Origin of the sequence: Prevotella pectinovora, from assembly GCF_041323955.1 — a bacterium.
In the GTDB taxonomy this organism is placed as follows: domain Bacteria; phylum Bacteroidota; class Bacteroidia; order Bacteroidales; family Bacteroidaceae; genus Prevotella; species Prevotella pectinovora.
Window position 1 is genome coordinate 403,701 of the sequence record NZ_JBGLIV010000001.1, and the last position, 57,671, is coordinate 461,371.

Annotated in this window: 32 protein-coding genes (2 of these 32 cut by a window edge); 6 read left to right on the plus strand and 26 right to left on the minus strand. The window is 50.4% G+C overall.

The window, feature by feature from the left end; genetic code table 11:
• The 6 genes from ACDC99_RS01615 to ACDC99_RS01640 form a co-directional block, all read right to left on the minus strand.
• Positions 1-1,464: the 5' portion of an alpha-L-rhamnosidase gene (locus tag ACDC99_RS01615; RefSeq protein ID WP_370755544.1), read on the minus strand. The gene continues 1,269 nt to the left of window position 1, outside the view; 1,464 of the gene's 2,733 nt are visible here — the first part of the coding sequence; its start codon is at positions 1,462-1,464; the stop codon falls past the left edge of the window.
• Between the two features lie 14 nt (positions 1,465-1,478).
• A complete protein-coding gene (locus ACDC99_RS01620) occupies positions 1,479-3,695 on the minus strand; it encodes a DUF5703 domain-containing protein (protein WP_370755546.1) in 2,217 nt (738 codons plus the stop codon).
• Between the two features lie 95 nt (positions 3,696-3,790).
• Positions 3,791-4,720: a bile acid:sodium symporter family protein gene (locus ACDC99_RS01625; RefSeq protein ID WP_044079414.1), complete on the minus strand. Its 930-nt coding sequence runs from the start codon at positions 4,718-4,720 to the stop codon at positions 3,791-3,793.
• A gap of 437 nt (positions 4,721-5,157) precedes the next feature.
• Positions 5,158-8,385, minus strand: coding sequence for a S41 family peptidase (locus ACDC99_RS01630; RefSeq protein WP_370755548.1), 3,228 nt, complete (start codon positions 8,383-8,385; stop codon positions 5,158-5,160).
• Positions 8,386-8,486: 101 nt separating this feature from the next.
• A complete protein-coding gene (locus ACDC99_RS01635) occupies positions 8,487-10,334 on the minus strand; it encodes a DUF349 domain-containing protein (RefSeq protein WP_370755551.1) in 1,848 nt (615 codons plus the stop codon).
• 236 nt (positions 10,335-10,570) lie between these two features.
• Complete coding sequence (locus tag ACDC99_RS01640; protein ID WP_022317594.1) at positions 10,571-11,497, minus strand: magnesium transporter CorA family protein; 927 nt, start codon at positions 11,495-11,497, stop codon at positions 10,571-10,573.
• A gap of 228 nt (positions 11,498-11,725) precedes the next feature.
• Between ACDC99_RS01640 and ACDC99_RS01645 the strand changes: the two genes are divergently transcribed.
• A complete protein-coding gene (locus ACDC99_RS01645; protein WP_044072661.1) occupies positions 11,726-13,828 on the plus strand; it encodes a TonB-dependent receptor plug domain-containing protein in 2,103 nt (700 codons plus the stop codon).
• 10 nt (positions 13,829-13,838) lie between these two features.
• Here the strand turns inward: ACDC99_RS01645 and ACDC99_RS01650 are convergent, their stop codons facing one another.
• The 4 genes from ACDC99_RS01650 to ACDC99_RS01665 form a co-directional block, all read right to left on the minus strand.
• Positions 13,839-14,459 (minus strand): YiiX/YebB-like N1pC/P60 family cysteine hydrolase, encoded by a 621-nt coding sequence (locus tag ACDC99_RS01650; protein WP_370755553.1) that lies wholly within the window; start codon positions 14,457-14,459, stop codon positions 13,839-13,841.
• 145 nt (positions 14,460-14,604) lie between these two features.
• The gene (locus ACDC99_RS01655; RefSeq protein ID WP_370755555.1) at positions 14,605-14,985 is read right to left on the minus strand and encodes a DUF5056 domain-containing protein; all 381 of its coding nucleotides are present in this window, start codon (positions 14,983-14,985) and stop codon (positions 14,605-14,607) included.
• Positions 14,972-15,517, minus strand: a complete 546-nt coding sequence (locus tag ACDC99_RS01660; RefSeq protein ID WP_022317598.1) for an RNA polymerase sigma factor — start codon at positions 15,515-15,517, stop codon at positions 14,972-14,974. Before ACDC99_RS01660 ends, ACDC99_RS01655 begins: the two co-directional genes overlap by 14 nt.
• A 35-nt stretch (positions 15,518-15,552) precedes the next feature.
• On the minus strand, positions 15,553-16,338 hold the full coding sequence (locus ACDC99_RS01665) for a DUF6249 domain-containing protein (RefSeq protein ID WP_370755558.1): 786 nt from the start codon (positions 16,336-16,338) through the stop codon (positions 15,553-15,555).
• A 416-nt stretch (positions 16,339-16,754) separates the two neighbouring features.
• Between ACDC99_RS01665 and ACDC99_RS01670 the strand changes: the two genes are divergently transcribed.
• The 5 genes from ACDC99_RS01670 to ACDC99_RS01690 all read left to right on the plus strand — a co-directional run bounded on the left by ACDC99_RS01670 (position 16,755) and on the right by ACDC99_RS01690 (position 25,068).
• On the plus strand, positions 16,755-17,834 hold the full coding sequence (locus ACDC99_RS01670) for an FMN-binding protein (RefSeq protein ID WP_370755560.1): 1,080 nt from the start codon (positions 16,755-16,757) through the stop codon (positions 17,832-17,834).
• A 24-nt stretch (positions 17,835-17,858) separates the two neighbouring features.
• Positions 17,859-18,506 (plus strand): nitroreductase family protein, encoded by a 648-nt coding sequence (locus ACDC99_RS01675; RefSeq protein ID WP_370755562.1) that lies wholly within the window; start codon positions 17,859-17,861, stop codon positions 18,504-18,506.
• Positions 18,507-19,643: 1,137 nt separating this feature from the next.
• The gene (locus ACDC99_RS01680; RefSeq protein ID WP_370755564.1) at positions 19,644-21,494 is read left to right on the plus strand and encodes a M6 family metalloprotease domain-containing protein; all 1,851 of its coding nucleotides are present in this window, start codon (positions 19,644-19,646) and stop codon (positions 21,492-21,494) included.
• Between the two features lie 44 nt (positions 21,495-21,538).
• Entirely contained in the window at positions 21,539-22,603 is a 1,065-nt protein-coding gene (locus ACDC99_RS01685; RefSeq protein WP_042519355.1) for a hypothetical protein, read from the plus strand.
• A gap of 110 nt (positions 22,604-22,713) precedes the next feature.
• Complete coding sequence (locus ACDC99_RS01690; RefSeq protein ID WP_370755566.1) at positions 22,714-25,068, plus strand: carboxypeptidase regulatory-like domain-containing protein; 2,355 nt, start codon at positions 22,714-22,716, stop codon at positions 25,066-25,068.
• Between the two features lie 224 nt (positions 25,069-25,292).
• Here the strand turns inward: ACDC99_RS01690 and ACDC99_RS01695 are convergent, their stop codons facing one another.
• The 16 genes from ACDC99_RS01695 to ACDC99_RS01770 form a co-directional block, all read right to left on the minus strand.
• Positions 25,293-26,705 (minus strand): sialate O-acetylesterase, encoded by a 1,413-nt coding sequence (locus ACDC99_RS01695; RefSeq protein WP_370755568.1) that lies wholly within the window; start codon positions 26,703-26,705, stop codon positions 25,293-25,295.
• 43 nt (positions 26,706-26,748) lie between these two features.
• Positions 26,749-29,916: a glycosyl hydrolase gene (locus ACDC99_RS01700; RefSeq protein WP_370755570.1), complete on the minus strand. Its 3,168-nt coding sequence runs from the start codon at positions 29,914-29,916 to the stop codon at positions 26,749-26,751.
• 100 nt (positions 29,917-30,016) lie between these two features.
• The gene (locus tag ACDC99_RS01705; RefSeq protein ID WP_288309910.1) at positions 30,017-32,833 is read right to left on the minus strand and encodes a glycoside hydrolase family 2 protein; all 2,817 of its coding nucleotides are present in this window, start codon (positions 32,831-32,833) and stop codon (positions 30,017-30,019) included.
• Positions 32,834-33,061: 228 nt separating this feature from the next.
• Complete coding sequence (locus ACDC99_RS01710) at positions 33,062-34,297, minus strand: aminoacetone oxidase family FAD-binding enzyme (RefSeq protein ID WP_370755572.1); 1,236 nt, start codon at positions 34,295-34,297, stop codon at positions 33,062-33,064.
• A 150-nt stretch (positions 34,298-34,447) separates the two neighbouring features.
• Positions 34,448-35,746, minus strand: coding sequence for an acetyl-CoA hydrolase/transferase family protein (locus ACDC99_RS01715; RefSeq protein WP_022317610.1), 1,299 nt, complete (start codon positions 35,744-35,746; stop codon positions 34,448-34,450).
• Between the two features lie 198 nt (positions 35,747-35,944).
• On the minus strand, positions 35,945-37,261 hold the full coding sequence (locus ACDC99_RS01720) for an aminotransferase class I/II-fold pyridoxal phosphate-dependent enzyme (RefSeq protein ID WP_042519358.1): 1,317 nt from the start codon (positions 37,259-37,261) through the stop codon (positions 35,945-35,947).
• Between the two features lie 15 nt (positions 37,262-37,276).
• The gene (locus tag ACDC99_RS01725; RefSeq protein WP_278839766.1) at positions 37,277-37,864 is read right to left on the minus strand and encodes an indolepyruvate oxidoreductase subunit beta; all 588 of its coding nucleotides are present in this window, start codon (positions 37,862-37,864) and stop codon (positions 37,277-37,279) included.
• A 21-nt stretch (positions 37,865-37,885) separates the two neighbouring features.
• Positions 37,886-39,478 (minus strand): thiamine pyrophosphate-dependent enzyme, encoded by a 1,593-nt coding sequence (locus ACDC99_RS01730; protein WP_022317613.1) that lies wholly within the window; start codon positions 39,476-39,478, stop codon positions 37,886-37,888.
• A 229-nt stretch (positions 39,479-39,707) separates the two neighbouring features.
• Positions 39,708-40,733 (minus strand): IS110 family RNA-guided transposase, encoded by a 1,026-nt coding sequence (locus tag ACDC99_RS01735; RefSeq protein ID WP_042517114.1) that lies wholly within the window; start codon positions 40,731-40,733, stop codon positions 39,708-39,710.
• A 403-nt stretch (positions 40,734-41,136) separates the two neighbouring features.
• Positions 41,137-44,229, minus strand: a complete 3,093-nt coding sequence (locus tag ACDC99_RS01740) for a glycoside hydrolase family 2 TIM barrel-domain containing protein (RefSeq protein WP_288763058.1) — start codon at positions 44,227-44,229, stop codon at positions 41,137-41,139.
• Positions 44,230-44,306: 77 nt separating this feature from the next.
• Positions 44,307-45,452, minus strand: a complete 1,146-nt coding sequence (locus ACDC99_RS01745; RefSeq protein WP_370755576.1) for an AAA family ATPase — start codon at positions 45,450-45,452, stop codon at positions 44,307-44,309.
• Positions 45,453-45,826: 374 nt separating this feature from the next.
• Positions 45,827-47,572, minus strand: a complete 1,746-nt coding sequence (locus ACDC99_RS01750; protein ID WP_370755578.1) for a polysaccharide lyase — start codon at positions 47,570-47,572, stop codon at positions 45,827-45,829.
• Positions 47,573-47,712: 140 nt separating this feature from the next.
• Complete coding sequence (locus ACDC99_RS01755; RefSeq protein ID WP_287073518.1) at positions 47,713-48,684, minus strand: hypothetical protein; 972 nt, start codon at positions 48,682-48,684, stop codon at positions 47,713-47,715.
• Between the two features lie 158 nt (positions 48,685-48,842).
• Complete coding sequence (locus tag ACDC99_RS01760; protein WP_370755580.1) at positions 48,843-53,282, minus strand: two-component regulator propeller domain-containing protein; 4,440 nt, start codon at positions 53,280-53,282, stop codon at positions 48,843-48,845.
• Positions 53,283-53,878: 596 nt separating this feature from the next.
• On the minus strand, positions 53,879-54,385 hold the full coding sequence (locus tag ACDC99_RS01765; RefSeq protein WP_044072683.1) for an RNA polymerase sigma factor: 507 nt from the start codon (positions 54,383-54,385) through the stop codon (positions 53,879-53,881).
• Positions 54,386-54,634: 249 nt separating this feature from the next.
• A protein-coding gene (locus tag ACDC99_RS01770) for a DUF6298 domain-containing protein (protein WP_370755583.1) crosses the window boundary here: on the minus strand, positions 54,635-57,671 show its 3' portion. It continues 50 nt past the right edge of the window; only the last 3,037 of its 3,087 coding nucleotides appear in the window; the start codon falls outside the window, past its right edge — the gene reads right to left on this strand; it ends in the stop codon at positions 54,635-54,637.

Here is a 57,671-nt window from a genome sequence, read left to right on the forward strand (position 1 = left end):
CTTGAGGTCGGCAATCACGGGCAGGTTGTCAGGATTTGGTTCGCCCTCGAGCACGGCATCCTCCACCTGTATGTATCTGAAACCATAATAAGAGAAGTGCGGATGCCATGTCTCTGTGGTGTCGCTGCCGATGGTATATTCGTAGTAATGCTGGCGGCCCGTCTGTCGCTGGTCGCACACACCCTGCCTGTTCAGATTCTCCGACACGAGCATTGTCACTTTCTGTCCAGGTCTTCCCTTCACTCTGATTTCAGGAAATCCCGCAAGGTTCTGTCCCATGTCAGCAATGAAGGTGTGAGGAGAGACGCTGCGCTTGGTCTTTGCCGATGCCGGTGCTACGGAGTCTAGAGGCAGATAATGCCACTCCTTGATGGCGAAGCGCTCCATAATCTTCACAGGCGGTGCCGTCTGGGGACTGAGTTTTCCGTCCGTTCCCTCCGTCAGCACGGCATCTTTCCATTCCGTGTCGTCGAAGTGGGGGAGGTCGAACCCACTCTGTGTCAGTCTGGCGTCGAACGATTCTCCGCCGTAGATACTGTTGAAGGTAATGGGGCTGAGGGCATATTTCCACGACCCGTCGCTGACAATCGTCTGACTTGTGCCGTCGCTGTAGTTTATCTCCAGTCGCAGTATCATCTGCGGTGCACCGAAGCTGGTCATCAGCTTGCTGTATCTGTTGCCACGCTGCACGTTGAAGAATCCGTTGCCGAGCAGAAGGCTTATGGCATTGTGACCTCCGGTGAGCAGAGAAGTCACGTCGTAGGTATTGTAGTATACGGTCTTGGAGTATTCGCTCCATAGCGGTGCAAATTCACTGTCGCCCACCTTCTTGCCGTTGATGCGCATCTCGTAGTGGCCCATGCCGCTGACGTATGCCACGGCATCCGTCACCGTCCTGCCGTCGTTGGAGAATCCCTTCCTCATGATTATGCTCCTTGACGAAAGAGAGTCTACGGCGTTCCATTTCTCCTTGAAATAGTCTTTCTTGAATTCCGCGTTAGAGAATCTGCCCTCCGGCAGACGGGCGTCGGCTTTGGTTATGGCGCCAATCCATCTTGGAGTGATGCCGCCGGCAGACAGGTCGGCAGAAGCTGGTACGATGCGTATCTTCTGTCTTGCACTCCATTCCGAAGGCTTCCCGTCTTTGTCCCATACCCTCACCTGCCATTCGTATCCGTGTCTGTTTGCCGGCAAATCAGGTGTGGTGATGTTCTGGCTTTCGGCAGATTTCCTTTTGCCGGAGTCATATACAGTCTTGCCCGTAACGCTCTCGGTGATGATTATCCGATAGGCTTTCTGACGGTCGTTGACGGCATCTGACGTCATCTTCCAACCGAATCTTACATCGCCCTGGCTGACTGCCAGTTCCCTCTGATAGTTGCATGATGTTCCGGTTATCGTTATCTTGGCTTCTGCCGAAAGGGCTGCCAATGCCAGAAGTGTTGCTATAGTGGTCTTTCTCATTTACCTTGGATTATTCAATCTTTCCATACTTTTTTGTTCTCAATCTTCCCGTTTCTGATTTCAGCCTCTACGGTGCGTCCACCAGTGGCTTTCAGTCTGAATCTGGCGTTTATGTCTCGTGGCCATGCCGGGAAGAACAGCAGTTCGCCGTCCGGCTTCTCCTGTAGCAGCATTTCCTGCAGACCAATCATCGATGCTCCGCCCTTGTTGCAGTCGGGAGCCCAGTCGTAGCCGGGATCCCAGAAGGCAGGAAAGCGGTAAGGTCCGTCGGTGAGCTTCTCGCTGTTCAGGCGTAATGCCTCGTCAGTCAGTCCCAGACAGGCAGCCCAGATATTGTCCTGTTTCCATCCCTTGGTGGCTCTCATTTCCACAGCGTGAGGATCTTTCAGATATGTGTTGCGGCCGATATTCAGATTGTCTCTGCCCATGCAGTATATCCTCCATGGAAATACGGGATATAGCTGAGGTGTCTCAATGTTCTGTATCCTTGCCCATACTATAGCCGGGGCGATGCAGGTGTCGCCGCTAATGGTGTGTAGCGGTATTTCGGGAATGCGCTTCATGATGCCGTTGAGGCTGTCGCCATTGTATTCAGTCCATTGTCGGGCGACTGTCTGCAGGGCGGCCACGACGCTCGACGGGTTGTATGCCATCTTGTAGGTCTCGCAGCCCGAAGATGGGTATAACATCAGTTTGCCGTCGCCAGTGAGAGGTTTCACCCCGAGCTTCTTGGCAATATACTGGTAGTGCTCGTCGAAGAAAGTGAGTGTCTGTCGTATTATTGGTTCATATTTCGTGATGTCCATGCCGCTGTATTCATGCGCCAGCATCATCATCGAGCAGAACTCCAATGCCGTGTCCCACTGGTATTCCAGCCATGCGTTGCGCTCCATTCCCGGGTCGTCGCCGGGTTTGTGCTTGCCGTATTCTGTGGGGTTGGGCAGTCCGCAGTTCTCTATCTGCTCTGCGAACGATGCTCCGTCGTGTCCCCAATAGAAACGGGTGCGTCGTGTGGCGTTTGGCAGCATCCGCAGATATGTGTCAAACTGTGCCGCCATCATGTCCGTGTCGCCGCTCTTGAGCATGGGCCAGTATACGAGGCGCTGGTTCTGTGCCGTCATGGTGCCGCCGCCCCATTTGCGGAAGTCGGGAGTGAAGGGGCATTTAGAATCGGCGAAGACGGGGTCGAAGGTGAATAGCGAACCGTTGAATTTCGTGGGATATTCGCTGTAGGCATTGCAGCCCAGCATGTAGCGGAAGAGTTCGTAGTTGCGAGCCATGCGTGCAGCTTCGCCTTCGGCAATGATATGGCTGCGCTGCCAGAACTGGTGCCACCACTTTGCGCTCTGTGTCTTTGATTTCGTTGCCGACAGGGGCTTGACTGTCGTATCTCCGGTATAAAGGTCGATGCTGACGGTGGCTTGTCTGATATCTGTGGCGGTATAGTTCCATGCCTTGAAATCTGTGGAGGCATAGGTGCCGGTAGACGTGCCGGTGAACTTGAAGCCGGGCATCGTGATGTTTCCGCCGAATTTCAGTCCGCCGATAGGATTATATAGTTCATCCTTTATTTCCGACAGTCCTTCCCTCTCCACGGTATAGTCGAATACGGTGTTGTTGCGGTTTGTGTGCCAGAAGTCCAGAGTATTATAGCCGGCTTTGATGGAGTCGGCAAAGGTGGTGCAGTCTTTCGGTATGTTCCATTTGTATGATCCCTGCTGGCATTCCGCCTTGGTGACCAGTCTGTCTTTGTATCTCCACGACTCATAGCTCAGCGTGGCGTTTCGCTTTTGTGCGGAAATGATTTCCACGAACACTTTCGGCTGATACACATCCGCCCAGATTCTTATCTTTGTACCGTTGCCTTTGATATATATGGCGCCGTCGTCGAGTGATAGCCTTTGTTCGAAACTGTTGCCGCTGAACGGCTGTCCGTCGATTTTCAAGCGGAAGCGTCCTGCTTTGAGCAGGGTATTGTTCTCGTCGAGCATCCCGCTCTTCGAAAGATAGAACAGCACATCACCGTTCTCCACCCACACGTTCATCCCCACATCATGTCCGCCGCAGGGCATCGACCCTGCGGAGTTCTCGCTCTGTGAGGTCCACACATAGTCCTGGGGTTTGTAGTCTGTCTTTGTCCTGTTTGCAGCATTGCCCTGTGTTGTGGGAATAAGAGTGCAAAGCAATGCAATCGCCGCTGCCAATCTCTTTTTCGATATGATGATCATCATTAGAGTAGTTTCCTCGTTTTAGTTATATAATGAGGACGAGTGACATAGACTTTTGTAATGTATAGCTTTACAACAGCTTGCGGTCTTTTGGTTTCTTATCTCTCGTTTCTGCCATATACCCGTGCCATTATCGCTCCGCTGATATTGTGCCATACGCTGAATACGGCGCCAGGGATAGTGGCGAGAGGGTAGGCGGCGAAATGAAGGGTGGCGAGTGAACTGGCGAGGCCGGAGTTCTGCATACCCACCTCTATGGAGATGGCTACACACTTCTTGTGCTCCAGTCGGAGCAGTCTGCCGATGCCGTAGCCCAAGGTCAGTCCGCAGATGTTGTGGAGCATCACTACGAGCATCACGAGAAGTCCGCAGGTGAGCAGTTTCCCGGCGTTGTGTGCAACGATGATACCAACGAGCAACACTATTGTCAACGACGAGAATGCCGGCAGGTAAGCCACCGCCCGCTTTGTAAACTCTGGCATATACCGTTGTATCATGAAGCCCACAAGTATGGGCAGGATGACAACCTGTAGAATGGAGAAAAACATGCTCACGGCATCCACATGAACGAAGGTGCCGGCAAGAAGCCATGTTATTATCGGAGTGAGAAAAGGAGCGAGTAGGGTAGACGTCGCCGTCATTCCTACAGACAGGGCGAGGTCGCCTTTCGCCAGATATGTTATCACGTTAGATGCCGTGCCGCCGGGACAGCAGCCGACGAGGATCACCCCCAGCGCCAAGTCCTCAGGCATTTGGAACAGACGAGTGAGGAGCCATGCCGTTATCGGCATGATGGTGAACTGAGCCAGACATCCGATGATGACATCCTTAGGTCGGCTGAACACAATCCTGAAGTCGGTAGGGTTCAGCGTCAGTCCCATGCCGAACATCACCACTCCCAACAGCGGATTTATCCATATCGTGTCGATGCTGCCGAGCGGGGTTGGGAAAACAACCGAGAGCACTCCGATGGCGAGTACTATCAGTCCCATATTCTTTGCGATGAAGTCGCAAATGCGTTTCGTCATTGTTGTATGTGTATTTAAGTTTGTCATGTCTGTTTCCTTGAACCCAAAACGGTCATTAGACCGTTCAACCCAAAACGGTCATTAGGCCGTTCAATGTAATATTTTATAACTGCTTGCAGTCTTTTGCTTTTTATAAGGCGTCTTTTGCTTGTTTTTAATGAGTAATAGCTCGCTATTACTCATTAAAAGCCAAACAAAATCCATCCTTCTAAAAAATCAAAATCCAAGCAAGCCCTAATGACCGATTTGGGTTCAATGGTAGTATTTTATAACTGCTTGCAGTCCCTGATGACTGATTTGAGTTGAAATTCTGGAGCAGTACCCGCCGACAGATTTGCGGCAAAAGGAAATAGGAGGAAAACCATTTCTTTTTTCCTCCTATTCTAATGATTAACCCCTATTTTTATCACGGCCTGATTGCCGTTGGGGATATAGTCTTATTTCTTTTCGCCGATCTGCTTCATCATTTCCTCTATGGCTGCTTTCAGCTGTCGGTCATTGCCGTTGAGGAAATCCTCCGGTGTGTTATATACGGTGATGTCAGGGTTCAGCTGAGTGTTCTCTGCATATTTTCCGTCGAGAGTCATACATCCCACCTGCGGAATTCCGAATACCATGGTGTTGTCGATCATCGTCTCCCACCATACGGCAGTCATTGTGCCTGCCACTGGAGTACCGATGAGCTTGCCGATGCCGAGAGTCTTGTATACCATAGGGAATCCGTGGCCGTTGCTGTAGTCGTCTTCGCAGATGAGCACACACGAAGGTTTTGTCCACTTGTTGAACGGGTCGCGGCCGATATAGTTGCCTCGTGGCATGAAATTCTGGTATTCCTTGCCGTTGAGCAGAGTACACAGGTCGTCGTGCAGCCATCCTCCACCATTGTGACGGTCGTCAACGATGACAGCCTCACGGTTGCGGTTCTTGTCGCTCAGGAGCTCGCGGTATACGGTGCGGAAGCTCTCGCTGTTCATCGCTCTTACGTGTACGTAGGCGAGGCGACCACCCGACAGACTGTCTACCAGCTGGCGGTTGCGGTCAACCCAACGCTTGTAGAGCAGGTCGTCAACGGCGTTCATCGACATTCCCTTTGTCGTTACATCGAATGAGCGTCCGCTCTTCGGGCGGATTGTCAGGCGTACTGGTTTGCCGATTTTGCCGTCGAGCAGCGGGAAGTAGTCCATGCCGGCCTTGATTTCCGTGCCGTCAATCTTCTCTATGATGCATCCGGACTTCACGTCAGTCTGTTTGCAGGCAATTTCGCTGCCCTTTATCACTTCGGCAATCTTCAGTCCGTCGCCGGTATAGTCCTCGTCGAAGAAGAGACCAAGACTTGCAGTCTGCAATGAAGCCCATGAGCCGGAGTATCTTGCACCGGTATGCGAGGCGTTCAGCTCACCGAGCATTTCGCTCAGCATCTCCTGGAAGTCGTGATTGTTGTTGATATAAGGCAGGAAGCGTTCGTAAGTCTTGCGGTAGCCCTCCCAGTCAACTCCATGAATGTTCTTGTCATAGAACTTGTCTTTCACCTGTCGCCAAACGTGGTCGAACATATATGCGCGCTCCTTGTATGGCTGGTAGTTGAACTGAGCCTCAAACTCTATGTTCTTCACGGCTTTGCTCTGTGGCGTCACCTTCTTGATGCCTCCGTCGGCAGCGAGATAGATTTCCTTATAAGACTTGTCGAACATCATTTCTCCATTGCCCACGTTCTTTATCAGCAGCTCCGTGTTTCCGGTCATCAGGTCGCGGTGCCACAGGTCCATGCCTTTCTCAAACGCCACATTGTAGTAGATGTTCTCGCCATCCTTGTCGAGCAGGATGTCGCCGAGGAACGAAGGAGTGACGGTGAGTCGTACGATGCGGTCACGACAGTTTTCGAGGTCGAATTTCAGAGGCTCCATTTCCTTTGCCTCCGGTTTCTCCATTTCCTTCTTTTCCTTTTCTTCCTTCTTCTCCTCTTTCTTCTTCTCCTTTTCGGTCATGTTTTCCTTTGCCAGCGCACGCTCTTCCTTATTCATGCGGTAGCGTTCGTAGGCTTCAAGGTCGAAGAACATGAGATAGGCATCGTATTCTGCGCCCCAGCTGCCATGGCTGCGGTAGCCGGCACGGTCGCTGCAGAACAGCATCGCCTTTCCGTCGAGCACCCATTTGGCATTGCTTTCGTTGTATCCGCTCTCGGTGAGGTTGTGAATCTCGCCGTTGCCGGAAGCATTTACCAAAGCGATGTCTGAATTGTTCCATCCGCCCACACCGATGTATGAAGAGAGCAGCCATTTGCTGTCGGGGCTCCATGTGAAGTCGATGTCGCCGTCGCTGTAAGAATAAACGAACTTGCCGTCCATCGCCGTCTTCACATTCTTGCCTTTGGCATCCATGACGCGCAGGGTTCCACGGTTTTCCCAGAAGGCAATCTGCTTGCCGTCGGGACTGAATTTAGGTTGGAATGAAGTCTGGTCGGATTGTGTCAGACGTTCTTCCACGAGTTCAGTAGCGTAAGCGAACTGCTTCTCATCCTTGTTCTTCATTGTAGTGGCATAGATCTGCCACACACCATTGCGCTCCGAATCATAGATGATGGTCCGGCCGTCGGGCGAGAAGTCGATGTAGCGTTCCTGCTCAGGAGTGTTTGTAATCTGCTTTGTGGTGCGGTATTCTATAGATGTTACATAAACATCGCCATGCATGACGAAACCGATTTCCTTTCCGTTAGGCGACAGTTTGATGTTGTATGCTCCAGAGTTTCTGATTTGGCGTATAAGCTCCTTTCCCTCGGTGTCGGCGGCAATCCTGATGGCAGTCTTTTGTGGCTGTCCGTCTTTGCGCACGGTATAGATCTCACCGTCGTAGCCATAACACAAAGTGCCGTCGGTGGCTGCCGAAAGGAAGCGCACCGGATTCTTCTCATGATTGGTTATCTGTGTCTCCTTGCCGTCGAGAGTGCGATGGTATATGTTCAGAGTGCCGCTTTGTTCGCTCAGATAGTAGAACGACTTGCCGTCGGCAGACCACACAGGGTCGCGGTCCTCACCGTCGAATGTAGTCAGCTTCCTGAACGAGTCGCCGCTCTTGAGCCATACGTCGCGAGTGATAGGCGAGCGGTGGTGCTTGCGCCATTCGTCCTCATAGCCCTTGCGGTCGATGTAGAGCACATCTCCGGAGGCGTTGATGTCGAGGGCATCCATGGTGATGTCGGAAAACAGTTTCGGACGTCCGCCATCCATTCCTACAGTGTATACCTGAGGGTAGGAGCCTGCGAAGATGATAGACTTGGCTGTTGGCATGATAGAAGCCTTGAACATGATGGTAGAGTTGTCTTTCCATCTCAGAGGATATTCGCTGCCACTGTTGGTCGTGACGCGTTTGGGAATACCGCCGTTGGCATCCATTACCCACACGTCAATGCTTCCTTCTCGATTAGAGGCGAAGGCGATGTGGTTGCCGTCGGGACTCCACACTGGGTAGGAGTCGAAAGCCGCATTGGAGGTAATCTGTTTCGCCGTGCCACCGCTTGACGGAACGGTGAAGATATCGCCTTGGTATGAGAAGGCGATAGTCTTGCCGTCGGGCGAGATTGCCGGGTGGCGCATCCATAGCGGGTTGTCCTGAGCCTGTGCTGCAAGGCCGTAGGCGCCAAGGAGAGTCGCTAAAATAAGTTTGTTCATGGTTGTATTGATTTAGTTAATATGTATAATTCATGAAAAAATCCCAGCCGAAGTCGTTTGTGCTTGGTTGGGATGTTTTATTTAGCTTGTATTCTTCTCTTTTATTTCTCTTCAGAGTCGATGGCCTTGATCTTCTGCTTGATGAGTTCCAGATCGTCTTTCAGCTTCTGCACCTTGCGGTTCATCTCGTCGATGAGGCTGTTGCCCTTCTTGCTTGAAGCGTTGAGGAAACCGAGGTTGTTCTCATAGGTCTGTATCTCCTGCTTCATCTGTTCGGCACGGCGCTGCAGTCTTGTGCGCTCATTGTCGAGAGCATCCTCGCCACGCTTAGCCACATTCTTCAGGTTTGTCTTGAAGTTGTTCAGGCGGCGACGGGCTGTAGAGATGTTCAGTTCCTTGAAAATCTTGTCGAGCACCTCGTGGTATTCGTTGAAGATCTTGTCCTTCTCCTTGTATGGCACGTGACCGATGCTGTTATACTCTTCAGTCAGTTTGCGAACCTCAGCCTGTGTGTCGTCAACAGGGTTCTCGAGCAGAGCCTTCAGTTTCTCCACCACGGCTTTCTTCTTGTCCAGGTTTGCGTGCTCCTCGTTGCGTGCTCCGGCATTGGCGGCGTTGCGTGCTTCAAAGAAGTGGTTGCATGCTGCGAGGAAGTCATTCCATAACTGGTCGCCGTATTTCTTCGGTACCATTCCGATAGTTTTCCATTCCTTCTGCAGAGCGATGAGTTTGTCGCTTGTAGCCTTCCATTCAGTGCTGTCTTTCAGAGCTTGTGCCTTCTCCACGAGAGCCTTCTTCTTCTCGGCGTTCTCGGTGAATTCCTTCTTCATCTGTGTGAAGTAAGCCGACTTGCGTCCGAAGAAATCATCGCAAGCAGCACGGAAGCGCTCAAAGATCTTCACGTTCATCTTCTGAGGTGCAAATCCGATGGTCTTCCATTCTGTCTGTATCTCGATGATCTGCTTGGTGTGGTTCTCCCAGTCGGCAGAAGTCTTGTTCTCCTCCTTAGCTATAGCCTCCACCTTCTCGCAGAGTTCAGTCTTCTTGTTGAGGTTGTCTTCCTCTTTGGCGCGTATGTCCTCAAAGTGCTGCTGGTGCTTCTTGTTTATCACTGTAGATGCAGCCTTGAAGCGAGCCCAGATGCCCTCTCTCAGCTCCTTTGCCACAGGTCCGCTCTCGCGGTATTCCTGGTGCAGCTCCTGCAGCTGGTGGAATGCGCTTATCACGTCGTCTTCGTCGGCAAGCTTTTCAGCAGCCTCACAGAGTTTTGTCTTTATCTCCAGGTTCTTCTTGAAGTCATATTCGCGGGCTTCGCTGTTGAGCTTCAGCAGGTCGTAGAACTGTTCCACGTAGAGCTGATAGTTTCTCCAGAGCTCGTTGGCGTTTTCAGCAGGCACCATCTTGATTTCCTTCCATTCCTGCTGGAGCTGTTTGAATTCCTGGTATGACTTGTTGGCTTCCTCCGGCGAGGTAGCCATATTCTTGATTTTATCTATGATGTCGAGCTTCTTCTTGAGGTTGTCCTGCTTGAGCTTTTCCTGTTCCTCAAACTGTTTAGCTCTTCTTTCCTTGATGATAGTCATTTCGGCCTTGAACGCGTTCTCGTTCTCGTCGGGTTTCACCTGATAAGATGCCGGGTCACCGCCAGCGTCCAAATATGCCTTCATGTCAGCTTCTCTCTCAGCGAAATGAAGCTTGTAGAATACGGTTTTGAGATAATCCACCTCATCCTTCTGCGGAATTTCCTCCGCATGAGCTATCTCTTTGATTCTTTCCACAACCTCCGCTTTGGTCTTGTAGACTTTTCTCTGTCCGCTGGCATTTTCTGCCTCGGCAGCGTTGTCGGTTGTTTCCACCTGTTCCTTCTGGGCTGTTGCCTCATTTGGAGTTACTTCTACATTCTTCTCGTTTTCCATTGTCTGTTCGAGAGATTTTTCTTGAGAGTCCATTACTTCACGTTTTAAATTTGTGATTGGGGTTCCATATAAATACACTTGCGGCAGGAAAGTGCTTCATGTAGCCTTTTTCCTTGGTCCATGCTTCGGCTCTTATAATATATAATAAGGTATTATAATACTAATTGTTATAGCCGTTGATATGCAATTACCGCTCTAAAATGAATTGCAAACTTACTTAAAAAGATTGTAACTTCCTAATTTATGTAATGATTTTTAATATTTCGTTGTTAAATAAGACGTTTATGGCGGAATATCCACCATGAAACTCCTGATATCATGACAGATGCGACGAGGGCTATGAGGAATCCGTATTTGTTGTTTTCCATTCCGTTTATGAGGTTCATACCCAGCAAACTGGCGATGAGCGTCGGGAACATCAGGATGATGCTGACCGAGGTGAGCGTACGCATCACGGTGTTCATGTTGTTGTTGATGATGCTCGAATATGTGTCCATCGTTGATTCCAGAATGTCGGAATATATGCTCGTCGTTTCCCGAGCCTGGCTCATCTCGATGTTCACGTCCTCGATGAGGTCGGCGTCCAGCTCGTCCACCTGCAGTTTGAACTTCAGTTTGGCGAGCAGGTTCTCGTTTCCGCGGATTGATGTCTGGAAGTATGTCAGCGAGTCCTGCAGTCTCGACAGTCCGATCAGCGACTCGTTGTTCACCTCTCTGTCGAGGTTTCTTTTGGCTTTCTCTATAAGGCTGTTTATCTGCTTCAGTCGTTTCAGATACCACACCGCCGATGACAGGAAGAGACGGAAAATCATGTCAACATAGTCGGTGAATCCCTCGCTTCTCTTCTGCTGATAGCTCACGAAGTCTATCATCATGTTGGTTTCATAGAAGCACACGGTTATAGTGACATCGCGCTTGTGTATGATACCCAACGGCACTGTGGTGTATGGCGTGCGCGAACGTATCTCCTTTACGTATGGAATACGCAGGATGATAAGCATCCATCCGTCGTCGTACTCATAGCGGGCACGCTCGTCGGTATCGCTGATGTCTGATATGAAATAGTCGGGAATGTTGAAACGGTCGATCAGCATCTGCTGATCTTCCTCGCTTGGACATGTTACTTGTATCCAGCAGTTGGGCTCCCATTCTTTGATGGCCTTCAGGCCTTCGGTATAGTTCCAGTATGTTCTCATCGATAAATCCTCCACTTGGTAAACAATCAAGCGCAGGAGTCTCTGCTGAGAGAGCCGTTGCCGTCCCTGCGCCTACAAGTCTTTATTTTCCGCGTGATAATCGTCCATAATTAATAGAATTGATAAAAATCGTGTGCAAATTTACATTATTATTTTTAAAAAGCAAGGAGTTGTAGCGGCGAATTAGTATCTTTGCAACCGTTTTTTAATAATTTACTTTATATTTTTATGTACAACAGACCAATGGCATCGTGCGAGCCAATGAAGTTCAAACGCTTCTCCCACAAGGGCTATGCACTTTTTGCATGCCTGGGCAAGGTGGTGCTCATCGGCACTCTGAGCGTTGCTACAGTCTCTCATGCCAAGGCAGAGGGAGTGAGCACCAAGGAGCTTCGTCCTGACACCCTTTCCACCCAGAGCGATGTGATGCTGAACGAAGTGAGCGTAACGGGCTCACGTGCGCCGCTGACCAGAAGTCAGGCGGCGAGAATGGTAACTGTACTGGACAGCAAGGAAATTCAATGTGCGCCAGTGCAAAGTGTTAACGATTTGCTGAAATACATCGCCAGCGTGGATGTGAGGCAGCGCGGTCCGATTGGAGCGCAGACCGATATCAGTATCCGCGGCGGAAACTACGAGCAAATCACAGTTCTCCTCAATGGCATAAACATCTGCGACCCGCAGACGGGACACAACGCCTTCGATTTCCCGGTGGATGTGGCAGACATAGAGCGCATTGAAGTGCTCGAGGGACCTGCCGGGAGAGTGTTCGGCACCTCGTCGCTGCTCGGAGCCATCAACATCGTGACGAAGAAAGAGAAGACGAGCAACGTTTCCGCCCACATCGACGGCGGAAGCTACGGCTACCTCAGCGGTGGAGCCTCTCTCAACCTCTCGTCGGGCAAGTGGACCAACCGCGTTTCAGGAAGCTACACCCGTTCCGACGGCTACAGCCGCAGCAAGGCTGGAAAGCTCAACGGCGATTTCTATGGCGGAAAGGCTTTCTATCAGGGCGGCTATGAGGACAGCGACATCAAGGTGGACTGGCATGCAGGACTGAGTTCCCGCGATTTTGGTTCTAACACCTTCTATGGCACTGGCTCCGACAATCAGTTTGAGCATACCTTCAAGACGTATACCGCCGTGCAGGCGGAGACGAAGCGAGGCAAGTTCCACCTCAAACCTTCTATATATTGGAACAGAAACATGGACCGCTTTGAATGGTTCCGCGGTCACGACGGCAAAAAACCAGAGGGACTGTCATACGGAGTTCCCTACAATTATCACCGCACCGACGTCTATGGTGTGAATCTCAACTCCTATTTCGACTGGGCATTCGGCCGCACCGCCATCTCGGCAGAGCTGCGCAACGAAGACCTCGTGAGTACCACGCTCGGCGAACCGCTCGACAAGCCCAAGCATGTTCACAAGACCGACCGCGACTATACCAACGGTCTGAACCGTACGAACATCAGTTTCGCCCTGGAGCACAACATCCTGCTCGAAAGGTTTACCCTCTCGGCTGGACTGGTGGCAGTGAAAAACTCATGGAGCAACATGAACATGCGCCTCTATCCAGGCGTTGACGCCAGCTATCGCATCGGCGACCACGTGAAGTTCTATGCTTCATACAACACATCGCTGCGCATGCCGGCGGCAACGGAGCTATATTATTCCGTAGGCGGCCACAAGGCAGACAAACATCTGAAACCGGAGGAACTGCAAGCCTTTGAGGGCGGAGTGAAATATCTCAGCGCCGGCATCACGGCAAGCGCAAGCGTGTTCCACAACCGCTGCAAGAACATGATAGACTGGATCTGGGACAGCAGCGAAGGCGACGAGGCAGTGTGGAAGTCAGTGAACTTCACCAAGGTAAACACCATAGGCACCGAGGCACAAGTCGGTCTCAACTTCCTGCGTCTCATCCCGGCGCAGCATGTGGTGAAGAACCTCACGCTGCAGTACACCTACCTCTCACAAGACAAGGACGAGCCAGCCAATATCCAGAGCCGTTCCACACTGGAGTATCTGCGTCATAAGTTCATCGCAAACCTCGACCTCAACCTTTGGCGCAACCTCGACCTGACGGTGAAATACCGTTTCCAGAAGCGCGACGGCAAGTTCACCGCCACCGATGCTTCAGGCAATGCCGTAGTGAAGCACTACCAGCCGTATGCCGTCACCGACGTGCGTCTGGCATGGAATGACAAATGGTATAAGGCTTATGTAGAGGCAAACAACGTGTTTGCCAAGAAATACTACGACTTCGGTTCTATTCCCCAGCCAGGTGCATGGGTGATGGCCGGCGTAGCGGTTAACGTCAATCTGTAGTATAACGACCCTATTTCCGAAGTTCGCCCAGAATGACGATCTTGTCGCTTCTCGACAAGTCGCCGGGATTGCTTCCCGGTTCGCCTTCTGGCACCTTCAATCCCTGACGGGCATAATAATCCCTCCAATAGGCGGTTATTGTGCCCGTCTTGTCATGAAACGACATCGGAATCGGTTTGAACACCAGTTCGCCATCCCTGCTCCTGTAGCATTTCTGCACCAGTTCGCTGCAATACATCGCACTGTCCGACGGCATGAAATTGAAGTCGTATGGCGTACCGATAAACTGCATTGCCCTCTCCACCGAGCGAGCCACGCCGACTGTGTCTTTCAGTTGTCCCACCACCACATGGCGTCTCGCCATGAAGCTGTCGATAGGAGTGAGACACACTCCCTTGTGTATGGCTTCAAGGGCAAATCCCTTTCCTCCGGCATTATGATAAATCGCCACATGGTCGATCTGTCTGCCGTCAAGTCCCGTAGTCACGTCAGTTATGTTGTTGCCGCTTTCAGCCACACAGAAGAGCAGGTCGCCCTCGGCAAGTCTGCTTGCGGTTATTCCCTTGTTTCCCTGTGCCCACAGACATATAGACAGACACATGACCGTTGCGGTGATAATTATCTTCTTCATCGTCTTGAATGTTATTTTTATTTCAGGATATGAATCCTTTTATATCAGTTGTTTTTTTGATATCTGCTAATGTTGAAATTAAAGATCTGGGTTAACCCCAGGCAGTCATAAAAACACATAAAACTGCCTAATGACCGATTAGACCTTAAATCTCAGACAGTTTCTTGTTCTCTGCCAGACACCATATTGCTACGACCATTGTGGCAACAAGTGGCAGTGTGAAGACCAATGGGTTGATATGTTCAGGATCAAACTGCTGCATGATGTCTGTCATCCATCTTATGCAGTTCCAAAAGGCGTGTGTGGCAGACTCGTGGATGTTTGATATCAGGTCGATGTATATCAGGATGACGATGCCCGCTGTCCAGCATACCGCCGTCCATATCCTGGAGATTCTCCTCAGCCTCTTGTCAGCCGCAGGTTCGATGGCTTCCATCACCCTGTCAGAGAATCCCTCGTCGGCAATCACCGTCTGGTTTGCCGTTGAGAAAAAGCGTTTCAGCAATTCGTCTTTATCTTCTTTCATATCCATTGTCTTTTAAGTATGTGGTGAGTTTCTCCTTGCCTCTGTGCAGGTGGGATTTCACTGTGCCCTGCGGTATGCCGGTTATGGCGGCAATCTTGTCAATCGGCTGTCCGTCGATGAGTTGCAGCGTTATGCATGTGCGTTCGTCAGGTTTCAGTGTGGCGAGAGCCTTCAGTATGTCCATCCCCAAAGTGCAGTCGTCATTGCCGGCATGGCGAGCCGCAACAGAGGGTGTGTCCATGTCCTCCGTCTGGTGGTGGCTGCGGCGATAGTCGTAATGGGTGTTGTAGGCTATTCTCATCAGCCATGTCGAGAATGATGACAGTCCTCTGAACTTCCCTATGTTGGCATACGCCTTGATGAACGTCTCCTGTGCCAGGTCGTCGGCGAGCTGCCGGTCGCCCAGCGTAAGGCTGAGCAGGAAGCGGCGCACTTGCGACTGGTATTTGCGCAACAGCGAGTCGAAAGCCCGCTTGTTGCCAAATACCGCCACCTGGGTGACGAGCTTTATGTCATTCATCAATTCAGGCATGATGTCAGAGTCCTTTCCTTTGGGTTGTTGTATCTTTATCCTATGTTCTCGTCGTTGGCATTCTGAGTAGTGCCGTTGTCATATCCTTGCCGGTTGTCGTTGTTCTGCCGGTTGTATCCGTTTTGTGGATTGTTATAGCCATTGTCGGCATAAGGTGCGTTCTGTCTCTGGTCGTTGAAGTTTTGCTGGGAGAAGTTTCCATTGATGTTTCCTCCGCCGGTTGTCTTGGCTATTATCGCCTGTCCCACTCCGTATATGGCGATGAGCAATCCGATGCTACACAGCAAATTGATGTTGAGGATGAAGTACATCACGGTGAGTCCGATGCCGAGGAAGATGTTCTTTATGCCCTTCGACCACAGGTAGTCGTTGCGTGAAACTTGGTTCTTTGCCGCGAAGTCGGGTATCGGCTGTCCGCTTTTTATCGCCATCTCCGCGAGTTTCAGTTTCTGGTTGCGCGATTTCACTATGAGATATATTACGAGGCCTATTATTGCCACCGGAGCGAGGAAGCAGATGATGAACACTATCGTTATAGGTATAATCGCATCTTTGAACATCTGTTTCGCCACATCCGACATGTTCGAGTGTATCTGTGTGTAATTTATCACGGAATCAGGAGCAGCATCCTGGTCGTCCGTGTTGGTAGTGTCGCTGAATGCCACGATTGCTGTAGCGGAATCTTTCTTTGCGCTGGCGTCAGCATTCTTGTGTTTCACTACGGAGCTCGTTGCCGATGTTCTGTTGCCGTGTCTTGCCATCGTAGGGAGGGCAGCCGACAATGTCATGCCGATAATCAGTGTTGCTATAATTCTTTTCATATCCGTTATGTTTTTTGTTTCGTTGATGTTTTGTCTTGTTTCAGCAGTTAGACGGAGTGGGGTGGGGAATAGTTGCAAAATTATGAAAAAAAATGCTTTGACCCAAATCGCTGATTGTGATTTACCCCACAATGGTCATTAGAACTTGCCAGAATTTTGTTTTGTAGAAGAGTGGATTTTGTTTGTCTTTTTAAAGAGCAATAGCGGCTATTGCGAATTATGGGTTTAAGGTATATAAAATCCGATTCTTCGTCGTTTTTTTATGTCTCGTGTCACAATATAATAAGTTGGCAAACGTTTACTGTCATAGATAGACCAATGTGGATAGATGAGTCTCGTCCAGACTTTATTGTAAGGCAATTTCCTTTGTCAACTCGATTTCTCGTCAACTCATCAACTCGTCAACTTAATAAAATATGAATAAGATAAAACAGATTATGAGTCTTGTCACTTGTCTGATGATTCTCCTTTCGGTAGCTGTGTTGCGCAGCAACAAGATTTGGGGCAATCAGCTTGGCGGTGAAAAGACAGAAGTTGCCGACAGTCTGTCGGCAGGACCCGTCGTCACGAACGACGATGGAAGTATGGTGGTAAACACCACATCCCTTGGCAAAGACATCCAGGGTTTTGCCGGCACCGTGCCCCTTGAAATTACCGTCCGCAACGGTGTGGTGGAGAGCGTCAGGGCTCTCGACAATCAGGAGACCCCCTCTTTCTTTGCCAATGCCGCCACATTATTTGATAAGTGGAAGGGCAAGACGGTTGGAGAAGCCCTGGCGATGAAGGTAGATGCCGTTTCGGGAGCCACTTATTCGTCGCATGCCATAATAGCGAATATGCAGCGCGGACTGCAGCTTGTGGCTAAGAAGCAGGAGGCAGACCGTGGTCCAGCCCTTGCTGATGTGTTGTCGCTGAAGAATGTGGTAGCTCTCATCGTGGTGCTCCTCGCCGCTATCCTGCCGCTCTTTGTCAAGAACCGCCGTTACCGGCTTGTTCAGATGGTGCTCAATGTTGTGGTCCTCGGTTTCTGGTGTGGCAGTTTCCTTTCGTACACCTCGCTGATGGGATTCCTTGCCAATGGCATGAACCTATGGCTGACTCTCGTTCCGGTGGTGATGATCGTCACGGCGTTCGTATATCCTCTTTTCGGCAAGAAGAGCTACTATTGCGCCCATGTCTGTCCGTTCGGTTCGCTGCAACAGGTTGCCGGTCAACTAATCCCTCATAAATTGAAGATTGGCGCTGCCACGTTGCGCTTCCTCGACACGTTCAGACAACTGCTGTGGGCAGTACTCATGTTGCTCTTGTGGAGTGGCGCTTGGGCAGGCTGGACCGACTACGAACCCTTCTCTGCCTTCATCATGGATCAGGCTTCCCTGCCGGTAATCATAATTGCCGGTGTCTTTGTAGTGCTGTCGCTGTTCGTGCAGCGTCCGTATTGTCGTTTTGTGTGTCCGATGGGTACATTGCTGAAATTGGCGCAGAAAGGAGAATAATCCACTTGTCAACAAAAAACAGATATGAAAATGAAATCATCATTCTTCCTCAACGTAGTGCTTGCCGCCGCTCTCCTTTGTGTCAGTGTGCGTCTTGCCACGGTGTCGGAAGAGAAATCAGTAGAGAAGACCGGCGGCACCTCCGCCGAAGTATATCAGAACATCATGACGCGGTCGTCGGTGAGGGAATATCTCGACACCAGCATCTCCGACTCACAGATAGACACGCTGCTCCATGCCGGAATGGCTGCCCCAACGGCAATGAACCGTCAGCCGTGGCATCTTGTGGTGGTGAGAGACCGTAGTTTGCTGCAGCAGATTGCCGGGCTGTGTCCTAATGCCTCTATGGCGAAAGACGCACCGCTCGCCATCGTGCCGTGCGGCGACATGAGCAAATATGAAGAAGACGAAGACGGGCTACGCGGCTTCTGGCCACAAGACCTCTCTGCCGTGACGGAGAATATCCTGCTGCAGGCACATGCCATGGGACTGGGTGCTGTCTGGACCGGCACCTATCCGTCGGAAGAGCGCTGCAAGGCGATGAGCCAGCTCCTCCGTCTTCCTTCCAATCTCGTTCCTTTCAGCACCATCGTTATAGGTTATCCCAAGGGCGACCAGCAGCCGAAAGACAAGTGGGACGAGAGTAAGGTGACTTATGACATGGGTAAATGAACCCCGTCTTAAGGCGATGTGCCAAGACATTTGCCCCATCCTGACTTTGACAGTGACATAATTCCAAATTCTATATTCTGAAACAAATGGGGCAAAACCTTGCCCATAACGCTGATTTTTAGTAAAATCAAGAATTTTCAAAAAAACTGTCAGACCATCTGGTTTTTCGTGGTAATATACTGATAAACAGATAGTTGACTACCTGGCAACTGTCAGCAGATTGTCTGGATGGTTTGAATACGAGATAAAAATTGTCAGGCGACAGGAAATCAGACGAATGGTATTCGGATGACAAGAATATGGATATTGCGACATCAACTTTTTGGGCAACCGCTTGGCATAAATTCTGCCCAATAGGGGCAACGTGCTTGCCCATGTTGGGCAACGTGCTTGCCCCACTTGGGCACGCTGCTTGCCCCAGTTGGGCAGAACTGCTGTCAGACAAGTTCCCAATAAGTTAATGTTGTAATACCCATATTCCTGTTTTACAGGATTCTGCCAACGTATGCAATTCCTCACATCTGACAAATCCTTTCATCAGCAAACCATCCAGACAATTGGCTGACAGTTGCCAGGTAGTCAACTGTCTGTTTGTCAGAATATTACCACGAAAAACCAGACAGTCTGACAGTTTTTTGGAAATTCTCGTTTTTACTAAGAATCAGCGATATGGGCAACTTTTACTTATGTCGACCAACTTAAATTAATTCTGCCAACGGGCATTGTCTATTTTTTTACTCCTCTGCTTGTCTTCTTATCTTTCCAATCCCTACATCGCAACCTTAGTAGAGACAACATTGCCGTTGCATTCCAAATTCAAGAATCTGAAACAAATGGGGTAGAAAGGCAATACTTTTGGAACTTCTATCCCTATTTTTCGGTATTTTTGTCTTTGAATGAAAAAAAACTGCCAATAGATTTTGTATGTATTATAAAACGTTATAAATTTGCAGTTAATTAGTGATAAATGTATATTAAAAATTGGGATATGCAGACGTAATGATAGTCTGCATGTTGAATATGCAGAAAAACTGTTATGTATGTAATCGTTAAAAGGTTATTTCCGCAATGCCAATAACAGTCTATTGGCGAACCTTCGACTTACAATATATATAAAAGAAAACAACATATATCTATATGAAAAGAATCCTTATTTCAGCCGTACTATCCTTATGTGCGGCAATGACATTCGCTATTCCTGCTAAGAAAAGCTGGAAGGTAGTTTCGCAGAGCGACGGCACCACAATCAAGGTGAGCCAGGCTGGCGATGAACACCTGCACTACTATATCACCGAAGACAACGTGCCCATCTATAAAGCCGCCGACAACAGATACTGCTATCTGACCATAGAAAGCGGCAAGCTCCATAACTCTGGTGTGCTCGCACATGAGTCAGCGGCACGGTCGGCAAAGGAGCTTCAGGTGATGAATACCATCCACGACCTTGCTCCCATAGCCCGCCAGATGGCGGCAAAAAAGAGAAGCGCCGCCAAGCGGTGTGTCAGACCGGACCGCTTGCCGAGCAAAGACGACATAAGTGTGTTCAAAGGCAGCAAGAAGGCACTCGTTATCCTTGCGGCATTTTCAGACAAGTCTTTTTCGAAAGGCGACGATGCCATAGTGAAATTCTATGACGAAGTGCTCAATCAGGAGGGCTATTCGCAGAATGGAGCGGCAGGCAGCGTGCATGATTATTTCAAGGACATGAGCCGCGGAGAGTTTGATTTGACGTTCGACATCGTAGGTCCGGTGAAAGTCAGCAAGTCGGCTACATATTATGGTGGTCCGTCGCCCATCATGGGAGGCGTCGACCACATCGGCGAGTTCATCACCGAGGCGATTAAGAAAGCCGACGAGAAATGCGACATCGACTGGAAGAAATACGACTGGGACGACGATGGCGAGGTGGAACAGGTGTTCGTGCTCTATGCCGGATACGGACAGGCAACGGGAGGACCTACGGGAACGATATGGCCCAACGCCTGGACTCTGGATGAGGCTCTGCAGAACAGCGACGGCAACGGCGGATTCTCCATCGACGGAGTGTTTATCAACCAGTATGCATGCAGCAATGAGCTATACCTCGATTCGGGCACAGTGCCGATGGGACTCGGAGTGTTCTGCCATGAGTTCTCACACTGCATGGGACTGCCCGACATGTATGACACCAACTATGGGTCAACACCGACCATGGGCGATTGGGATCTGCTGGCTGGCGGAAGCTATAACGGACCGCAGGGCATCGGATGGTGTCCGGCAGGATGGACCAGTTATGAGCGCGCCTATGCCGGTTGGCTCGAACTGACAGAACTCAAAGCCGGCGACATTATAAAAGGCATGACGAGTCTGGAGGAGGCCGACGGCAAGGCATACGTAATCTACAACGACAACCACAAAGACGAATATTATCTCCTGGAGAACCACAAGGGCATGGGATGGGACAAGTATACACCGGAGAACGGACTCCTCATCATCCATGTGGACTACGACAAGGATCTCTTCGACAACAATATCGTAAACTCAAAAGGAGAGTTCACCCCAGCCGAGGGCTACGACAGATATTTCACCAACGACCACCCGCGTATGGCACCCTTCAGCAGGGTGAGAAGCATACAGAACGACACCTATTTCTATACCTATCCGATGGATGCTCCAAGAGGGGTGGTGGACAGTCTGACAGACACGAGCAAGCCGGCGGCGGAACTGTATAATGCACTTGCCGACGGTTCGAAGCTGATGGGCAAACCGGTATACAATATTGAGAAAGACGACGACGGTAATATCTCGTTCACCTTCATGACAAAGGAAAAGGAAACGGATGCTATACAGGATATAGCCATGGCAGAAGATACTACCGGCGACGATACCGTATACGACATCACGGGAAAGAAGGCAGGACGCATTGGCGACATCAAGAACGGCAGACTGAAAGCAGGCATATATATAATAGGAGGAAAGCGGCTCCAGAAGAAGGTACTGCTGAAGTAAAACGCATACAAACATAAATCACTAAATAAAGGAAAGGACTGATTATGAAGAAACTTTACACAACATTATTCATGGCGGCGGCGGCAATCGCCGCTTCTGCCCAGATTACGCTACAGAAGCCGGAAACCAAGTTGGCGACAGATATCACATCTACTGCTTTCACTGCCAACTGGGGCGCCGTGAAGGATGCCGACGGATATGCGGTGTTCGTATACGACCGTAAGCCGGTGACTGCCGATGGCGAGGTGACAATTGCCGACGAAGATTTCTCCGGCATAACACGCGGAAGCCTCAATGAGCCATTGGGAGGCGAGGAGGAATTCGTAGACCTCTCGGCATACGGATATGCACTCTCGTATGGATGGGGAGCCTACGCATTCCCTAACTTCATTCCGAGCATGGTGGCAGGACTGATTTACTCACCTTATCTCGACCTGCGCGCTGACGACGGTAAATACAAAGTCATCATTGACGCATACTGCTCCGACGGCGATGAAATCCGTGTGGAGAGCCACGGCAAGAACGGCAGGGAGATAAAGACACAGAAGGCCGTAGTGGAAGGCGGAGCAACAGGAATAGCCGAAGTGACATTCGATTTCGACAACGGTATAAAGGACCTCTTCTTCACCGTGATAAACAACACCGCGATGGATGGCAAACCTGACTATTTCGACCGCATTCAGGTGAAGCAGAACTTGAAGGCCGGCGATGTGGTGAATGTAATGGTTGGCGGTAACGAGGCAGTAGGCTCTGTAAACGAAGTTACCAACGACTCCGTGACATCTTGCCGCATCACATCATTGGCAAAATACACCAACTCAAAGGTGGTATACTACGACCTGTATGCTTCGGCAGACGATTTCTCCACACCAAACGGATCAATGCCTTACACCTTTGTCGTAAGTCCGTTCACAGACCTCGTGAAGGTGGATCTCACGGCAAGGACATCTGAAATCTACAATCCGGAGACCGACGGTATTGACAAGGTAAAGACAGATGCTGCAGAAAAGGTGAAGGACGACGTGTGGTATAACCTCGCCGGACAGCGCGTGAGCAGACCTACTAACGGACTGTATATCTGCAACGGCAGAAAAGTGGTAGTCAGATAAGACGTCTGTTCTCCTCTCTTATTGTCAGAGACAGGATTCCCTACTCAATAGCGAACTACGTTTCTGATTCGATAAACAACACTCATGACAATTTTTAAAAAGGCGATGATATGAAAAAGATAAATTATATACTCACGCTCTTGCTCCTCGCAGTGGGAGTGAACTGGGCAAAGGCTGACGACCAGACGTTGGCGCTGGGAAATTATGACGACCTTACGGCATACGACTGGGATGAGAACCAGACATACCAGGGCAGCTGGTGGATGGTTGCACCGACACAGCTTCAGGTGAAACACACCGGTGCGCAGATTATATATACCAAAGAGCAGCTCGCAAGCATGAAGGGAAAGGAAATCAAGGGCATCAGCTTCAAGTATTACAACCTTGCCGCTTTCCAGGCATACCCAAGGACAATCAACGTATGGGTGAAGGAAATCGACGACAATGCCTTCGTATATAACGAGGCGAAGAAGAGCTATTGCTACTTTGAATATTCTGATGCCACCAAGGCGGCTACGGACTTCACTTTCGACACGGATTTCCTTGACGCCTACAATGAGAACGGTGACCTTGCCATCAACTTCAACACACCGTTTGCCTACAGCGGTGAGAAGAACTTGCTCGTGACCATAACCTTTGATGGCGAAGACGTGACGGATAGCTCTACCGACATCGAGTTCTATTTCAATACCGATGCTCCGAATATGGCGATGTCGACATGCAGCGACAATACGACCTTTGCTGATTTCAACGAATCGGAAGACTGGCCTTATGCCAACGGCGGAGGTTCCACAATCTCTCATGCCACGAAGCTGAGCCAGCCTCTCACCCGTTTCACATATCAGGAGGCAAGCAAGCCGGTGGTGAAACCTGCCGAGCTGAGCGGCAGCGTGAAGTGTGGCGAGAGTGCAATTGCCGGTGCCAAGGTGGTTCTGACCAGCGGCGAGACCTCTCTTGAGGCTACATCAGACGCTGAGGGCGCTTACACCATAAACATCCCGGCTGAGGACATTGACAAGGAATATACCCTCACGGCAACAGCAGAAGGCTATGACGACTATTTGGCAGCAGAACCGGTGAAATTCACTTCAGGCGAGAAGAAATCTCTCAATATCGAGATGACGAAGAAAGACGTGCCTTCAGAACTCTCGGGCAAGGTGAAGTCTAACGACGACAACGCTCCTGTTGCCGGTGCTGTCATCACGTTGACAAGCGGCGACAACAAATACTCTACTACCTCTGACGAGAGCGGCAACTACACCATGACAGTGGTGAAGAGCGAGGAAACCTACACCCTCACCGCCAAGGCTGAAGGCTACGAAGACAAGACCATCGCAGACGTGACGTTCACACCGGGCGAACCGAAGACGCAGGACATCACGATGATAAAGATAGACAATCCGGCTACTATGCAGGGCAAGGTGACATGCAACGACGAACCTGTGGAGGGAGCTGTGGTGAGAATTGCGGCAAAGGACAACAAGTATGTTACCTACAGCGCCACGACAACCGCCGACGGTTCTTATAACATAAAGGTGGTGAAGAGCGAGAAGACATACACACTCACGGTGACCGACGGAGAATGTGAGGATTATACAGAAGACAATATCACCTTCACTCCAGGTGAGACTACTACCAAGAACATCTCGCTGACGAAGACTCCAGAGCCGGAAAACAGCGTGACTCTCGGCAAATACAACAAGATGCTCAAAGACGGAACGGAGGAGGATGTATATGAGGGACACGGATTCTCATGGGCGGCAGCTCCAACGAACTTCACTCACCAGTATACCGGATCTGAAATCATCTACACCAAGGAGCAGCTCGCAAAGATGGCTGGCAAGGCTATCACGAAGGTAAACTTCGTCTTCCACAACGAAAGTGCTTACGACGCTTGTCCTCGTACAGTGAAGGTATGGGTGAAGGAAATCGACAGCGATGCATTCGACTATGACGACAAGGCAGGCAGATACAAATTCTATGAATATGAGGATGCCACAGTGGCAATCGCTGGATATGAATATGAAGGAGAGCTATACAACTATGCCGGAGGAAACGGAGAACTGGAACTCACCTTCGACCAGCCTCTCAACTATAGCGGCGACAAGAATCTTCTCATGGCGCTCACCTTCGAGGGAGAGAATACCTGCAATGTGCTCGACTTCAACTTCTTCTACAATCCTGACATGAAGAAGAAGGCAATGAGCTATTTCAGCGACAGATACACCTTTGGCGACTATGCAGAAACAGAAGACTGGCCATATCTCAACGACGACTGCGTCAATTCATTGGAACAGCCTGTCACCCGCTTCTTCTATACAGAGGCTGATGGTATCGTAGACATCACTACTGGCAACAAGACCACTGTAAACGCTGATGGCAAGGCATACAACCTGGCTGGTCAGAGAGTGGGCAAGAGCTATAAGGGTATCACGATACAGAACGGAAAGAAGTTTGTGAGATAACGCGGCAATAACAAATTCGTTTGTCCACAACATCCATAGGAGAAACCTGTAATGATGATTCAGACAAACGAATAATATGGTGAACAAGAACATGTTTGCCGGTATAACAAAAAAGCCAGCAGTGGATTGTATTTCCTACTGCTGGCTTTTTTTTATTCTATAGTCAACTTGTCAACTCGTTACTTGTTAACTTGTCAACTTGTTACTCGTCAACTCAAAACATCCTATTTCTTCCAGTCATCCGTTCTGAATGAACTTATTGGCAGTCCGTCGCAGAACAGGTCGCCGTCTGCCCAGTCTTTGAAAGCATAGCGGACGCTGACGGGATTTTTCACCTTGTCGCTCTTCACGTAGAGCTTGCTGCGTTCTATCCATGCCTTGGCAGGATGGAACACGCTGTCAGCACCAGCCACCTCAACGAGGTCGCTCTTCAGACCATTCTTGCCGTATATCCACATTCCGGCACGGTCGAACGATACCACGGCAGTGTCGCCCTTGAACTCCACATTCTTATAGCAGGCGCTCTCAGAAGTTATACCCTTTATTCCGTAAGTCTTGTCGAGGGCGAGCAGGGCGAGGCGCATTCCGGCAATCTGCTTCTTGCGAGGATGAATGCCATATTCCAGTCCGGCATCCATAAGCACCGCCATTCCCACGTTCTTGTTCATCTGTTCCGCCTTTGCCTGCTGTTCGCGCAGGAAAGCACTGTTATACTGCTGCCAGTTGATGAGGCTATAGTCGTAAGGCGCTATCTGACAGAAATAGAACGGGAAGTCACCCCTCTGCCATTCTTCTCTCCATCCTTGTATCATGCGGGAGAAGAGGTCGGCATAGTAGCTGGAGCGGCTCACGTTCTCTTCGCCCTGATACCATATCACACCACGCATGGCGATGCTAGCGAGAGGATGGAGCATACCGTTGTAGAGCACCGTAGCGGTGCGGTTTTTTGATTTTATCGTTTCCTGTGATTCCGGCAGTTCTATCTGTGGAAAAGCCTTCAGCCAGTCTCTTCTCATCCATGCCTCGCATGAGGAACCGCCCCATGAGGTGACGATGAGGCCTACGGGAACGTTGAGCATCCGTCGGAGCTCGCGTCCGAAATGATATGCCGTGGCACTGAAATCGCGTACTGCCATTGGCGATGCCTCCTGCCATGACCCTACAACATCCTCTTGCGGTTCGAATTTGCTCGTACGCTTCACGGTGAAGAGACGCATCTCTTTGTCGCTGCTATGGAGTATGTCCTCCACGGCATTCTCCACGGGCTGGTTCTTGAATCCCTTCATCGGCATCTCCATATTGCTTTGTCCGGAACATATCCACAGTTCGCCCATGAGTATGTCGTTGACAACAGTCTTTTCGCCATCGTTGAATGTGATGGAGTAGGGACCGCCGGCAGACGGTGTAGTGATGCTGACTTTCCATTTCCCGTCATTGTCCGTCTTTGTCGTTATTGTCTTTTTGTTCCACGATGCCGTGATCTTCACCGTGGCGTTTGCCTTGGCAGTTCCCCAGAGGTTGGCTTCCGTCTGTTGTTGCATCACCATACCGTTGGAGAATATCCTTGGCAGTGTAACCTTGGCGCTCGCTGTTGATGCGGCAGCGATGATGGCGCCTAATATTAATATCTTCTTCATGTATTTGTTTGTTTCTTATGTTCTTGTCAACTCGTCAACATGTCTACTTGCTGATCATTATCGGAGATGTAAGTCCCGACGGCAACAGGTCCTTGCTTGCGCGGCGGTATTTGCCGTTGGTCCATATTCCTGTGAAAGGCGCCTTTCCCTCGTCGTTGCCTTGTAGGGCATTTGCCCATGTGTTCACCACGACAATTTTCAGCGAGTTCTTGCCCTTCTTCACAGCCTGCGTTATGTCTACGGTGTATGGCGGACGCCATGCAGTGCCGCACTGCTTGCCGTTGACGTATACCGTAGCGATGTCTGCCACTGTGCCGAGGTCTATCACTACGCTCTCGTCCTTGGCTGGAGAATGCTTTCGTTTGAAAGTCGTTTCATAGGCAGCATGGCCGGAATAGTATCTGATGCTGTTGTCGTCGGTAAACGATGTCCAGTCTTTCAGTTCCTTCATCTCCACCACCTTTCCTGTGGTTTCGAACGTCACCTTCCATCCGTTGTTGTCTATCGGCATCATCTCGCCGACGTGTTTGGGCTGATAGAGATAATCTGCGTCAATCTCATTGTCGGTGAACACATAGAAGAGGGCGTCGTCGGCAGCGAGAGCTATCTCACTGTTGGCGTCAACCTTCATTGTCCTGTTGTGTTCGGCATCTATGATATAGCAATAGCGTCGTGTGTCGCGGAATTTCGGAATGAAGCTCTTCGCTTTGCCGCTCTGGTTGCTCAAGAAATAGATGTCAGCATCGTCGGCATGGCGGTGGGTAAAGTCTATCCCTTCTGGCAGCGATGCGTCGCGGCTGATGCCTATCGACGAGAGGTCGCTCTCGCGCCACACATCTTTGATCACGGGAACACCGAGTCGTGCTATTGAGTCTAAGGTGTTCCAGCAGTCTATGTGGCGGTCAGGGTTCATGGGGCGTGCCTGTGGCACTACGATGACACTGTATGCTGTGCCGCCTCTTGTCACCAGTTTGCCGTTTTCAATGCGGCAGCCGTCGAGGGCATCGTGATTGAAGGAGTCGTAGCGGTAGCCGTTCAGCGTGTTCACCCAATGTTCGGCTTTCGTCATGTTCCTGGTGTGTGTCACTCCCACCGGACTCACCTCAAGGGGCTGTCCGATATTCGCCTTGCGTGCAGCCTCTTCCTTCAGCGTAGTCTCACTGAAGAGTCCCGGCAACGATTCTGTGAGTCGTTCCGGCAGGATGGCGCGGCGTGGCATCTCGTCGCCGGTATATATGGCGATGTCGCTCACGGGGCGGCCGTATTGCAGAAGAGCCTGTGTCTTGGATATATAACTGCTGAATGCCGGCATTTCTCTCCACCATGTATTGTCGCGCTGGAAGAAGGTGCCTATGCCGTCGAGTGTCATTCCAGGCTTCTTGTCGGTATAGGGGTTGTGGGTGTTCACATGGAACACGATGCTGTTTATGCCAATGCAATAGTTGTGGTCGAGGAGTCTCTTGAGCATTGCCGGATGTTCGTCCCATGTGCCTCTCACCTCTGTGAACCCTTCTGCCTGTATGATGTTCTTGCCGTAGATATGCGCTCCGCTCACGGCATCGAGCATGTCGTTGGGTTTGTCGTGTGTGGGACTGTTGAGCCAGAACTCGCCCATAGGATAATCGGCAAACTGATAATGGCGCAGTCCGTCGCTTACCATCGTGGGGGCCACGCACTCTGTGGAGAGCTTCACTCCGTATTCGTCGGCAAGGCGTCTTACTTCAGTGAAGAACACGTCGTTGACCAGATCACCGATAGTGAGGCGGATGTCTCTCAACACCTTTTCAGACTCTTCAGATGACTTCAGCGGCACTCCGGCATAGAGAAGCAGCCATGGCTTGAGGTCATAGCCGCGACGCTTTTTGAATTCATCCATGAAATTGCTGCTCCAGTTCTGTGAACCGGCTTCCCAACTGTCTACATGCAGTCTGGTAAGCACTTTCCTTGCCACGTCGATGGGAGCATGGCGGTAGATGGCGGCAAACCAGTTGTCGAACTGCTTGTCAACGGCGGCTGCCGAAAACTTGTCGCATTCCAGTCCTCTGCCCCCTCCGCCAGTGGCGTTGGTATGACCTGTTGACGTGTGGCCTATGCGTACGAGGTGCCATTTGCCTTTAGGCAGCGAGAAAGCCAGCGGTGCATCAGTGGTTGACGGGCGCCTGAGTCTTGGTGTCAAGTCAATGACCTTCGATGGGTCTACACATTCCTTGTCGTCTACAGGGAAATACTTTGAAACCCTCCATACTGCTCCCGACTTCCCTTCGTAACCGTCGATGACAGGTTCCGAACCGAGGTTCAAACCACCGATCTTCAGGTTCGGTTTCCATTTGGCGGCATCCATATCCTCGCTGCCGGGATTGCTGCCTTCCGGAGTCCAGCAGAACTTGAAGTAGCGTGCCGTAGTAGCCGGTATGGCATAGGTGGCGAGTGCATCAGTGTTCTGCCATCCCTGTCGGGCTGGAGAAATCTCTCTGACGAACTTATAGTCAGTGCCGTTGTCAGAGGCATACACATTGAATCGGTGAGCCTGGTAGTTGTTTCCACCCGTCACAATCTCCACGCTACGCAGTGTGAAAGGCTTGTCGTATTCCATCACTATGTCGCAAGGTTTCGATGACTTGAAAGGAAATTCCACCGATGCTTTAGGTTTGTTGTCGTCGCAGTATGTGGCAGGGTAGGCAAGGAGGGCAATGTCCTCGTAGTAGTCGTTGCTGATCTTCTGCGGACGAGGCATAACTAAGTTCCTTATGCCTCCACCATTGATGATGGTGTCGCTCCATACCACCCTCTGCATCGACTCCTCAGGCTTTATCCATGGTCCGCCGGCAAGGGCGAAACCATCACAGATGTGTATTCCCATCTCCAGGTTGAGGCTGTCGGCAGTGTGGAATACGGTGTCCATACGCTTCCACCATTCCGGTGAAAGCTGTTCTGAGTCGCCGCCGAGTCCTTTGCCGTCGGCAGCCGATTTTATGGGCATCAGATAGAAGCCCTTGATACTTGCCTCTTTCATCGCCTGCAGGTCGAGGCGTATACCCTCGTCGCTGACGTTGCCATACATCCAATACCAGAATGTCCAAGGCAAAGCACTGTCGGTAGGCTTTGCGAATTGTTCATACCATGTGGGTACGTAATCTGTCTGAACTGTTGTCGGAGCTGCAAGCAACGGGGCGGCAGCGGCTGATATCAATAGAGTGGCTATTCTTCTCATTTTCGTTTTGTCAGTTGATATGCAATGTCGCTTTTCCTGTCGGAATGCACTTGCAAATCATCTTGTCTGTCAATCATCTTTTTCTGTCAGAAATACTATGTTAGTCAAAATGCAGTGTCACCTCTCCTGTGTAGCTGCCGTTAGCCCATACGGGCTGTGCAGAAGGACCATTGAGGTCGGTGGTGTTCACCTTGTTGCGTACGGCAGGGATTACCTGCATCATGCTTATTCCTGTCTCCGGCAGTGTATAGAGCAGTTGGTCGCGTCCGTCGCGTGGCTGGTATACGCCGACGTAGTCTTTGTCGGTGCCTGGACAGATTGTTATCATACCCGTCTTGGTCTGTAGCTTCATCCACTGCACTCCGGCGAAATAGCCCTTGAACTCAGGATAGTCGAAGCTCTCTCCAGGCACGGGGTCGTTGTAGTCGTTTGCCCACACGCCGAGTTGCGGACCGTGTATGCGGTTTTTCCACACTCTGTAAGGACCGCATCCGAGCCACTCCTTATGCTTCACTTCTGTTTCCGGCAGGTCGAACTTCACTCCCATCAAATCTACCACCCCATTGAAGATATATGAGTAGACGAGTCGTGCTCCGCCGTCTGGCGCTATGTGCCACTCAGCTTTCTGCAGTGAACCGAGCTTATATGTAGCTGTTACGATCAGAGTGTCGTTGGCTCCTTCGGTGGCAGTGAGATTGTCAAACTTGCCCTGTTCGGCATATTCTTCGTATGTGGTCTTCTTTTTCTCTGCCTGTGGGTCGTCATGGTTGTAGAACTGGTCCATAGAGCGGTCTGCACGACGGTATGCAAAGAACTTCGGACCATTGCCAAACTTGTAGTCACCCTTCTTTGTGGTGACGCTTGCCAGACTACCGTCCTTCTCGTTGAAGGTGAAAGTCACATTGCCCGCCTTCACCACACCGCCGTTCATCTGTGGTCGGTTGCCAGTGGTGGCTGTCTTGGCGAATGGCTTGTCAGAGTCTTTCAGTTTGAATACCCATGTGAAGAGATCCTTTCCGTATTGGTCTGTAGCTTTCACGCTCAGTGCCTCGGCTCCGTTTGGAACGGCAGGCACGGAGATTGTTCCCTTGCTGTCGGCAGGGATGTCGGCACCGTTCACGACGCCTTGTTTCAGACTGCTCGCCTTGGAACCATTGTATTTCAAGTAGCTATAATCAAATTTCACGCCTTTTAGCGAGAGGAAATTGTAACGGTTTTCCACGTTCAGTCTGCCGTCGAAGTGTTCAGGCATGCTCACCTGCACAGGGCACCATATCTGTTTCACCGTGTAGTAGCTGCCTTCCTTCTCATGGTGAGGACCAACGATGCCGTCGGCTCCATAGTTGCCTACGTTGTCAATCATTCCACCCATGTCCACTCGCTTCACGCCTTCGTCAACGAGAGCCCAGATGAAACCTCCGGCGCAGCGTGGCCATTGGCGCATCACCTCCCAGTAGTCGTAGAGTCCGGCTCCTGCTCCTCCATCGTAGAGGGCGTGCAGGAATTCTGTAGGCATCCATATCTCCGGTTTGCGCATATATTCGTTGCTCTCGCCGTAAGAGCGGTAGTGCATGGTCTCGTAGCCGCTGAAATTGCCCTGCGGATGAAGCACCGGACGCTTCTGTATGTCCCATTTATGGAAATCGCCGTCGAGTTCAGTGTTCCATCCCTTTTCGTTTCCGTTGCTCCACCATATTATTGACGGGTGGTTGACGTCGCGCGTCACCATCTCACGGATTAGTTTCTGTCCGTTGATTGTCTCGTGATGGCCATGCCATCCGCTCAGTTCGTCCATTACGTATAGACCGAGACTGTCGCAGATGTCGTAGAATTCAGGATCGGCAGGGTAGTGGGATAGGCGCACGGCGTTCATGTTCATGCTCTTGATGAGTTCAACGTCTTCGAGATTCTTCTGGTAAGACAGAGTGCGTCCCGTTTCCGGTCTGAAGCTGTGTCTGTTCACACCGCGTATGTTCACCTTCTTGCCGTTGATATAGAGACCGTCGCTTTCTCTTGTCTCTATCGTGCGGAAACCGAACTTGTCCTTCTCTACGTGCAGTGTCTTGCCGTTGGCATCGATGAGAGAGAATGCCACTTGATAGCGGTTCGGTGTCTCTGCCGTCCATAGCTTGGGGTTGCTTACTTTGAAAGCCACGTCAGCATGGTCGCTGCCGTGGCGCACGTCTGTCGTGTTTTCTGCCACCTTCTTGCCGTTCATGTCGCTGATGGTAGTCTTCACCTTGGCTCCCTCAATAGTATGGTTTAGCAGCACATAGGCGTTGAACTCACCGTCGGCAGTGGCGTTGATGGCTGTGCGCTCGATATTGAGAGCCGGTTTGCACACGATGAATACAGGGCGGAAGATACCTCCGAAATTCCAGTAGTCGGCGCGGCGTTCAGAGAGATTCACTCCGGCGTTCTCGCTCTCTTTGCTCACGGTGACTTCCAGCAGGTTCTTCTTGTCGCCGAAGAACACGCGGTCTGTCACGTCGTATGTGATGCGGTAGAAAGCTCCCATGTGCTTGGAGCCTGCCTTGCGCTTGTTTATCATCACCTGGGTGTCGGTCATCGAAGCCTCAAACACCAGTTCTATATGATGGTTTGCCCATTCCTTTGGCAGCTTGAACTCATATTTGTACATACCTTTCTCGTCGGCGATGCCGTCGGGGAATGCCTTGCCGTAGAACTTCATGCCATACTGGAAATTGCCGAATCCCTGCAGTTCCCAACATGATGGCACACCGATTTTCGTCCATTTTCCGGAGTTGTTTCCACCTGTGCAGAAGAAGTCCCACTGCACCATATCGTCACATCCATGACCGCTCAGATATTGTCTGTGTGTCATGACGTCGTTTTGTGCCGTCGCGCCGATGGATGCCGACAGCAAAGCCAATGCTGATATAATCGTTTGTTTCATATTTCTTTTAGTTGACGAGTTGACAAGTAAACAAGTTGACGAGTAAACAAATTGACAAGTTGACCGGTTGACGAGGATGCTGGTGCTCCTCATAAACCTCTCGCCGATTTGTTTTCATATATGACGCATGAAATATGAAAATGTACTATTACATACCTTTTGTTCGTAGACAATGTAGTAGTCTGTAATGTCTCTATTTACAGGGCAATGTCGTAGTATGCAAGAATATCAGTTCTTGTATTTCTTTTCTATGGCCACAGCCACGGTATGTCCCATTGTCCATGCCGCCTGCAGGTTGAAACCGCCAGTCACGGCATCCACATCGAGCACCTCGCCGGCAAAATACAGTCCGTCGTGGTCTTTGCTTTCGAGAGTGGAATGATTCACGTTCTTCAATGACACACCGCCACAAGTCACAAATTCCTCCTTGAATCTGCATTTGCCGTCCACCCTTCTGATGTCTGCCGTGAGGGTGTTTACAAGTTTGTTGAGGCCCTTGCGCTGCAGTTCGCCCCATCTGAGTTGTGGGTTCACCTGTGAACGCTCGATAAGATGCTGCCACAGACGGGCATTCAGATGTGGGGGATATGCACTTGCCAGTTGCTTTTTCGTGTTGGATGCGCTGATGGCTGAAAGTTCTTCCGTCACTTCCTCCGCTTTCCTGCCGCCACACCAGTTGATGCAGATATCCGTTTTGTATTCATGTTCATGAAGGAATCTTGCAGCAAGGCTCGACAGCTTCAGTATTGCCGGACCGCTCATTCCCCAATGTGTGATGAGTAACGGACCGTCAGCTTTGAATTTAGTGCCAGGTATGCTTGTAGTGGCTTCTTCCACCACCGTTCCCATCAGTTTTGTGATGCCGTCACCTGGCAGACACATGCTGAAGAGCGATGGCACCGGATTCTCCGTAATGATGTCGAGCGGACTGAACATATTGAGCTGACTGGCTGCCGGTGTGCCTCCTATTGCCACCACCACGCAGTCTGCTGTTGCCGAACTTCTGTTTCCGCCGAACCGCAGCGAGTATTTCCCGTTCTCCTTGTCGTGGGAAATCAGTTCTACGCGGTGCCCGGTGAGGAGTCTGATGCCGAGACGGTTGATAATCTGCGTCAGCGTGTTTACAATCTCCATTGCGTCCTGAGAAACAGGAAACACGCATTCATCCTCCTGTGTGGTCAGCCTCACGCCTTCGTTCTCAAACCACTCGTATGCATCGGTATGGCTGAAGCCCTTGAGTAGTCGCTTCATCAGTCGTTCGCCTCTCGGATAAATATGGGCGAGGCTCTTCACCTGGTTGAACGAGTTTGTGAGATTACACCGTCCGCCACCCGTCACCGATACCTTGGCGAGCTGACGTTTGCCGCCCTCGTATATCGTAACGTCAGCCTCAGGTAGTCTGCGCTTGATGCCTATTGCCGCAAAGCAGCCTGCTGCACCTGCGCCTATCACTGCGATATGCATTCTTTGTCTGTATTATTTCTGTTTAAAAGTAAAAATGAAAACGGTATGCAAATCTACCACATTTTTGTGAAAGATAAGCATACCGTTCCTGTTTTTGTCATATCTGCTGTCGGCATCAGCCGTCAGCAGATAGAATATCCGATCGGATTATCATTTCTCTCTCAAGAATCTGTAACCGAAGCGCTCGCATGCAGCCCTCTCCAGATCCTCGCGCACGGCAGGATCGGCAATGGCTATCAGAGCGTGGGCACGCTGTGCGAGGTCTTTGCCCTTGAGATAAGCTCCACCGTATTCCGTCACCACGAACTGTGTCTGGAAACGAGTAGTCACCACTCCGGCACCCTCTGTGAGCACAGGCTTGATTTTTGATATTCCCTTGCCGGATGATGCGGTCATGGCGATGAACGTCTTGCCGCCTTCCGACAACGCACCGCCATACATGAAGTCATGCTGACCGCCCACGCCGGAGAAGAGACGCGTACCGATGGAGTCGGCACACACCTGACCAGTCAGGTCCACCTCAATGGCAGAATTGATAGACATCACCTTAGGGTTCTGACGGATACGGAATGGATCGTTGGTCCATGCCACATCTTTGAATACCATGTCCTCGTTGTAGTCCATGAAGTCATACAGGGCTCTTGAGCCCAGAGCGAGCGATGCCACGCTCTTGCCAGGCATTACAACCTTCTGTGAGTTGTTGATGATGCCGCTCTTTATCAGAGGCAACACACCGTCGGTCATAGCCTCGGTGTGCAGACCCAGGTTCTTGTGGTCTTTCAGAGCGTTGAGCACGGCGTTAGGAATACCGCCAACTCCAATCTGCAATGTCGCTCCGTCAGGAATCTGCTCGGCGATGAAGCGTCCTATCTTCTCCTCCTTTTCGTTAGGCACTGCTGTAGGCACCTCTACCAGCGGGTCGTCAACCTCTACGCAGGCAGCGATGTCGTTGATGTGGATAAGCGGATCGCCATAAGAGAACGGCATCTGCTTGTTCACCTGTGCGATGACAATCTTGGAACATTCCACAGCACTCACTGCAAGGTCGGCAGAGATACCATAGCTGCAGTATCCGTCCTCGTTAGGAAGCGACACGTTGAGCAGTGTCACGTCGAGAGGCAGATAACCCTCGCGGAAGAGCGCCGGCACTTCGCCGAGGAAGCAAGGTATGATCTGAGCTTCGCCGCGGTCTACAGCCTTGCGCACGCTGTTGGCAATGAAGAGGCTTCGCGGTATGAATATGTCGCGCAGCTCTGTGGTGGCGTATGGTGCGTCGCGTCTGCCAACGGCAAAGGCAGAGTACATCTCCACGCCCTTCAACTCGCTGGCGCGTGCTGTGATGGCATCGAGGAGCACCTCAGGAATAGAAGTGCTACCCTGGATATATACACGGTCGTACGACTTAATCAGTTTTGCAGCCTCGGCGGCTGATACATAGTTTGGTTTCATAAATATGTTTGGGGTTTTAGAGTTGGCAAGTTGACGTATTGACGAGATTATAACGTACTCTTGTCGGTTGACGAAAGAAAAGTCTTTCGTCGGTATGACGAGTTGACAAGGAGCTTTCACATTTTCAATTGGTTAAGGCAGATCTTGCATCATCCCACCTTAATATCTCCTCGTCAACTCGTCTTCTCGTTAACTTGTCTACTTGTCCAAAGGATATTTCTCGTTGAATATTCTCAGTCTCTCGTCGAGCATTGGGAAATGTTCGTCGCGCAGCATCGATGTGCAGACGCGCAGTCCCTGCTGTTCACTGCCTGTAGTGCGCAGCGAGATTGCCGATATTCCGTAGTGGATGAGTTCGGCGAGCAGGTCATCGCCGGAAAAGCCCTTTCTTCCGATGGTGAAGAAGAAACCGTCGCTCACGTCTTGGTCGAGGTCCTTGTCATACACGATGTGGAAGCCGTTCTTCAGGAACACCTCCTTCAGCAGAGCAGCCCTGCGGGCATACTCCCTGTTTTCGGTCACGAAGTCGAGCTTTCCGTCGCATGCCGCCTCATACATCGCTGCCAGTGCGCACTGTGCCGAATGGCAAACGCCCGACGACAGTGTGTAGAGCACAGTGAATATGAAAGCGCGTCCCAGTGTGTCCATGCCGAGAGTCTTCTCCAGATGCGGATACACACGGTTGAAGAGCTTGTCGCTGATGGCTACCGTTGCCACGCGCTCGCCGGCATAGCTGAATATCTTTGATGCCGAAAGCATGAGCATGTAGTTGTCGGTATAGTGTGCCACGGTAGACTGATACGGAGCCTCAAACGGTTTGCCGATGTATTTGCGGGAGTCCATGCCCAGATAGGCAAGGTCTTCGATTACCACGGTGTCGTATTTCGTTGCCAGCTCACCGATATACTGCAGTTCCTCCTCCGTGAAGCAAACCCATGTAGGGTTGTTGGGGTTGGAATAGAGTATCGCTGCGATGTTGCCTTTTGCGAGATGACGCTCCAATTCCTCCTTCAGCTTTTCGCCACGGAAGTCATACACGTCGAACATATCCTTCTTGTAGCCCAACACGTTGGCCTGCAGTGGCTGCACTGAGAAGCCAGGGTTGATGAAGAGGATGGTGTCCTTCTTCTCGTCGAGATGGTTTGTCACGATGAACGAGGCGAACGTACCCATCATGGATCCTACTGTAGGGATGCAGCCCTCAGGGTTGATGTCCACGTTGAGGAATGCCTTGACGAATCTCGAAGCCTGTTTCTTCAATGGTGCTATACCTGAGATGTTAGGGTATTTCTGTGCCACTCCGCTGTCGAGGGCCTTCTTCTGGGCCTCGATGCCGATTTGGCTTGCCGGCAGACCCGGCGAACCCATCTCCAGATGCACGAATTTCTGACCTGTTATTTTCTCCAGTTCCTCTGAGAGAGCCACGGTCTGGCGAATGGTAGCATTGCCGACATGCGGGATGTGCATCTTCTGCAATACCTCGTTTACCGTTTCTTTACTGAAAGGAATTTCCATAAAACTGTCCTTCTCTTATTTGTTGATATGCTTGTCAGCCACTTCCAGTCCGGCTCTGAAAGCCTTCAGGTTCATCTCTACGATAGCCTCGCCCTTGCGGCCGAACACGTTGCGGATACCTTCCTCGATCTTCTCCACCTCGATGCCGAGGAATGGAGATGCAGCACCGAGCAACACGATGTTTGCAGCGCGTGGTGATGCCACTTCCTTGGCGATGGCGTCAACGTCGAGCGATACATGATGGTCTAATGCCTTGATTCTGTCGAGCAACTCCTGCAGTTCAGGATAGTTAGGAATGTTGATGAATGGGGCGGTGTTGGTGATGATCCATCCGTCCTTCTTCAGATATGGCAGATAGCGCATAGCCTCCATCGGCTCGAGCGAGATGATGAGATCCGCCTTGCCCAGAGGAATGAGGTCTGATGATATAGGATCAGAGCTGATGCGCAGGTTTGACTGCACGTCGCCGCCTCGCTGGCTCATTCCGTGAACCTCAGCCTGCTTGATATATAGCTTCTCCTTGATAGCGGCAGCGCCTATGATGGTTGCGATAGAGAGGATTCCTTGACCTCCCACTCCCGAAAGAATTATGTCTGTATTCATAATGCTGTTCCTCCTTTGTTTTTACTTTTTCTTGTTGTGGCGGCGAGCCGTCTGAATGCACTCTCTGCGTGGGATTACCACGCTCACTCCGTTGTAGTTCAACTCCTCGCGGATAACGTTCTGCATCTCTTCCATGTGCTGTGGCAATGGGATAACGACGCGCACGTGTTCTGGCTCTACGCCGAGACCGCGGCAGATGCTCTCGAGTCTGCCTGTTCCGGCAGAGTCCTGTCCGCCGGTCATACCGGTGGTGAGGTTGTCAGAGATTACCACAAGGATGTTTGTCTTCTCGTTCACTGCGTCGAGCAGTCCTGTCATTCCAGAGTGTGTGAATGTAGAGTCGCCGATTACGGCTACTGACGGGAACTGTCCTGCGTCAGCGGCACCCTTTGCCATCGTGATGGAAGCACCCATGTCGACTACAGAATGCAGAGCCTGGTATGGTGGCAGATAGCCCAGTGTGTAGCAACCGATGTCACCGAACACACGGCTGTTGTCATACTCCTTCAGCACGTTGTTCAGAGCCTCGAACATGAAGCGGTGGCCACAACCCTGGCAGAGTGCTGGTGGACGTGGAACCACGAGCTCGCAAGCCGGGTACACCTCCTCGTCTTTCAGTCCGAGGGCAGCGATGATATTGTCTGGAGTAAGCTCTCCTGTGCGTGGCACCTCTCCAGTGAGTCTTCCCTTGATGGTGATGTCCTGATCAAGAACACCGCGCAGCATCTCCTCAACAACAGGCTGTCCGTCTTCGAGGATGAGCAGTGAGTCGCACTTCTTTGCCAGTTCCTTCACCTTGTTTACAGGCAGAGGATACTGCGACACCTTGAGCACTGGGTAAGGACATCCGTCCTTGAAGTGCTCCATCAGGTAGTTGTAAGCGATACCGCAGGCGATGATTCCCAGCGAAGTGTCTTTGCCGTCTATGAACTTGTTATACTTGGAGTTCTCAGCCTCAGCCAGGAATTCCTTCTGCAGGCCAACAAGTCGCTCGTTGCGCTTGCGTGCCACAGCCGGCAGCAATACCCAGTCCTTAGGATTTGACGGGTATGTCATTGGGTTCTGGTCTTTGATTTCACCAGTAGCCACTACGGCGCGAGAGTGTGCCATACGGGTCACCATTCTCATCACCACCGGCACCATGTGCTTCTCCGACAGTTCGAAGGCATCCTTCATCATGCCGTAAACCTCCTGCTGTGATGATGGCTCAAACACAGGCACCATGGCGAACTTGCCATAGAATCTTGAGTCCTGCTCGTTCTGTGAAGAGTGCATAGAAGGGTCGTCGGCAGCCACTACCACGAGTCCGCCGTTTGTTCCTGTCATTGCCGAGTTAACGAAGGCGTCGGCACACACGTTCATTCCCACGTGCTTCATGCAGACCATGGCCCTCTTGCCCATATACGACATACCGAGAGCTGCCTCCATGGCTGTCTTCTCGTTTGCCGACCAACGGCAGTGGATTTTTCTTTCGGCAGCCAACTGGTTGCCCTGAATATACTCTGTGATTTCTGTGGATGGAGTTCCGGGATATGCGTAGACACCCGAAAGTCCCGCATGAATGGCACCCAAGGCTATAGCCTCATCGCCAAGTAGCAAAAGTTTTTCATCCATATTCAATAAGGTTTTTATAATATTGGTTGCAAATATAATGCTTTTTCTTGATTTAAAACAAGAAATTGGTAAAATATTATTATTGTCAGATAACCCTCAAAATATAGAGGTCCTGTCCGAAGCCCAATGGATGAAGGACTTCGGACTTTATCTTTCCAGAAGCAATCCCTCTTTAAACCCAAATCGCTTTCTATGTTAATATCCAAATGTTTTGACCATTATTTTCAATTTATGCTGAGATTTTATATTCAGGGGTGAATGTTTGGCGATTTCTGACCATGGCTGTGACCAAATGTACAAGTTTGTTCTTGACATTGTTCAGTGCAACCTGCTTCTTCTTTCCTCGTTCTACGAGGCGCATGTAGTACCTCGCCATAATGGGATTGAAGTTGACGGCAGCTAGTGCCGCTTGCGTCAGCATGGCCTTTATCTGGCGGTTAGCCATATAATGTACATGCGGATCGGAATGCACACTGGTTCCCGAATCTTTGCCAAATGGAGCTAGGCCGTAATAGCAGGCAATCTTGCGTGAGTCGTAGTTGAAACGCCGGAAGTTGTCGGTGTACACCATCAGGCACACAGCGTTCTGCGTTCCTATGCCAGGCACCGAGGTCACGATGGTGAACACCTCGGTGAGTTCCTCGTCCGACTTGATGAGATCGGCAATGCGCTTATCTATCTTCTCTATCTCCTTATTGAGTTCAGAGACGATGTGCCGTCCGCTCTGCGAAATCATTGTCTTGACTGGCGACTTCTCCATAGTGAGTCGCTTTTCGCCTCTACGCACCTGGAAACTGCATCTGTGTCTTACGATCATCTGACGGTATAGGAACAGCTCACGCAGTTGTGTAAGCGACTCGCTAAGAGGCTCGTACATAACGGCTTTATCGTAATTCCTCATGGCGTATTCTGCAATCATCGAGGCGTCAGCACGGTCAGACTTCAATCGTCTAAGACCAGATGCGTCTTTGATGCTCTTTGCGTTCTCAAGCCACATGTCGTAGCCTTTACCGTAGAGGAAGTTGCACAGTCCCTTGCTGTAGTCGCCCGTGTTCTCGCCACAGAAGAGCCACAAGGACGAGTCGATACCGCAGGAATTCTGCTCAACCCACTTGACCAACTGCCTATAGCCAGACACGGTTGTCTTGAACTCGTTGAACACTCTAGCAGCGGTTTCTGCCAGTCCGTCTGCAAAAAGGATAGCCACATCAACTTTTTCTTTCGAAAAATCAACTCCGATAAATAAATTCTTCATAACTTTGTACGAGTTATATTGTGTAGAATTGGTCAATAGTTGTATGGACTAACACTCTAACAAGGCTCAGAGCCGATAACTTTCTATCTGGTCTTTGCAACTATGTCGATGAGGACCTAAACGATTTATAGCTTTACGGCTGGGTCATTAGCTGGTTTACCTCTTCGACAGACCGATTCTACCTTTTTACAACAAAGGTACGAAACTGTCTTTAGCAATCATAGTTTTACCTTGATTATTTTGGAGTTTATGCGACTTCGTCGCAATCTTCTGCAAACTTAGAGGTCATTAGACCGTTTTGTGTTGTATCTTATAACAGCTTGCCGTTTTGTGTGATATTTTATAAGAAGTTTCCTTTGACTGCTGATAACTCTGTCAAGTTATTGTCAGAGACTGGCGGAAATCATTTTCTCTTGAACATCACATGCAGTGAATGCTGCTTCTGAGGAATGGAGTATTTGGTAAGCACGCCAGGTCCGCAGCTGCTGTTTCCCAGTCCCATCATTGCCGCGTCGATATTGAGAAAGACGTTGTTTTCAGTATGCAGGTCGCAGTCGTGGGCTACGGTAGACAGCTGATGCTCCGAATAGGGAAGGGCAGAGAAGGCAAACGGAGTGGCGTTGGCTGTCGTCACGGTGTAGCCTCTGCCCTTGGCATCGGTGAGAGATAGCGTGACGGTCTGCTCATGGTTGCCGCTCGACTGTGGCCGCGGATAGTGTACGTATTCCTGGTCCACGCTGCTTGTCCATCTGCCGATGCCCGTAGCTTCGAGGCGGTCCACATAGCTGTCCTGCAATCCCTGTCCATACCATGACAAGCGGGTCATATCCTTGTCCATCAAGAACGTGTTGCCGATGCATGGCAGTGGCGGCAACTGTCCCTCAGGAGTATACGTGGCGCTGAAATCCACAGATCCGTCAGCATCCATGGTGTATACATAGTCTGTGGTTATCTTGCCATTGGCATAGCGGCATTCCTGTGTTGTGGTCACAGTAACCGTTCCGTCGGCATTGCGTTTGGCGTCGAGAGGCTTCACGGTGACAGTCTCCGGAGAGTCAAGCCTGTTGTTCTTCCAGTCTTTAGCTATCCAGTTGCCGAATCCCTTGTCGTTGTCGAGAGGAGCGCGGAAGAAGTGGGGCTTCACGATATCAAACCACTCCATTGCCTCTTTCATGTCAGCCTCTCTGCCGGTTTTCAGCGGCATGGGACTGAAGGCTGTGGCGAGGCGGTCGTTGATGGCAAACTGCTCGTGTTTCACTTCGAAGCCTGCCTTTGCCCACTTGGTGTCGCTTTTCAGTTGGATGCTGACATTGAGCCGCACATCGGCAGCAGGGTCGAACTTGACGGAAGGTACTGTCAGATCCTTTATCTCACCTTTCTTTATCACTTTTCCGTTCTCCGTGATGTTAAATGCGATACGGTAATTGTCCATCTCCACCATATTGTCGAGCATCACGACATGCAGCCTGTTGCCCGTGAGCTGGACATCCATCGGCGCATACACCTGTTTCACCTCATTATATTTGGGAGTAAGCTTGCGGTCAGACGATACTATGCCCTTCACGCAGAAAGCCTTCAGATTGGGCACATCGCCGAAGTCACCGCCGTATGCCACCATCGTCTTTCCGTCGTCGCGTTTCTTGAATATCCCTTCGTCTGCCCATTCCCAGATGAAGCCGCCGAGCATCCGCTTGTGACTGTATATCTCGTCCCAATACTCCTTGAAGTTTCCGAGGGCATTTCCCATGGCGTGGGCATATTCGCTGGTGAGCACCGGACGGTTGTCGTTGGTCTTCCGGGCGATGCTCAGCAGACGTTCCCATCGTGCGTTCTCAGGACGCTCCATATTGTTGTCCTTCACTCCAGGGTTGAGATATTCTTCCTGCACACGAGGATAGAAGCGGCTAATCACGTCGACATACTCCGGGTCCTTGTTGTCTGCGCCCTGTGCTCCCTCGTAGTGTACGGGGCGTGTGGGGTCGTATTCATGAATCCATGCCGCTGTCATGGCAAAGTTGGGACCCCATCCCGATTCGTTGCCAAGCGACCAGAACACCACCGACGGATGGTTTCTGTCTCTCATCACCATCCGCTGCGTGCGGTCGATGAATGCCGCTGCCCATGTGGGGTCAGAGGCGAGAGTGCCCCGAAGTCCGTGTTCCTCTATGTCGGTTTCGTCCATCACATACATGCCGTATTCATCGCAAAGCTCATACCACCGTTCGGTGTTGGGATAATGGCAGGTGCGCACGGCGTTGATGTTGCATTGCTTCATCAGTCTGATGTCCTCCACCATGCGTTCCTCCGTCATTACGTGTCCCGTTTCAGGGTCCATCTCATGGCGGTTCACTCCGCGCAGCCTCACCTGCTTTCCGTTCACGAGCATCATACCGTCTTTTATCTCCACCTTGCGGAATCCCACCTTCGTCTCGGCCCTCTCCACCGTATTTCCGGCAGAGTCGGTGAGGGCGAGTTTCAGCGTGTATAGATAGGGATGCTCGGCGTCCCATTTGTGTGGGTTCTTTATAGTGGTCTTCAGCCATCCGTATGGAGCGTAGCCACGCTGCGGGTTGCGCTGGTTGAGAATCTTTCCCTTCTTGTCAAGATTCAGCATCGGTTCGGCGGCATGCCACAGGGCAGTGTCGGTCACCGCTTTCCCGTCGGCATCGTAGAGCATTGCCGAGATGCGGTAGCCCTTTCCCTTCTCGTCGCCGCAGACGCTGAGTTTCGGGTCGATCACGAGTTCCGCATCCCTATAATCATCATCAATAAGCGTGCGCACTCCAAAGTCGGCTATGCGTATCTTCGGCGTGGCAAAGAGGGTTATGCTACGGTGTATTCCGGCGATGCGCCACATGTCCTGGTCTTCGAGATAGCTGCCGTCTGAATATTTCATCACCTTTATCGCTATCATGTTGTCGCCCTCTTTCAGATATGGCGTGAGGCAGAATTCTGCCGGTTCCATGCTGCCCTGAGAGTAGCCCACCTGCTGTCCGTTGACATACAGATAGAAGGCACTCGACACGGCGCCGAACCTTACGAACACCTCTTTCCCCTTCCATGATGCAGGCAGGGAGAATGTGCGGCGGTAGCAAGCCGTGGGGTTGCGTTCCGTATAGGCGGTGTAGGTCTTCTTCGGTTCCCGCATCACGTGGGGCGGGTCAATCTTGAAAGTGTATCCGGAGCTGCTGTATATGGGAGTGCCGTAGCCGTTCATCTCCCAGTCGCCAGGCACTCCGAAAGTAGTCCATCCGGTGTCGTCGAACGAGAGACTGTAGAAGTCAGCCGGCTGTTCGTCGGGTGTCTTGGTCCAGTTGAATTTCCATTCCCCGTCGAGCGACATCTGCATGTCGCCATTCCCGTTGAGATACGGCATGAAGGCGGCACGTGCCGGCATACGGTTCTTTTGCAGCACATACTGGTTCTCCCAGTCGTGTTGCTGTGCCTGGGCTGCAGTGGCAAGGGCCAGTGCGGCAGCGAGTATGATGTGTTTCATAACGTCTTGTATATAATTATATAAAAATGCATGATTATATAGGATTGACGTCCGTGAGGTCGGTATGTAACGTGTCGTCACTCTTTCCAAACCCTCTTTTTCAGCCATAAGGCAAGTATCGGATCACACATTTCCATATATTTAGGAGCAGTGAGCGAGATGAGGTCTTTCTCAACGAGAGTTTTTTTGAGTCTTGTCACATTGGCGGCCGTGCCCAAGCGGTAAGTGTTCAAGACCGCTGACTGTGTGAATCCCGTGTGTACGCCATTTACCAAGGCGTGAAGAAAATTCATCTGATAGGCAGAAAGATCTTCTGTCTGCTGGATGAACAGTGGTTCACAAGCATCGAGCAGACGGTTGATACCGTATTGTACATCAGATTCCGTCACTTCTGTCTTGGTTTTCAGCCAAACAAGCCATGCCAGTTGTTGTACATAAGAAGAATACCTGTCTGTCACGGAGCAAATGGTGTGTGCAAGTCCTTCAGATATATGTTTTCCTGTTATTTTGAAACGCTCACATATGTATGCTACCCAATTCTCTTCGCTTATCTTGTTCAGATAAAACAGGTCTCCAAAGCGATAAAACGGATAGCTCTGGTCTTGGAACATTTTTTCCATCATGTGTTTCTTGCTTCCGTAGAGACAATATGAAACGTGTTTCTGTAGTTGCCATATTCCCCGTAGTTTCTTCTGAAATATCAACGAGTCGTTGAAATCGCCAATCTGCTGGAATTCATCTATGCACACTATAATCCTATAGCCTTGGGCTTGTGCTATCAATTCTGGTAGCTTCAACACGTCTTCTGTTGTACTGTTGCTTGCATTGTATTGCAAAGAGATGGAAAAGTCAGTCAAAGGGTCTTGTCCGAAACTTATCTTAGGGACAAACCTGCTTAAAAATACTTTCGTGTTTTCCATCCATTCCTCCCATTTAGTTGATGTTGCACGTACCACTGCCGTTGCAAAGGCATTGATGAAGTCTATCTCAGAGCGACAACCGAAAGCGTCAATATGTGCAATCTTTATGTCATCACTTTTAACGAGCGAGCATACCTTGTCGACAAGCGACGTCTTTCCCATACGGCGTGGAGAAATCAATATGGTGTTGATGCCATAGTTAAAGTTAGCCTTCAGTCGTTCTGTCTCTTCTTTTCTGTCAGTAAAAGTATCGCCTTCTACACGAACACCGAAAACAAATGGAGTTTCAAAGTTCTTTGCCATAACTGGATAGTATTGATGTTACGCATGCAAAGATATGAAAAAAAATAGTTTTAAACAAGGTTGTTTAAAACAAGGTTGTTTAAAAGTTGTAAATCCGCAACCTATAGCGAATATGTGCTATAGGTTGAGGATTTAATGGGATTTGATGGTATTGTATTGTTTTCAGAATACAGCAGCTGCTTTTCTGATTTCGCAAATTTAGTGAATGGTTTCCGTATACAATAGATTTTGTCTTGGCGTGATTTCTGTATCGTAAAGGATACCCCCCAACGGTCTGATGGCCTGTTTGAAATAAAAAATCCGCAGACCAATGAGCTTGATTTGCGGATTTGTATTCATTTGTGTGTTTTGTTACCTTTTCGTATACTCTTTCTTTACATCAGACTTGTCTTGCCTTCGAGAGTGTCGTGGTTGTTGCGGAGGTCGGTCCAGTCCACTTTTTTCTTGGTGTCGATGCCATTGATGTATTTCTCGATGTTGGTGTAGCCGTCGCCGTTGCAGTCGAGGTTGGCGTCAGACGGGTCGTTGGCGTTCAGACCATTTGCAATCTCCCATTCGTCTGGCATTCCATCACCGTCGGAATCTTTCCATGCAGTGTACTTCTTGTATTTAGGGAATCCTCCCATCTGCTCGATGCTGGTAATGATTCCGTGCTTGTAAGAATCATTGTCAAGACGACGGTATTTGAAGAAGCCTTCTTCGTTCTTTGATTTGTCGGAGAGTCCCCACATATCTCCGTATGGATTCTTCTTTGGAAGTTTCTTTACGTAATAAGCCTGTCCTGTGCGAACCTCCTCAACGATGCGCTGGTCAACGATGTCGCGGCAAGGGAAAGTAGCTCCTACGTTTGACAGAACCTTATCGAAAGTCTGATCAGAAGGAATGATGGTCATGTGAGGCATGGTGAACGGTTCGTCAGAGTGCATCAGTGCTTTTACGTCATCAGGAATACCGTTAGGAAGATCCTTGTCGGCAATCTGTATGCCGCCGTCCCAGTTGTCCTTTGTTACGCGTTCGTTGCCTTCAACGATGTTGCCTGCAGCATATATTCGTCCGTATTGCGGATAATCGAAGAGTTTGTTGCTACGGCTCTCGCTCTTTACGATACGATAGCTGATAGGGCCTTCTGGAGTGAGAGGTCCTGGTTTGTAGTAGTTGTTGATGAAATTACTCATTGTAGAGTATTCACCACCATCAGCAGTACGGTGAACCCAGTTGTAGATGATGTTGTTCACGAAGTTGAACACGCCTCCCCATCCGATAGACGGGTTGCGGCCAGTGTTGTCAGCCCAGAGGTTGCGCATGAACGATGAGTTCTCTCCACCAATTGTTGATCCGAAGGCATGGTTCCATGTGTCGAGAGCCTTGGCTGATATGGTGTTCTGGATTGTTACGTTTACTGTTGGTACCTTGCGCTTTGGCTTGCCGTCATGGAGGTCAAACATGTGGCGATAGAACGAGATGTTCTCGTCCAGTCCCCACTCGCAAGAGCAGTGGTCAATCATAATGTTACCGACAGGATTGCCTCCGAAAGAGTCTTCACGGTACCATACGTGTGTGTTGCCGCGGCGGAAGCGCATGTGTCTGACGATTACGTCATGGGTGTCAACCTGAAATGACTCTCCGGAAATCTGTACACCCTCTCCTGGAGCGGTCTGTCCGGCTATGGTGATATAAGGGGCACGTACGATGATAGGAGTCTTGAGCACGATGTTTCCTGATACATTGAAGACAACGATACGTGCACCACCCTGTTCACAAGCCCAACGGAACGAGCCAGGACCGTCATCGTTGAGGTTTGTTACTGTGAGAACCTTTCCGCCACGGCCTCCGAATGTGTACATACCGCCACCCTCGGCTCCAGGGAATGCTGGAATCTTTGCCTGGCGCAGGTCGTATGGACGAGAAGCCCAAGGTACATAATGGCGTCCTTTCATAGCTTCAGCCTTGACGATAGGCCATGCAACAGCCCATGCAGAATCAGAATGGGCTGTCCAAACAGCTGTCAATGAGTCGATTTTCGCTTTTGCCTCTTGTGTGATTACGGGGTACTGTGCGTGTACCGCCTCTGAGCCGACCATGAGGGTCAGCGCAGCCAACAATAGTTTTTTGCTAATCATAATTGTTATGTTTGTTTTAATTATCCTTTTAGCTTATTTTATGACGTTGGCAACAATGATGTGTAACCATTTGCCTATACATGAAAATCCCTCTCATAGTGTTTGGGTATGAGAGGGATTAGATTATTGTTATTGCTGAATTATTTAACAAACTTCTTTCCGTTCTGGATAAGGATGCCCTTGGCATTGTTGTTTACGCGCTGACCTGCAAGGTTGTAGATAGGAGCATTGGCATTAGCCTTGTTGACAGTGATGTCGCTGATACCTGTTGTTCCGACTGTAAACTCGAAACCGTAGATACCTATCTGGCTCTTTGTGTTGAACATGTGGTAAGATTTGCCAGCCTCTACAGGGAATGAAACGTATCCGAGAACCGGACGGTTTTGTGTGATGCCGTTGGTGTGCTGCAGAACGTAGTCGTCGGCCATCTTGCCAGTGTTCAGATATTCAGCGTCGCCTGTGTCAACGCTACCCTTGAAGGCAAAGCCAGTGTTCTGGTAGAAGATGGAAACGTCGATTGTTGAAGGAGCGAGTGGCTGTTTCGTGTCGGCATCAACAATGTATGTAGGGTTTTGGTTCTTGTTGCCGTAGATGGCAACCTTGAGAGTTCCTGATTTCTTTGCAGAGAATCTGTAGTAGAGACCCTTCTGCGGCATATCCATGCCCGGTTCCCAGTATGTGCCGTACACGCGGTGTGCCGTACCGTTATCTGTTTCCTCGTCAAACTCCCAGTGGCTTAACTCCGGGTTTCCCTGGCCCATCAGATACTGTGCAAACTTTGGGTTACATCCGTCAACAATAAGTGCATCGTTGCCGTCCACTTTGCCTTTAAGCTCCCATGCTACGGGTTCTTTGTCGCCTTCTTTCACGCCGTTTGGTGTAGAAACGGCTGTCATGGTCATGTTTTCGGTCTCAGCTGTTATAATGAAAGTCTTGAGTGTTGACGGCTTGCTCGTGTCTGGGGCATCGGCAGTGCCTCCACCGTAGATGTTTGATGTGGCTTCGCCCTGTACGACGTTCTCAAGATTATAGTCTGCAGCCTTCCACACTTCCTGTGCGTTTAAACTCATTGCGCAGAGCGCAACTGATACAAGAGTAAAAATTTTCTTCATGTTTCGTTAGTTTTTGAAGTTTAATAGATGCTTAATTTTTTCAGTCCTGCTTTTTTATGATTGTATGAAATACGTTTCAAAAGTATTGCTTATATTTTAAATATGTGTATATGTACGCGTTTATTTAAAATCTTTTAACCGTAAAGCACACAATATATCTACATGTTAACATTGTTATCTTTGCTTGTTTGTTTGTTGCGATATTCCAATGGTGTCATGCCGAATTTCTTCTTGAAGCATTTGCCGAAATAGCTTGATTCCTTGAAGCCCACTTCATAGGCTATCTCAGAAGCGCTCTTGTCGGTGGTGACGACGAGTTTCTCTGCCTTGTCGAGACGGATTTCCCTTACGAGGTCTACGGGGGCGAGCCCCGTCAGGCTCTTCAGCTTCTTGAAGAATGCCGAACGGCTCAGTCCAACACCCTCGGCTATCGTGTCGATGTTGAAGTCATTGTTCCGTAAGTTCTCCTCTATGATAGTGCGGATGCGGTCAACGAACTGCAGGTCTTTCTTTGCCAGATGGTCCTCGTATCCGTTGCCCTTTGCTGTAGGTTCTGCACTGTTCTTTGCCTGCAGCACCATCTTGCGCTGGAATATGCTCTGTTCGCGCAACAGCTGCTGGATGCGTGTGGCAAGCATCTCGTGGCTGAAAGGTTTTGTGATGAAGGCGTTGGCACCAGTGGCGATTGCTTTCATCATGTCGTCATCGCCGTTCTTTGCTGTCAGCACTATCACCGGAACATGGCTCACGCTGAAGTCACGCCGTACTCTCTTCAGCAGTTCCACGCCATCCATACGTGGCATCATGAGGTCTGTGATGATGAGGTCGGGATGCACGTCAAGAATCTTTTCCAGAGCGTCGGCACCGTCTGTAGCCGTCACCACATGATAGGAGTGGCTCAGCTGTAGCTGCAGCATCCGTCTGAGATCACTGTTGTCTTCGGCGAGCACAAGTGTAGGGCGGTACTGGTCTTCAGAATGGGTATCGTCGTTGGCGGCAGCCTTATCTGCGGCATCACTGCTGATTCCTTCCGTGTCGCCGGCGTAGGTCAGATCCTGCGGATTGATATTGTCGCCAAGCAGGATGTCGTGGTCGTCGTCTTTGAACTTCTCCTTGCTCATCGGTATTTCGAGAGTGAACGCCACTCCCTTGCCGTCGGCAAGATTCTCCGCCCATATCCTGCCATGATGCAGAGCGGTGAATTCGCGCGACAGACTGAGTCCTATTCCCGTTCCATGCTGGTGTGAGTCAGAAGATTGGGCGTTGTCTGCCATAGAGAATCTCTCGAATATCTTTTCCAATTGCTTTTCCGGAATTCCTACACCGTCGTCGCTCACTGTGATGCGGCAGATGTCGGCATCATAGTCGGCAGTCAGAGTCAAGGCGATGTTGCCGCCATGGTCGGTATATTTGAATGCGTTGCTCAGCAGGTTGTTCACTATTACGGCAATCTTCTCGGCGTCACACCAAGCCATGACGGGCTTTTCGGGCAGATTGAAAGATAGCGTGATGTTGCGGTCTTTGGCTGCGAGACGGTACTCCGTGCAGAACGCCTCTGCGATGGCATTGATGTCGGCATGAGAGAGCTGCAGACGCATCTTCTTGTTCTGCAGTTTGCGGAGGTCGAGAATCTGGTTCACGAGATGCAGCATCTTTGAAGTGTTGCGGTCGATTAGTTGCAGATATTCCTTACCCTCGCTGCTTAGCGTTTCGTGGCGTTTCAGTTCCTCGATTGGCGATTTAATGAGAGTGAGCGGTGTGCGCAGTTCGTGGCTCACGTTGGTGAAGAATCTGATTTTCAGTTCCGCCAGTCTGTCGTTGATATACACCTCGTTGCGCATCCTTATCATATATAGCGAGAGTCTGATGCCGGCATATATGGCAAGACACAGGAGGATGAAATAGATGGCGTATGCCCACCACGTGGCCCACCATGGTGGCAGCACTGTGATGAGGATAGTGCATTCTGGTGAGTCGTCGTAGACAGACTTCACTCTGAATGTGTATTTGCCAGGCGGCACGTTGGCGTATGACGCCAGACGGCTGTTGTCGTTCAGGTGCCATTCGTTTTCATATCCGTCGAGGATGTATTTGAATGTAGTGCGGCTGTTGTCTATGAAGTTCGGAGTGGTAAACTCTATGGAGAACATGTTCTGGTCGTGGTTGAGCACTATCTCCTTGGCATATCGTGGCGACATCTCGCTGATGGCGGGGGAGAAGCTGTCGAGGCTGCGGTTCTGCACCTTGAAGTCCACGATGATGGTCTTGTAATCATGTCTTGAATCCTTATCCAGTTCGTCAGGACTAAACACTATTATTCCCTCCCTGCAGCCCATGAGAATCCTGCCGTCGGAGAGACAGATGCTGCTGTTGTCTTCCACTTTGTTGCGCATCACTCCGTCGAGGAATCCGTATGTCCTCACCGAGTGGTCGCTATCAGAGAAGCTGATGTTTGTCAGTCCGTTTTCAGTCGTCAGCCACAGGCGGTGATGGTGGTCTTCGGTCATAGTAGACACTATGTTGCCCACCATGTTGTTTTCACGCATGCTCTCAAGATGCAGCTTTCCGCTTCGTTTGTCGTAGCCCATTATCCTGTTTGTGCTGCATCCGAAGATGCTGAGCCAGATGCTTCCGTTGCTGTCTTTGAATATGGAGAATATGTCGTTGTCCACTACGGTTGGGTTGTCGCCCCGTCTGTAGTCGTTTATTGTGATGTCTTTCGGTGCCTTGAAACCGGCACCGAACGAGAGCAGTCCGTCGGTGGTTGCCACCCATAGCGTGTGGTCGTTGTCTTCGGCTATCTGCCTCACGTTCAGATACAGGTCGTTGTGAGGATATTGTTTCAGTTCATTGTTCTTGTTTATGAACACTGTCTTTCCGTTTCTGTTTGCTATGAGGTTCAGACCTCCGCCGTATGTGCATACCCAAATTCTGCCCTTTGAGTCCTGGAAGGTGTAATACACTTTGTCGTTGCTCAGCGAATAGCGGTCGTTGGCATTGTTTCTGTATGTGGTCAGTCTCATGCCCTGCTGACAGCTTTTGTCGGGAGTGGCCTTCGTCAGTCCGCCACCTTTGGATGCCAGCCAGATGTTGCCGCTGCGGTCTTCCATGATGTTGTATACGATGCCCATCGTGCCATTGTATTTCCTCACCACGCTGTTGGTCATCAGATCCACGCAGTAAACGTTTCCCCGCCTTGTGCCAATCCACAGTAGTCCGTCGCGGCTCTGGTACAGGGCGCGTATTCCGTAGTTGTTGTCATTCGGGTTGGTGTCGCCGGCGAGAAGCGAGGAAAGCAGATAGGAGATATGTCGGTGTGGGAAGCGCACCTTGAACAGGCCGCTGTTTGTAGACGAGAGCCATAGCAGTCCGTCTCTGTCGATATTGATATCAGAGAATGACGGACTCTCTTGTTCATTCAAGAACGTAGGAGTGAGCTGTTGGGTGAATGTTGATGTCAGCATATTGTCTATGCTGCCCATCCGTTTCGTTGTCCTGTCATAGCGCCACACCTTTCCGTTGCGCAGCAGCACGAAGAGTCCGTTGTCGCCGGCATCGCAGAATTTCACGGCATCCAGCGTTGTTTCCATCGGTGTGGCAAAATGTTCGGTTGCCTTTGTCTTTGGGTCAAACATGGTCAGTCCGTCGGCGAGACCATATATCCAGAGTTTCCCTTCCTTGTCGGCGAAAGCCGTTTCTGCCTTTGTCTTTATGGCGGAAACCAGTTTCCCGTTCACGTCATAAATGCCGTCGGCAGTAGAGAGATACGTTTGGGTTCCTATCGTAGTGATGGTGTTTATGGGCGATGTAGAGGTGGTGCGTATGATGCGTGTCTGTCCCGTCTTCATGCTGATGGATATGGCATAGCCATTCGCCGTGCCAATCATCACCAAGCCGTTCCCGATGCCGAAACATGTGGCCTTCACGCCTCTGCCCGGTCGTGAGATTATCCTTTTGCCTTTGAGAGATTTGGGTTTTGATATTGTGGCTACCTCGAAGTTAGGTCCCAGCCAGAATATGTAGTCAGCCGTCTCGCCCACCACGTTGTGCTTGAGTCTCATCGTCGTCCTGTCGATGTCGTGGCGTGAGTTGTATATGGGCTTGATAGCGGGGTTGTTTTCCTTGTCTGTGAAGACCTCATACAGGCACTTGTCGCGTGTGTATAGCAGCGTGTTGCCGTTGTCCATCGCCTGCACCTTTATCACCCTCATGTTCTTCGACACGCCTTTCAGTTCCGAATACATGTCATTGAAGCGTTCGGTGGTCTTGTCGAATCGGAAGAGTCGGTTGTCTGTGGTCCTTATCCAGAGGTTGTTTCTGTTGTCCTCCACGATTGTGATGACCTTGCGTGGCGGGATGTCCGACTTGGTGTCGCGTCGGGTGGCATATTGCGTGAATTTCGTTCCGTCATACGACATCAGTCCGTACCATGTGCCGAGCCATAGCAGTCCGTCGCGGTCTCTGAGAGATCCATAGACGGCAGTGGATGGCAGTCCGTTTTCGGTGGAGTATCTATCCACTGTCATGTCCGTAGCCTGTGCTTTAGTATGCAACGGCAGGATAAGCAATGAGAGTATTGCCAATATTATGGTTTTCATGATGATTCCTCTTGTAGTTGTTTGTCAGTAGTCTTATTACTCTGTGGCCACCATCAAAACGGTCATTATGCCGTTTTATGTAGCTATTCAATGATGATCGATTTGGCTCCAAAGTTACGGCATTTCTTCAAAATATAAAAAGAAAGGCAGGAATATTCGCATATTCCCACTTTCTTTTATTAGTATTTCTCCTCCATACGGTATCAGGCTGTGAATAATGTGTCTTTTTCAGACCAGTCCTGACATCCGGTTGGGGCTGCTATGTTTGTATCCTGAAAAACGATAATTGGTATAGAGTTGTAATATAAATTTCATTCTTGTCATGCGTCGGATTTCAATGCAAACAGGATTCGCATTTTCAAGTCCGCCTTTTCTTTTTTCGACAGAGGTACTGTTGTTCCTATGCCGCTTTGTGGCATTGTCTGTCGTTTCCCGTATTGTGTGTACTTGTCAGTCATATTCTTCAGTCGAGTCTTAAATGAGCAGTATTATTTCAATGTTTTTTACGCATATAAGACGAGGCTTTTATGACTATGTACTCATATACTGAGATATTTTTTGAGAGAAATCGACAAGTATGTCAGTCTGCAGTCCGCTCAATTGTTCTCGGCAGCCATTTCTCTCATACGGCTAAGGCTGCGGTGCATCAGGTTGCGCACAGACTGGTAGCTGATGCCCATTATCTGGCAGATGTCGTCGTATTTGCGGCGCTCTATATAATAAAGGTGTACAATCTGCTGCTGGCGTGGCGACAGGTTGTGGATGTATTGTTCCATAGCCTCGTTACGCCTCTTCTCCTCTTCCATCTTCTCGAAGTCGTATGAATTATTCTGTTCGGCAAGTCGGCGGGTGTTGTAGTCGGTTATCTCCTCGTCTGACAGGCGCACCTGGCGGCGGAACTCGTCGTTGATGCGGTTTCGGAGCGAGACATAGAGATACGACTCGATGTTGCACACCTTGTCCAATGCTTCTTTCTTGTTGAACAGTTTTACGAATACGTCCTGTATGCAGTCCTTGATGAGCTCGCGGTCTGATGTGAATTTAGATCCGAACGAGAACAGACTGTCCACGTGTTTGTCGTAGAGTTGCGAAAAGTTTACCATAGTTTGATAAGAAATACTGCTTTATAATGTTCCCACTCATGGCGGGAGAGTTTGTTTTAGAGTTTTATAGATTTGTTGTTGCAAAGATACTAATTGTAAAGATACAATTGTTTTATATCAAGTCTGTTTTTATGGTAATAATTGGTTTTTCTATAAAAAAAACAGGTATTGCACTTCATTTTGCAATACCCGTTAATCAATTCGTTATGTTTCGCTAACGTTATGTCATTCGTTTTTCAATGTTTTTTCTCATATCTTTTCTATCCAGTACACCTGTTCCGCCTTGCTTTCAGACAGTGTGTAGCTTCCGTTAATGGCGGTTTTCTTTGCCACAGACCTTATGCTGCCGCTGGTTTTGTCTATGCAGAATATGTTGTAGAGCCCAGTGGAGACAGTCAGACAGAGAGGTTTGTCGGTATGGCTGTAAACCACATAGCCAATGCCATCGTCGCCTATCATGTCATAAGCCCCCGATGCAGTCTGGTTGTTGTCCACTACTTTCATCTTGGCAACGTCGGATAGGAATTTCTGGTCGTCTACCGGTATGTTCGGCAGTGATCCGCCGGCCATCAGTATAGCCCAGCCATACTGCGGATATTGCTGTGCGAATAGTGTTACCGCTTTGTCAGGGAACATACTTGTGTATTCCCTTACTGCCCGGTATGCTTCCTTGTAGCCGGTCTTTCCCACTTTCATCTTTCTCATGAACTGTCTTGGGGCCATGTTCTTGCCGGCAGGAGGAGCCCAGAGACCGGTGGTGTTGTAGTGCCAGTAGCGTATGTCGATGATGTCTACCACCTTTGAGAGCTGCGGGTCGGCGAGTATGGAGTCCTGTGCGTCTTTAGTGCAGCTGAGGGCAATCATGGGGTGTCTGCCCGTTTCCTTTTCCCATCTCGCTATAGTCTCCAGCCAGAAGCGTGTGAAATGTAGCGGTCCGGTGTATTCCTCGCTGATCAGCTGCACGGCGTTGCCGTTGTCTTTCAGTTGGTCGAGACACATGCGGATATATCCTTCGTGCAGTGGGCGCAGGGCAGGGTCCTGTTCGTTGTAGAACTGTTCTGCCATGAACACTCTCTTGTCGCCGGCAAAAGGTACAGGTTCTGGAAAGCTCGTGCCGTTCACATTGTTCACCGGTCGCCATGGAGCGTCCACCCAGTGGGCGCCAGCCTCGATGATGTTGTGCTGGAAATAGTTCTGGTTGAACAGCAGCATTCCCTCCTTGGCGGCAGCCTGTGCGAAGTCGCGTTCCCTCTGCCAGTACCATAGGTTTGGTTTTGTCAGGTCATACAGACTCAGTCCGTCCCACGCCCTGCCCTTGCCGCAGCGGGTGAAAGGCTGTTCGTAGAATGGAGCGCTGACGTCGCCGTCGGCTCTCTTCACTCTTTCGTGGTCGATGCGGCGTAGGTCATACCATAGTCCGTAATGGTTGTCGAGCATGGCATATCCGTTGTCTTTCAAGAATGTCACCACAGAGTCGATGCGGTCTGTCCATCCCGTGCCCTCCCTTCCGGGCACGAATCTCGTTATGGCAGGTTTGGCGCCCTTTACCACGAAGTTGTCTTTCGTCCTTCCGTTCCACCAAGGTATGGCATATCGGTTGCCGACGATGAGTCTGCCGTCGTATGTCATCTTTCCGTTTGAAATGGCGAAAGCCTTGTTGACGGTGTTCTCGTCGCTGCCCTTCAGTGATTTGCCGTGGGTGTTTGTTGACTTTATGTCGTTGATGTTCTTGAGTCCGTTTGCCGAGATGCTTGCGGTGTATGGTATGGAGTCAGTCCACATCTCTATCGTCACGCGTGGTGTGGTAACCGATTCCATGGCGAGCCTCTGTGCCACCTCTATTGTAGGACTGCTCGATGCTGTGATGTTCCTGTTATATACATAACCGTTGTTGCCTTTGTCGCCCACACGCTTTTGCAGCTGGTCGTAGAAAAGGCTTCGCGGGGTCACGGCGTCGTTGCTGCCGCTCCATTCCCCGTTGCCGGTCATCGTGCCCCAGCAGGCGTTGGCGCTCGAACGGTTGTCTTTGTCAGGAGAATAGCAGTAGAGCGTTGATGCCGTACACTGCCACATCATGCTGTTTGCCGTGTTCCATCCCGTTCCCATCTGCCAGTTTTCGAGATTGCGGAACGAGAGGTCGCCTCCCTCGATGTTCACCACGTCGAACAGTAGTCCCGGTGCCCATGAACCCACGCTGCCGCTGAAGCTGAGAGCCCCTTCGGCGTCGCATTGCACGAAGGCGTTCGGGCCCGGCGCTGCGAAGTCGGCTGCAAAATCATGAAATCCCTCTTTCGACACGCATCGCTGGAAGAGATTCTGTTCGCCCCTCGTCAGGAACACCCTTCTGCGCCAGCCTCCGATTTCCGACACCGGTTCGCTCGCTATGCAGTCTTCAACGGTGATACGCCTTGTCTGCCTCTGCAGGTTCACGGCGCTGCCGGCAAAGTGCAGAAAATCCGTACGTCTCACCCAGCAGTCGCCGGCATTGTTCATCCACACCCCGTCCCAGCAGTGGTCCTCATCCTTCGGGTTCCAGTCGTTGTGCTGAGAGGCGAGCGTCATGTTCTCCACACCACATTCCGTTATCTCCCCCTTATTATAAGAGGTGATGACCATAGCCCTTCCGTATTTCTGGTCTATAGCCATCGTGATGGGGGCATCGAGGGTTATTACGTTTCCTTTTACGCTCTCCACAGTCCTTGTCCACTTCATGTCGATGTCTGAAGGTTTCCATCCCGTGTAGTCGAGTCCTCCGCCAAAGTCATTGCATCCCAGACTCTCTATCCATTCCTTGGTAGACGGTCTGAAAACCATTATCCTTTCGCCAACTTTGATTCCGGCAGTGGAGGAGAGCGTGATGTTCAGGCTTCCGGCAGCCAGTTTCTGGTCAGCCACCATTATCGTGTCACCTTTTGTCATTGCGCTTTGTCCCTCGATATATACGAGGGCGCCGCGGTCGGTGCCACGCTTCACGAGCTTCGTCTTCCGTTTTCCCATACCTCTCAATACCACTCCCGATGCACTGATTCTCAACGGTTTGTCGAGATAGAACGTGCCTTCGCCGATAAGCACCGTGCCACGGTGTCCCTGTTTGTCAGCCTTCAGTCGCGACACGTAGTCGATGGCGCGTTGCAGACGGAGGCTGGCATCGGTATCGTCGGATTGACAATCCACGAACACGGCATTCCTCACATCGGGAATACCGCCCACAGAGGCATGGTAGCCACAAGTGGAGTAGTCCATTGGGATGAATACGCTTTTCTTCTTCCCTCCCGCCGCGGCACTC

Coding starts and splice junctions, on each gene's coding strand:
- ACDC99_RS01620 (WP_370755546.1), bottom strand. CDS start 3,695: ATGATGATCATCATATCGAAAAAGAGATTGGCAGCGGCGATTGCATTG.
- ACDC99_RS01625 (WP_044079414.1), bottom strand. CDS start 4,720: ATGACGAAACGCATTTGCGACTTCATCGCAAAGAATATGGGACTGATA.
- ACDC99_RS01630 (WP_370755548.1), bottom strand. CDS start 8,385: ATGAACAAACTTATTTTAGCGACTCTCCTTGGCGCCTACGGCCTTGCA.
- ACDC99_RS01635 (WP_370755551.1), bottom strand. CDS start 10,334: ATGGACTCTCAAGAAAAATCTCTCGAACAGACAATGGAAAACGAGAAG.
- ACDC99_RS01640 (WP_022317594.1), bottom strand. CDS start 11,497: ATGAGAACATACTGGAACTATACCGAAGGCCTGAAGGCCATCAAAGAA.
- ACDC99_RS01645 (WP_044072661.1), top strand. CDS start 11,726: ATGTACAACAGACCAATGGCATCGTGCGAGCCAATGAAGTTCAAACGC.
- ACDC99_RS01650 (WP_370755553.1), bottom strand. CDS start 14,459: ATGAAGAAGATAATTATCACCGCAACGGTCATGTGTCTGTCTATATGT.
- ACDC99_RS01655 (WP_370755555.1), bottom strand. CDS start 14,985: ATGAAAGAAGATAAAGACGAATTGCTGAAACGCTTTTTCTCAACGGCA.
- ACDC99_RS01660 (WP_022317598.1), bottom strand. CDS start 15,517: ATGCCTGAATTGATGAATGACATAAAGCTCGTCACCCAGGTGGCGGTA.
- ACDC99_RS01665 (WP_370755558.1), bottom strand. CDS start 16,338: ATGAAAAGAATTATAGCAACACTGATTATCGGCATGACATTGTCGGCT.
- ACDC99_RS01670 (WP_370755560.1), top strand. CDS start 16,755: ATGAATAAGATAAAACAGATTATGAGTCTTGTCACTTGTCTGATGATT.
- ACDC99_RS01675 (WP_370755562.1), top strand. CDS start 17,859: ATGAAAATGAAATCATCATTCTTCCTCAACGTAGTGCTTGCCGCCGCT.
- ACDC99_RS01680 (WP_370755564.1), top strand. CDS start 19,644: ATGAAAAGAATCCTTATTTCAGCCGTACTATCCTTATGTGCGGCAATG.
- ACDC99_RS01685 (WP_042519355.1), top strand. CDS start 21,539: ATGAAGAAACTTTACACAACATTATTCATGGCGGCGGCGGCAATCGCC.
- ACDC99_RS01690 (WP_370755566.1), top strand. CDS start 22,714: ATGAAAAAGATAAATTATATACTCACGCTCTTGCTCCTCGCAGTGGGA.
- ACDC99_RS01695 (WP_370755568.1), bottom strand. CDS start 26,705: ATGAAGAAGATATTAATATTAGGCGCCATCATCGCTGCCGCATCAACA.
- ACDC99_RS01700 (WP_370755570.1), bottom strand. CDS start 29,916: ATGAGAAGAATAGCCACTCTATTGATATCAGCCGCTGCCGCCCCGTTG.
- ACDC99_RS01705 (WP_288309910.1), bottom strand. CDS start 32,833: ATGAAACAAACGATTATATCAGCATTGGCTTTGCTGTCGGCATCCATC.
- ACDC99_RS01710 (WP_370755572.1), bottom strand. CDS start 34,297: ATGCATATCGCAGTGATAGGCGCAGGTGCAGCAGGCTGCTTTGCGGCA.
- ACDC99_RS01715 (WP_022317610.1), bottom strand. CDS start 35,746: ATGAAACCAAACTATGTATCAGCCGCCGAGGCTGCAAAACTGATTAAG.
- ACDC99_RS01720 (WP_042519358.1), bottom strand. CDS start 37,261: ATGGAAATTCCTTTCAGTAAAGAAACGGTAAACGAGGTATTGCAGAAG.
- ACDC99_RS01725 (WP_278839766.1), bottom strand. CDS start 37,864: ATGAATACAGACATAATTCTTTCGGGAGTGGGAGGTCAAGGAATCCTC.
- ACDC99_RS01730 (WP_022317613.1), bottom strand. CDS start 39,478: ATGGATGAAAAACTTTTGCTACTTGGCGATGAGGCTATAGCCTTGGGT.
- ACDC99_RS01735 (WP_042517114.1), bottom strand. CDS start 40,733: ATGAAGAATTTATTTATCGGAGTTGATTTTTCGAAAGAAAAAGTTGAT.
- ACDC99_RS01740 (WP_288763058.1), bottom strand. CDS start 44,229: ATGAAACACATCATACTCGCTGCCGCACTGGCCCTTGCCACTGCAGCC.
- ACDC99_RS01745 (WP_370755576.1), bottom strand. CDS start 45,452: ATGGCAAAGAACTTTGAAACTCCATTTGTTTTCGGTGTTCGTGTAGAA.
- ACDC99_RS01750 (WP_370755578.1), bottom strand. CDS start 47,572: ATGATTAGCAAAAAACTATTGTTGGCTGCGCTGACCCTCATGGTCGGC.
- ACDC99_RS01755 (WP_287073518.1), bottom strand. CDS start 48,684: ATGAAGAAAATTTTTACTCTTGTATCAGTTGCGCTCTGCGCAATGAGT.
- ACDC99_RS01760 (WP_370755580.1), bottom strand. CDS start 53,282: ATGAAAACCATAATATTGGCAATACTCTCATTGCTTATCCTGCCGTTG.
- ACDC99_RS01765 (WP_044072683.1), bottom strand. CDS start 54,385: ATGGTAAACTTTTCGCAACTCTACGACAAACACGTGGACAGTCTGTTC.